The 56,209-nt window shown below is 68.4% G+C and carries 51 protein-coding genes (2 of these 51 cut by a window edge); 36 read left to right on the top strand and 15 right to left on the bottom strand.

Annotated features, from left to right (window positions below; translation table 11 throughout):
• The 17 genes from A37E_RS0108060 to A37E_RS0107980 all read left to right on the top strand — a co-directional run.
• Positions 1-679 carry the 3' portion of an amino acid ABC transporter ATP-binding protein gene (locus tag A37E_RS0108060; protein WP_024276750.1) on the top strand. 47 nt of this gene lie to the left of the window's left edge, so the window shows 679 of its 726 coding nt (coding positions 48-726); its start codon lies beyond the left edge, outside the window; its stop codon occupies positions 677-679.
• Positions 680-915: 236 nt separating this feature from the next.
• Complete coding sequence (locus A37E_RS0108055) at positions 916-1,470, top strand: F0F1 ATP synthase subunit delta (RefSeq protein WP_038192786.1); 555 nt, start codon at positions 916-918, stop codon at positions 1,468-1,470.
• A complete protein-coding gene (gene atpA, locus A37E_RS0108050; protein ID WP_029556133.1) occupies positions 1,470-3,002 on the top strand; it encodes a F0F1 ATP synthase subunit alpha in 1,533 nt (510 codons plus the stop codon). Before A37E_RS0108055 ends, atpA begins: the two co-directional genes overlap by 1 nt.
• A 36-nt stretch (positions 3,003-3,038) precedes the next feature.
• Positions 3,039-3,914 (top strand): F0F1 ATP synthase subunit gamma, encoded by an 876-nt coding sequence (locus A37E_RS0108045; protein ID WP_029556132.1) that lies wholly within the window; start codon positions 3,039-3,041, stop codon positions 3,912-3,914.
• 33 nt (positions 3,915-3,947) lie between these two features.
• A complete protein-coding gene (gene atpD / locus A37E_RS0108040; RefSeq protein ID WP_029556131.1) occupies positions 3,948-5,384 on the top strand; it encodes a F0F1 ATP synthase subunit beta in 1,437 nt (478 codons plus the stop codon).
• A 27-nt stretch (positions 5,385-5,411) separates the two neighbouring features.
• Complete coding sequence (locus A37E_RS0108035; protein WP_024276755.1) at positions 5,412-5,645, top strand: hypothetical protein; 234 nt, start codon at positions 5,412-5,414, stop codon at positions 5,643-5,645.
• Positions 5,646-5,776: 131 nt separating this feature from the next.
• The gene (locus tag A37E_RS0108030) at positions 5,777-6,199 is read left to right on the top strand and encodes a F0F1 ATP synthase subunit epsilon (RefSeq protein ID WP_029556130.1); all 423 of its coding nucleotides are present in this window, start codon (positions 5,777-5,779) and stop codon (positions 6,197-6,199) included.
• Between the two features lie 149 nt (positions 6,200-6,348).
• Positions 6,349-6,954: a nucleoside deaminase gene (locus tag A37E_RS0108025; protein WP_245279290.1), complete on the top strand. Its 606-nt coding sequence runs from the start codon at positions 6,349-6,351 to the stop codon at positions 6,952-6,954.
• Between the two features lie 80 nt (positions 6,955-7,034).
• On the top strand, positions 7,035-7,811 hold the full coding sequence (locus A37E_RS0108020; RefSeq protein WP_029556128.1) for a Crp/Fnr family transcriptional regulator: 777 nt from the start codon (positions 7,035-7,037) through the stop codon (positions 7,809-7,811).
• Positions 7,812-7,980: 169 nt separating this feature from the next.
• The gene (locus tag A37E_RS0108015; protein ID WP_029556127.1) at positions 7,981-9,411 is read left to right on the top strand and encodes an ABC transporter substrate-binding protein; all 1,431 of its coding nucleotides are present in this window, start codon (positions 7,981-7,983) and stop codon (positions 9,409-9,411) included.
• Between the two features lie 146 nt (positions 9,412-9,557).
• Entirely contained in the window at positions 9,558-10,382 is an 825-nt protein-coding gene (locus A37E_RS0108010) for an ABC transporter permease (protein ID WP_051679388.1), read from the top strand.
• 7 nt (positions 10,383-10,389) lie between these two features.
• On the top strand, positions 10,390-11,265 hold the full coding sequence (locus A37E_RS0108005; RefSeq protein WP_029556125.1) for an ABC transporter ATP-binding protein: 876 nt from the start codon (positions 10,390-10,392) through the stop codon (positions 11,263-11,265).
• 314 nt (positions 11,266-11,579) lie between these two features.
• Positions 11,580-11,915 (top strand): ferredoxin FdxA, encoded by a 336-nt coding sequence (fdxA, locus tag A37E_RS0108000; protein WP_024276762.1) that lies wholly within the window; start codon positions 11,580-11,582, stop codon positions 11,913-11,915.
• A 7-nt stretch (positions 11,916-11,922) separates the two neighbouring features.
• Positions 11,923-12,696, top strand: a complete 774-nt coding sequence (locus tag A37E_RS0107995; RefSeq protein WP_029556124.1) for a ferredoxin--NADP reductase — start codon at positions 11,923-11,925, stop codon at positions 12,694-12,696.
• An 85-nt stretch (positions 12,697-12,781) separates the two neighbouring features.
• Positions 12,782-13,339: an SH3 domain-containing protein gene (locus tag A37E_RS0107990; RefSeq protein ID WP_197022944.1), complete on the top strand. Its 558-nt coding sequence runs from the start codon at positions 12,782-12,784 to the stop codon at positions 13,337-13,339.
• An 87-nt stretch (positions 13,340-13,426) separates the two neighbouring features.
• Positions 13,427-14,500: a YeiH family protein gene (locus A37E_RS0107985; RefSeq protein ID WP_029556122.1), complete on the top strand. Its 1,074-nt coding sequence runs from the start codon at positions 13,427-13,429 to the stop codon at positions 14,498-14,500.
• Between the two features lie 81 nt (positions 14,501-14,581).
• Complete coding sequence (locus A37E_RS0107980; protein WP_029556121.1) at positions 14,582-15,526, top strand: LysR substrate-binding domain-containing protein; 945 nt, start codon at positions 14,582-14,584, stop codon at positions 15,524-15,526.
• Here the strand turns inward: A37E_RS0107980 and A37E_RS0107975 are convergent.
• Together A37E_RS0107975 and A37E_RS0107970 are read right to left on the bottom strand one after the other, a co-directional pair.
• A complete protein-coding gene (locus A37E_RS0107975) occupies positions 15,495-17,372 on the bottom strand; it encodes an ABC-F family ATP-binding cassette domain-containing protein (RefSeq protein WP_029556120.1) in 1,878 nt (625 codons plus the stop codon). The genes A37E_RS0107980 and A37E_RS0107975 overlap by 32 nt on opposite strands.
• Before the next feature lie 54 nt (positions 17,373-17,426).
• Positions 17,427-18,728 carry a ubiquinone biosynthesis hydroxylase gene (locus A37E_RS0107970; protein ID WP_081837503.1) on the bottom strand — a complete coding sequence of 434 codons (1,302 nt, stop codon included), beginning with the start codon at positions 18,726-18,728 and terminating at the stop codon, positions 17,427-17,429.
• Between the two features lie 206 nt (positions 18,729-18,934).
• Here A37E_RS0107970 and tesB point away from each other — a divergent pair, with 206 nt between their 5' ends.
• The 9 genes from tesB (at position 18,935) to A37E_RS0107925 (ending at position 30,869) form a co-directional block, all read left to right on the top strand.
• Positions 18,935-19,810 (top strand): acyl-CoA thioesterase II, encoded by an 876-nt coding sequence (gene tesB, locus A37E_RS0107965; RefSeq protein ID WP_029556118.1) that lies wholly within the window; start codon positions 18,935-18,937, stop codon positions 19,808-19,810.
• Positions 19,811-20,139: 329 nt separating this feature from the next.
• Positions 20,140-20,478: a P-II family nitrogen regulator gene (locus A37E_RS0107960; protein ID WP_024276769.1), complete on the top strand. Its 339-nt coding sequence runs from the start codon at positions 20,140-20,142 to the stop codon at positions 20,476-20,478.
• Between the two features lie 29 nt (positions 20,479-20,507).
• Positions 20,508-22,004, top strand: coding sequence for an ammonium transporter (locus A37E_RS0107955; RefSeq protein ID WP_024276770.1), 1,497 nt, complete (start codon positions 20,508-20,510; stop codon positions 22,002-22,004).
• A gap of 329 nt (positions 22,005-22,333) precedes the next feature.
• Positions 22,334-25,363 carry an isoleucine--tRNA ligase gene (gene ileS / locus A37E_RS0107950; protein WP_029556117.1) on the top strand — a complete coding sequence of 1,010 codons (3,030 nt, stop codon included), beginning with the start codon at positions 22,334-22,336 and terminating at the stop codon, positions 25,361-25,363.
• 105 nt (positions 25,364-25,468) lie between these two features.
• The gene (lspA, locus tag A37E_RS0107945) at positions 25,469-25,999 is read left to right on the top strand and encodes a signal peptidase II (RefSeq protein WP_024276772.1); all 531 of its coding nucleotides are present in this window, start codon (positions 25,469-25,471) and stop codon (positions 25,997-25,999) included.
• Between the two features lie 52 nt (positions 26,000-26,051).
• Entirely contained in the window at positions 26,052-26,786 is a 735-nt protein-coding gene (locus tag A37E_RS0107940; RefSeq protein WP_051678871.1) for a hypothetical protein, read from the top strand.
• Positions 26,787-26,913: 127 nt separating this feature from the next.
• Entirely contained in the window at positions 26,914-28,320 is a 1,407-nt protein-coding gene (locus tag A37E_RS0107935; protein WP_029556115.1) for a pitrilysin family protein, read from the top strand.
• Positions 28,321-28,433: 113 nt separating this feature from the next.
• Complete coding sequence (locus A37E_RS0107930) at positions 28,434-29,726, top strand: pitrilysin family protein (protein WP_245279289.1); 1,293 nt, start codon at positions 28,434-28,436, stop codon at positions 29,724-29,726.
• A gap of 282 nt (positions 29,727-30,008) precedes the next feature.
• Complete coding sequence (locus tag A37E_RS0107925) at positions 30,009-30,869, top strand: hypothetical protein (protein WP_156026265.1); 861 nt, start codon at positions 30,009-30,011, stop codon at positions 30,867-30,869.
• Positions 30,870-30,945: 76 nt separating this feature from the next.
• Here the strand turns inward: A37E_RS0107925 and A37E_RS0107920 are convergent, their stop codons facing one another.
• Positions 30,946-32,067, bottom strand: coding sequence for a linear amide C-N hydrolase (locus A37E_RS0107920; protein WP_081837502.1), 1,122 nt, complete (start codon positions 32,065-32,067; stop codon positions 30,946-30,948).
• Between the two features lie 310 nt (positions 32,068-32,377).
• Here A37E_RS0107920 and A37E_RS0107915 point away from each other — a divergent pair, with 310 nt between their 5' ends.
• Positions 32,378-32,770 carry an acyl-CoA thioesterase gene (locus A37E_RS0107915; protein ID WP_024276778.1) on the top strand — a complete coding sequence of 131 codons (393 nt, stop codon included), beginning with the start codon at positions 32,378-32,380 and terminating at the stop codon, positions 32,768-32,770.
• A gap of 61 nt (positions 32,771-32,831) precedes the next feature.
• Here the strand turns inward: A37E_RS0107915 and hrpB are convergent, their stop codons facing one another.
• Positions 32,832-35,333 (bottom strand): ATP-dependent helicase HrpB, encoded by a 2,502-nt coding sequence (hrpB, locus tag A37E_RS0107910; protein WP_029556111.1) that lies wholly within the window; start codon positions 35,331-35,333, stop codon positions 32,832-32,834.
• A gap of 149 nt (positions 35,334-35,482) precedes the next feature.
• Here hrpB and A37E_RS0107905 point away from each other — a divergent pair, with 149 nt between their 5' ends.
• The 3 genes from A37E_RS0107905 to A37E_RS0107895 all read left to right on the top strand — a co-directional run bounded on the left by A37E_RS0107905 (position 35,483) and on the right by A37E_RS0107895 (position 38,606).
• Complete coding sequence (locus A37E_RS0107905) at positions 35,483-36,487, top strand: WD40 repeat domain-containing protein (RefSeq protein WP_029556110.1); 1,005 nt, start codon at positions 35,483-35,485, stop codon at positions 36,485-36,487.
• 149 nt (positions 36,488-36,636) lie between these two features.
• Positions 36,637-37,386: an acetoacetate decarboxylase gene (locus A37E_RS0107900; protein WP_024276781.1), complete on the top strand. Its 750-nt coding sequence runs from the start codon at positions 36,637-36,639 to the stop codon at positions 37,384-37,386.
• 68 nt (positions 37,387-37,454) lie between these two features.
• The gene (locus tag A37E_RS0107895) at positions 37,455-38,606 is read left to right on the top strand and encodes a patatin-like phospholipase family protein (protein WP_029556109.1); all 1,152 of its coding nucleotides are present in this window, start codon (positions 37,455-37,457) and stop codon (positions 38,604-38,606) included.
• A gap of 12 nt (positions 38,607-38,618) precedes the next feature.
• Here the strand turns inward: A37E_RS0107895 and A37E_RS0107890 are convergent, their stop codons facing one another.
• Positions 38,619-39,407, bottom strand: coding sequence for a sulfite exporter TauE/SafE family protein (locus A37E_RS0107890; protein WP_245279288.1), 789 nt, complete (start codon positions 39,405-39,407; stop codon positions 38,619-38,621).
• A 19-nt stretch (positions 39,408-39,426) separates the two neighbouring features.
• Positions 39,427-40,077, bottom strand: coding sequence for a glutathione S-transferase family protein (locus tag A37E_RS0107885; RefSeq protein WP_024276784.1), 651 nt, complete (start codon positions 40,075-40,077; stop codon positions 39,427-39,429).
• Positions 40,078-40,475: 398 nt separating this feature from the next.
• Here A37E_RS0107885 and phaZ point away from each other — a divergent pair, with 398 nt between their 5' ends.
• The 4 genes from phaZ to A37E_RS0107865 all read left to right on the top strand — a co-directional run bounded on the left by phaZ (position 40,476) and on the right by A37E_RS0107865 (position 45,230).
• On the top strand, positions 40,476-41,693 hold the full coding sequence (gene phaZ, locus A37E_RS0107880; RefSeq protein WP_029556107.1) for a polyhydroxyalkanoate depolymerase: 1,218 nt from the start codon (positions 40,476-40,478) through the stop codon (positions 41,691-41,693).
• Between the two features lie 244 nt (positions 41,694-41,937).
• Positions 41,938-43,182 (top strand): MFS transporter, encoded by a 1,245-nt coding sequence (locus A37E_RS0107875; protein ID WP_029556106.1) that lies wholly within the window; start codon positions 41,938-41,940, stop codon positions 43,180-43,182.
• Positions 43,183-43,423: 241 nt separating this feature from the next.
• Complete coding sequence (locus A37E_RS0107870) at positions 43,424-44,854, top strand: homospermidine synthase (RefSeq protein ID WP_029556105.1); 1,431 nt, start codon at positions 43,424-43,426, stop codon at positions 44,852-44,854.
• Between the two features lie 37 nt (positions 44,855-44,891).
• Positions 44,892-45,230 carry an MmcQ/YjbR family DNA-binding protein gene (locus A37E_RS0107865; RefSeq protein ID WP_029556104.1) on the top strand — a complete coding sequence of 113 codons (339 nt, stop codon included), beginning with the start codon at positions 44,892-44,894 and terminating at the stop codon, positions 45,228-45,230.
• 81 nt (positions 45,231-45,311) lie between these two features.
• Here the strand turns inward: A37E_RS0107865 and A37E_RS0107860 are convergent, their stop codons facing one another.
• Together A37E_RS0107860 and A37E_RS0107855 are read right to left on the bottom strand one after the other, a co-directional pair.
• Positions 45,312-45,866: an N-acetyltransferase gene (locus A37E_RS0107860; protein ID WP_029556103.1), complete on the bottom strand. Its 555-nt coding sequence runs from the start codon at positions 45,864-45,866 to the stop codon at positions 45,312-45,314.
• 253 nt (positions 45,867-46,119) lie between these two features.
• Complete coding sequence (locus tag A37E_RS0107855; RefSeq protein WP_029556102.1) at positions 46,120-47,250, bottom strand: type III PLP-dependent enzyme; 1,131 nt, start codon at positions 47,248-47,250, stop codon at positions 46,120-46,122.
• 828 nt (positions 47,251-48,078) lie between these two features.
• Between A37E_RS0107855 and hemA the strand changes: the two genes are divergently transcribed.
• Positions 48,079-49,362: a 5-aminolevulinate synthase gene (gene hemA, locus A37E_RS0107850; RefSeq protein ID WP_029556101.1), complete on the top strand. Its 1,284-nt coding sequence runs from the start codon at positions 48,079-48,081 to the stop codon at positions 49,360-49,362.
• Between the two features lie 58 nt (positions 49,363-49,420).
• Here hemA and A37E_RS0107845 read toward each other — a convergent pair whose 3' ends face one another.
• From A37E_RS0107845 to A37E_RS26840, 7 genes are all read right to left on the bottom strand, one after another.
• A complete protein-coding gene (locus A37E_RS0107845; RefSeq protein WP_029556100.1) occupies positions 49,421-50,245 on the bottom strand; it encodes a phosphodiesterase in 825 nt (274 codons plus the stop codon).
• 3 nt (positions 50,246-50,248) lie between these two features.
• Positions 50,249-51,289, bottom strand: a complete 1,041-nt coding sequence (locus A37E_RS0107840) for an ABC transporter ATP-binding protein (protein WP_029556099.1) — start codon at positions 51,287-51,289, stop codon at positions 50,249-50,251.
• Positions 51,286-52,077, bottom strand: coding sequence for an ABC transporter permease subunit (locus A37E_RS0107835; protein WP_029556098.1), 792 nt, complete (start codon positions 52,075-52,077; stop codon positions 51,286-51,288). Before A37E_RS0107835 ends, A37E_RS0107840 begins: the two co-directional genes overlap by 4 nt.
• An 8-nt stretch (positions 52,078-52,085) precedes the next feature.
• Positions 52,086-52,904 carry an ABC transporter permease gene (locus A37E_RS0107830; protein ID WP_029556097.1) on the bottom strand — a complete coding sequence of 273 codons (819 nt, stop codon included), beginning with the start codon at positions 52,902-52,904 and terminating at the stop codon, positions 52,086-52,088.
• 21 nt (positions 52,905-52,925) lie between these two features.
• Positions 52,926-53,954, bottom strand: coding sequence for an ABC transporter substrate-binding protein (locus A37E_RS0107825; RefSeq protein ID WP_029556096.1), 1,029 nt, complete (start codon positions 53,952-53,954; stop codon positions 52,926-52,928).
• Positions 53,955-53,962: 8 nt separating this feature from the next.
• Positions 53,963-55,024 (bottom strand): substrate-binding domain-containing protein, encoded by a 1,062-nt coding sequence (locus A37E_RS0107820; protein WP_051678869.1) that lies wholly within the window; start codon positions 55,022-55,024, stop codon positions 53,963-53,965.
• 181 nt (positions 55,025-55,205) lie between these two features.
• On the bottom strand, positions 55,206-55,823 hold the full coding sequence (locus A37E_RS26840) for a hypothetical protein (protein ID WP_051678868.1): 618 nt from the start codon (positions 55,821-55,823) through the stop codon (positions 55,206-55,208).
• Between the two features lie 199 nt (positions 55,824-56,022).
• On the opposite strand from A37E_RS26840, the gene A37E_RS0107810 reads away from it, so the two are divergent.
• On the top strand, positions 56,023-56,209 hold the beginning of the coding sequence (locus tag A37E_RS0107810) for a response regulator (protein WP_029556093.1). The gene runs 536 nt beyond the window's last position; the window shows 187 of its 723 coding nt (coding positions 1-187); the start codon lies at positions 56,023-56,025; its stop codon lies beyond the right edge, outside the window.

The following is a 56,209-nucleotide window of genomic DNA, read 5'->3' as shown; positions in this document are numbered from 1 at the left end:
CGAGGTCCTGAAGGGAATCAACCTCGATGTGGCGGCCGGCGAGGTCATCGCCATCATCGGCAAGTCGGGCTCGGGCAAATCGACCCTTCTGCGCTGTATCAACGGGCTTGAGACCATCAACGACGGTTCCATCACCGTCGCCGGCGCCCAGCTGGCGCCGGACGAGGTGCATCTGCGGGCGCTCCGGCTGAAGGTCGGGATGATCTTCCAGGGCTTCAACCTGTTTCCCCACCTCACCGCCGGGCGCAACGTGATGCTCTCGCCCATGGTGGTGAAGAAGGTGTCGCAGAAGGAGGCCGAGGCCGAGGCGCGGGTGCGGTTGGAGCAGGTGGGCCTCGCCCACAAGTTCGACGCCTATCCCGACGAGCTGTCCGGCGGCCAGCAGCAGCGCGTCGCCATCGCCCGCGCCCTGGCCATGAAGCCGCTGGCGCTGCTGTGCGACGAGATCACCTCCGCCCTCGACCCCGAACTCGTCAACGAGGTGCTGGCGGTGGTGAAGAAGCTGGCCGAGGAGGGGATGACCCTCCTCATGGTCACGCACGAGATGCGCTTCGCACGGGAAGTGTGTGACCGGGTGGTGTTCATGCACCAGGGGCGGGTGCATGAGATCGGTCCGCCGGAAGAAGTATTTGCGAATCCTCAAACGGCGGAGCTCAGGCAGTTTCTCGGCCAAAGCTGAGGCCGCTGTGGGTCTTGCGTTACGGTCAAGCCTGTCGCGGTGCGGCAATGCGGCCTATGCGCCATCCTCCCGTCATGTTGCCGCCTTGATCTGCCTGTGTTAGGCACTCCGGGATTTCGAGGGACGGGTTAAGCCCCCTCGCGAGGTCGCACAATTATATTCCCAACAGATCAAGGGCTTGGGGAGAGGTGACGCAAGGTGCGTGACCGGCCCTGGAAGTCCGAGAGAGGTGCGGGGTGGCGGATACGATCGTGTCAGGCATGGCGGGGCGCTATGCGACCGCGCTGTTCGAACTGGCGAGCGAGGCCGGCGCCGTCGATTCCGTTAAGGCGGATCTCGATCGCCTGTCGGCTCTGATTGCTGAAAACGCGGATCTGGCGCGGCTGGTGAAAAGCCCGGTCTTTTCGGCCGAGGAGCAGCTGAAGGCCATCTCCGCGGTTCTTGGTCAGGTGGGCATTTCCGGCCTGGCCGGAAATTTCGTGAAGCTGGTGGCGCAGAACCGCCGCCTGTTCGCGCTGCCCAGGATGATTTCCGACTATGCCGCCCTCGTGGCCGCCCAGCGCGGTGAGACGACGGCGGAAGTGACGGTGGCTGCTCCCCTGAGCGGCACCCACTTCGCCGCGCTCAAGGAAGCGTTGGCGCAGCAGACGGGTAAGGACGTGAACCTCGACGTCACCGTCGATCCGTCCATCCTCGGTGGTCTCATCGTGAAGCTCGGCTCCCGCATGGTCGACGCCTCGCTCAAGACCAAACTCAATTCTATCCGGCATGCGATGAAAGAGGTCCGCTGATGGACATTCGAGCCGCTGAAATCTCCGCCATCCTCAAGGAGCAGATCCAGGGCTTCGGCCAGGAGGCTGAAGTCTCCGAGGTCGGCCAGGTCCTCTCCGTCGGTGACGGCATCGCCCGCGTCTATGGCCTCGACAACGTCCAGGCCGGCGAGATGGTCGAGTTCGAGAACGGCACGCGCGGCATGGCGCTGAACCTCGAAATCGACAACGTCGGTATCGTGATCTTCGGTTCGGACCGCGAGATCAAGGAAGGCCAGACCGTCAAGCGGACCGGCGCCATCGTGGACGCCCCGGTCGGCAAGGGCCTGCTCGGCCGCGTCGTGGATGCCCTCGGCAACCCGATCGACGGCAAGGGCCCGATCATGTTCACCGAGCGTCGCCGCGTCGACGTGAAGGCGCCGGGCATCATTCCGCGCAAGTCGGTGCATGAGCCCATGCAGACCGGCCTCAAGGCCATCGACGCGCTGATCCCGATCGGCCGCGGCCAGCGCGAGCTGATCATCGGCGACCGCCAGACCGGCAAGACCGCCGTGGCGCTCGACGCCATCCTGAACCAGAAGCCCCTGAACGCCGGCGACGCCCCCGAGAGCCAGAAGCTCTACTGCGTCTACGTCGCGGTGGGCCAGAAGCGCTCCACCGTCGCGCAGTTCGTGAAGGTGCTCGAGGAGCAGGGCGCGCTCGAATATTCGGTCGTCGTCGCCGCCACCGCTTCGGACGCCGCGCCGATGCAGTTCCTGGCGCCGTTCACCGGCACCGCCATGGGCGAGTATTTCCGTGACAACGGCATGCACGCGCTCATCATCCATGACGACCTGTCCAAGCAGGCCGTGGCCTACCGCCAGATGTCGCTGCTGCTGCGCCGCCCGCCGGGCCGCGAAGCCTATCCCGGCGACGTGTTCTACCTGCACTCCCGCCTGCTGGAGCGCGCGGCCAAGCTGAACGACGCCCACGGCGCCGGCTCGCTCACCGCCCTCCCGGTCATCGAGACCCAGGCGAACGACGTGTCGGCCTATATCCCGACCAACGTCATCTCCATCACCGACGGCCAGATCTTCCTTGAGTCCGACCTGTTCTACCAGGGCATCCGCCCGGCGGTGAACGTCGGCCTCTCGGTGTCGCGCGTGGGCTCCTCGGCCCAGATCAAGGCGATGAAGCAGGTCGCCGGCAAGATCAAGGGCGAGCTCGCCCAGTATCGTGAGCTCGCGGCCTTCGCCCAGTTCGGCTCGGACCTCGACGCCTCCACCCAGAAGCTGCTCAACCGCGGCGCCCGCCTGACCGAGCTTCTGAAGCAGAGCCAGTTCGCGCCGCTGAAGGTCGAGGAGCAGGTGGCGGTGATCTATGCCGGCACCAACGGCTATCTCGACCCGCTGCCGGTCTCCAAGGTCCGCGAGTTCGAGCAGGGCCTGCTCCTGGCGCTGCGCTCGCAGCATCCGGAGATCCTGGAGGCCATCCGCACGTCCAAGGAACTGTCCAAGGACACGGCCGAGAAGCTGACGAAGGCTATCGATGCCTTTGCCAAGAGCTTTGCCTGAACGGCGCCTGTTCCTCGAACCTGACGGACGGGCACGATGGCGAGCCTGAAAGACCTACGAAACCGCATCGCCTCGGTGAAGGCGACGCAGAAGATCACCAAGGCGATGCAGATGGTCGCCGCGGCGAAGCTGCGTCGCGCCCAGATGGCGGCGGAAGCGGCCCGTCCCTATGCCGAGCGCATGGAGACGGTGCTGGGCAATCTCGCCGCCGGGATCATCGGCGGCGGGCAGGCGCCCGTCCTCATCGCCGGCACCGGCTCCGACCAGAAGCAGCTGCTCCTGGTCGCGACCGGCGAGCGCGGCCTGTGCGGCGCCTTCAACACCTCCATCGTCCGGCTCGCCCGCGAGCGGGCGCAGCAGCTGCTCGGCGAAGGCAAGGACGTCAAGTTCTTCTGCATCGGCCGCAAGGGCTATGACCAGCTGCGCCGGATCTATCCCGACCGCATCATCGAGCTGGTGGACCTGCGCTCGGTGCGGACGCTCAGCTTCAAGGATGCCGACGCCATTGCGTCGAAGATCCTTTCGCTGCTCGACCAGGGTGCGTTCGACGTGTGCACGCTCTTCTACGCCCAGTTCAAGAGCGTGATCTCGCAGGTGCCGACCGCCCAGCAGATCATCCCCGCCACCTTCGAGGCGCGGGACGCGGATGCGGCCGGTCCGGTCTATGAATACGAGCCGGCCGAGGAAGACATCCTCGCCGACCTCCTGCCCCGCAACATCGCGGTGCAGATCTTCCGCGCCCTCCTGGAAAACCAGGCGTCGTTCTACGGCTCGCAGATGAGCGCCATGGACAACGCGACGCGGAATGCGGGCGACATGATCAAGAAGCAGACGCTGATCTACAACCGGACGCGTCAGGCCATGATCACGAAGGAACTCATCGAAATCATCTCCGGCGCCGAAGCGCTCTGACCACGGCCTGGACGAGGACAAAGGACGACGAACATGGCGAACCCCACCGGACGCATTACCCAAGTCATCGGCGCCGTTGTCGACGTGCAGTTCGACGGCCATCTGCCGGAAATCCTGAACGCGCTCGAGACCACCAACCACGGCAACCGCCTGGTGCTCGAGGTGGCCCAGCATCTCGGCGAGAACACCGTCCGCACCATCGCGATGGATGCCACCGAGGGTCTGGTGCGTGGCCAGGGTGTCACCGACACCGGCGCGCCCATCCAGGTGCCCGTGGGTGATGCCACCCTCGGCCGCATCATGAACGTGATCGGCGAGCCGGTGGACGAGCTCGGCCCGGTGGTCGGCGACGGCCTGCGCGCCATCCACCAGCCCGCTCCCTCCTATGCGGACCAGTCCACCGAGGCGGAAATCCTCGTCACCGGCATCAAGGTGGTGGACCTGCTCGCGCCCTACTCCAAGGGCGGCAAGATCGGCCTGTTCGGCGGCGCCGGCGTGGGCAAGACCGTGCTCATCATGGAGCTCATCAACAACATCGCGAAGGCGCACGGCGGCTACTCCGTGTTCGCCGGCGTCGGTGAGCGCACCCGTGAGGGCAACGATCTCTACCACGAGATGATCGAGTCCAAGGTGAACGTGGACCCGCACGAGCATGGTGGCTCGGCCGCCGGCTCCAAGTGCGCCCTCGTGTACGGCCAGATGAACGAGCCTCCGGGCGCCCGCGCCCGCGTCGCGCTCACCGGCCTCACCGTCGCCGAGCACTTCCGCGACCAGGGCCAGGACGTGCTGTTCTTCGTGGACAACATCTTCCGCTTCACCCAGGCCGGCTCGGAAGTGTCGGCTCTGCTCGGCCGCATTCCCTCGGCGGTGGGCTACCAGCCGACGCTGGCCACCGACATGGGTGCCCTGCAGGAGCGCATCACCACCACCACCAAGGGGTCGATCACCTCGGTGCAGGCCATCTACGTGCCCGCCGACGACCTGACCGACCCGGCGCCTGCCGCCTCCTTCGCCCATCTCGACGCGACGACCGTGCTCTCGCGCTCCATCGCCGAGAAGGGCATCTATCCGGCGGTGGACCCGCTGGACTCCACCTCGCGCATCCTCTCCCCGCTGGTGATCGGCGAGGAGCACTACAACGTGGCGCGTCAGGTGCAGCAGACCCTCCAGCGCTACAAGGCGCTGCAGGACATCATCGCGATCCTGGGCATGGACGAGCTCTCCGAAGAGGACAAGCTCACCGTGGCCCGCGCCCGCAAGATCGAGCGCTTCCTCTCCCAGCCCTTCCACGTCGCGGAAGTGTTCACCGGCTCCCCGGGCAAGCTCGTGGACCTGAAGGACACCATCTCCGGCTTCAAGGGCCTCGTCGAAGGCAAGTACGACTACCTGCCCGAGCAGGCCTTCTACATGGTCGGCTCCATGGAAGAAGCCATCGAGAAGGGCAAGAAGCTGGCCGCCGAGGCGGCCTGATCCCATCCACGCGGCGGAGCGATCGCGATGAATATCAAGATCGTCTGCCTCGTTCTCGGGCTGCTGGCCGGTGGCATCACCGGCTGGCTCACCCGGCCCCAGGTGGCGGAACTGCGCCTCCCGGGCATCGACATCCGCGTTCAGGGAGAGGGGCCGCGCGGCGGCCTCACCTCCGAGCAGACCCGCCACATCCTGCTTGCGGCCGTGGTGGGCGCGATCATCGGCTTGGGCGTCGGCTTCGTCGCCGAGCGCCGCCGCTGATCGGACCGAAGATTTCACGGAGCCATCCGGCTCCCACCCATGGCGGAGCCGTTCCGCCGGCCTGATCCTCCCGAGGGTAGCCGGCAGGCTCCCGCGGGACCCCCGGCGGGGACGACCCGGAGATTGAACAGATGGCGACCTTACCTTTTGAGCTGGTCTCCCCCGAGCGCCTCGTCTTTTCCGGCGCCGTGACCGAGGTGATCGTGCCGGGCGCGGAAGGCGAGTTCGGCGTGCTGGCCGGACATGCGCCGTTCATCGGCATGCTCAAGCCCGGCATCCTCACCATCAAGGCCGATGGTGCCGCCCGCCGCTATTTCGTCCGCGGCGGCTTCGCCGAAGTGAACCCGGCCGGCCTCACCATTCTCGCCGAAGAGGCGAAGCCGCTGGAGGAGCTGGATCTTGGCGCTCTCGCCCAGCAGATCCAGGACGCCCGCGAGGACGTGAACGACGCCACCGGCGACGATGCCAAGCAGCGCGCGTCCCGTCACCTCGCCGACCTGCAGCAGGTCTATGAGGCGCTGGAGCGCGACCGGACCGGCGCCACCACGCACTGAGCACCGATACCAGCGCGACATTTCGGGAAGGCCCGGGCCAAAAGCCCGGGCCTTTTCTTTGCCCGGACCTCTGCCTCGCGCGGTCTAGCGCTCGAGCCCGGTTGCCCCCGTCCATGCCGCGTGCTCAGCTTCCCCGAGGGGGCGACACCATGACCGCTGAAGACGCGATGCGGACCGAGGAAGCTGCTGCGCATGCCCCGAGCCGGCGGAGCGTTCTCGCAAGCCTCGCAGTGGCGGCCGGCAGCGTCCTGTCGCTCTTCCCATCCGTGACGCGCGCCGAGGCGGTGGTGGGGCCGCCGCGCCCGGAGGATGAAGGGCTGATGCGCGAGGCCATCGCGCTCGCGGCCCGGTCGGATTTCCCGTTCGGCGCGGTGATCGCGCGGGGCGGGGAGGTTCTCTCCCGGGGACCGAATCTCGGCCGGCAGCTGAACGATCCCACCGCCCATGCCGAGATGGTCGCCATCCGCCGCTTCCTCGCCGCGCGGTCGGCGGACGAACTGAAGGGCGCGACCATCTACGCCTCCGCCGAGCCGTGCCCCATGTGCATGGGGGCGGTTCTCTGGTGCGGGCTCAATCGCGTGGTCTTCGGCGCCTCGCTGGAGCAGGTGGCGGCCAAGTATGGCCGGCAGCCGCAAATCGGAATGCCTGCGCTGGATGTGGCCCGGACCATGGCCGAGGCCGCGCCTTTCCTGAAGGTGGAGATCACCGGCGGCGTGCTCGCGCCGGAGGCACTCGCCCTGTTCGACAAAAAATGAATTAATACGATCGATTTAATGAAAAAAATGCTGGTATGCTTCTTGCCGCTTGGAAGCCGTCCAAACGGGAGATATCCAGCATGCAGACTGCCCCCCTGCACGCCAAACCAGTGCCCCCAGCCTCACCCCTTCTGGCCGGGTCCAACCCGGCGCAGGCGCTGCTCCTCACCGAAAATGCCGCGCTGACCAACGGGCCGCCGCTGCTGTTCCAGCGGCTCACGGCCAAGGAGCGCGAAGAGGTGCTGAGGGAGGGGCAGAAACGCGTCGTCTATCGCGGGAAGATGCTGTTCTCCCAAGGCACGCCGCACGATGGCATCTTCCTCATCGAGAGCGGTCGCATCCGGGTTTTCTACATCGCGCCGTCGGGCCGGGAGATCACGCTCGCCTACTGGAGTGCGGGCAATTTCGTGGGCGGGCCGGAGCTGTTCGGGCAGGGCCAGCACGTCTGGTCCGGGGTCGCGGCCACCAACAGCGTGGTGGTCCACCTGACCGGAAAGACCCTGCGCCGGCTGATCGCCCAGATACCGGGCTTCGCCATCGGCCTCATCGAGGGGCTCACCTTCAAGGGCAAATGCTATTCGGCCCTTGCCCAGATGCTGGGCACCCGCTCCGTCACCGAGCGTCTCGCGCACCTGCTCATCCATCTCGCCGACACCTATGGCGTGAAGGAAGAGGGCGCCATCGCCATCGGCTCCGCCTTCACCCACGCGGACCTTGCGCACATGGTGGGCGCCACCCGCCAGTGGGTGACGATCAGCCTCAAGCGCTTGCAGGAGCAGGGGGTTCTGAAAGCGGAGAAGGCCAAGATCGTGGTCTACGACCTGGACGCGCTGCACGTGATGCGCGGCGACCGGTGAGGCAGGGCGCCGTCCGGAGACCCGGAGATGTGCGGTTTGATGAAAAATCAGGCGGGTCCGCAAAGGAGGCAACTAATCGACACCTCGGCCGCATCTTCCTTTGAACGGATCGAACCTGGCGCCTGAAGATCACCGTCGAGAGCCGTCTTAGCCCCGAGAGGTGGATCTGATGAACCCGTTTCGCCCGAACGTTCTTCGCAGCATTGCCGTCGCCCTCGCAACCTCCTGCGCCGTTGTTCCGGCCGCAGCCGAAACCATCAACATCGGCATCGGGACGCAGGACACCACGACCAACACGGTGACCACCGGCGTCGTCATCAAGGAGCTGAAGCTTCTCGACAAATATCTGCCGAAGGACGGCAAATATGCCGGCGCCACCTACAACATCGAGTGGCAGAACTTCACCTCCGGCCCGCCCGTCACCAACGGCATGATGGCCGACAAGCTCCAGTTCGGGGGCATGGGCGATTATCCGCTGGTGGTGAACGGCTACACCTTCCAGTCCAATCCCCAGTCCAAGTCCCAGCTCATCGCGGTCGGTGCCTACAACATCTACGGCTCCGGCAACGGCGTGGTCGTGAACAAGGAGTCGCCCTATTATGAGCTGAGCGACCTGAAGGGGAAGGTGGTGAGCGTGCCGTTCGGGTCGGCGGCCCACGGCATGATCCTCAAAGCCATGCAGGACAAGAACTGGCCGGCCGATTACTTCCGGCTGGTGAGCCAGTCGCCCGAGGTGGGTTCCACCAACCTCCAGGAAAAGAAGATCGACGCCCACGCCGATTTCGTCCCCTTCGCCGAGCTGCTGCCGTTCCGCGGCTTCGCCCGCAAGATCTTCGACGGCGTGGAGACCAACGCCCCCACCTGGCATGGCGTGGTGGTGCGCACGGACTTTGCCGAGAAGTATCCGGAGGTCGTGGTCGGCTACATCAAGGCGGTGATCGAGGCCAATGACTGGGTGCGCAAGAACCCGAAGGAAGCCGCCGAGAAGATCGCCAAGTGGACCGGCATCGACAAGGAAGTCGTCTACATCTTCCTCGGCCCGGGCGGCATCATGACCATGGACCCCACCATCAAGCCGCAGCTGGTGGAAGACGCCGCGCAGGACGCCGCGGTGCTCCAGAAGCTCGGCCGCATGAAGGAGTTCGACGTCAAGGCCTGGGTGAACGACACCTACGTCCGCCAAGCCTACAAGGAACTCGGGCTTGATTACGAGGCGCAGCTGAAGAGCCTCGCGAACTACGAGATCGCCGGCGACGACAGCTTCTGCAAGGTCAAGATTTCCGAGCCGCGCAAGGCGGGCGAAATCTGGGTGGATGGCGAGGGCATCAAGCCCTATTCCAGCGCCGCCTGCACCCTCGGGGCGCTCGCCGAGCTGAATGCGGCCGGCAAGAAGGTCAGCATGACCTATCTGTTCGACACCGCCCGCGGCATCAAGCTGTTCGCGACCGATGCCTTCTATGCCGTCTCCACCAAGGACGGAAAGACCGAGATCCAGCCCTTCATGCTGAAGGCCGATGCCGAGGCGGCCGCGGCCAAGGCCGGCGGCAAGGTGCTGCCCTTCACTGATGCGCTGAAGGCGGCGTCCGGGGCCCGCGGGTGAGCGCCATGAACAGCATTGCCATGAAGCCCGCGGCGAAGTCCGCGCCCATCGCCGCCCCGTTCCACCTCGCCGGCGACGGCGGGGTGCACCGGCCAGCCGCGCCCGGTCACATCGTGCTGCGGCCGGAGCGGGACGCGGTGGCGGCGATGCCGGTGCCGGACCGGTCCTTCGCCGGGCGCGCGCGGCGCTGGCTGAAGCTCAACGCCCACACCATCCGCGCCATGCTGCTCGGGGCGCTGGCCATCGGTCTGTTCATCCTCGCCTGGCATGTGGTGACGGTGAACCGCATGACCTTCTACGTGCGGTTCCTCAACGTGCCCTCGCCCGAGCAGGTGCTGGAGAGCGCCCGCACGGCGTTCTCCACGGGTGTTTTCCTCAACCACATCTACATTTCCTGCCGGCGCATCTTCATCGGCTTCGCGCTGGCCGCTGTGGTGGCGGTGCCGCTGGGCCTGCTGATGGGGCGCTTTCAGCTGCTGAAGGAATTCGTCTTCCCCGTCTCGGAAGTGCTGCGGCCCATCCCGGCCATCGCCTGGGTGCCCATGTCCATCATGCTGTGGCCGACCAACGAGGAGAGCATCGTCTTCATCACCTTCCTCGGCTCGTTCTTCCCCATCCTCCTCAACACGCTGCACGGCATGGCGAACGTGGACGAGGTGCTGGTGCGCGCCGCCCGCTGCCTTGGTGCCACCGAGCGGGCGACCTTCCGCGAGGTCTATTTCCCCGCCGTGCTGCCGCAGGTCTTCACCGGCCTCACCGTGGGCATGGGCGTCGCCTGGGTGTCGCTGATCGCGGCGGAGATGATCTCCGGCCAGTTCGGCATCGGCTATTTCACCTGGGAGGCCTATTCCCTGGTGCAATATCCGGACATCGCGCTGGGCATGATCACCATCGGCGTGCTTGGCCTCGCCTCCTCGTTTCTCATCCGCATCGCGGGCCGGGCCGTGACGCCCTGGTCGCGCGCCAAGTGAGGCCATCATGGCGATCCCCGCGACAGCGCCGACGAGGACCGGCCTCATCGAGGTCTCCGACTTCAACCTCGCCTACGACACCATCGACGGCGCCGTCATCGCGGTGCGCGATGCGGACCTGGTGGTGAATCCCGGCGAGTTCGTTTCCATCATCGGGCCGTCGGGCTGCGGCAAGTCCACGTTCCTCAATGCGGTGGCGGGCTTCCTCAAGCCCTCCTCCGGCACGGTCACGGTGGATGGCGAGCCGGTAAAGGGCCCGTCCGCCGACCGGGGCATGGTCTTCCAGCAATATTCGCTCTTCCCGTGGAAGACGGTGCGGGAGAACGTGGAGTTCGGCCTGAAGATGCGCGGCATGGGCAAGTCGGAGCGGGCGGTCGCCGCGCGCACGCTGCTCGGCCTCGCCGGCCTCTCCGCCTTCGAGGACCATTACCCCGATCGCCTCTCCGGCGGCATGAAGCAGCGCGTGGGCATCGTCCGCGCGCTCGCCACCGGGCCGAAGGTGCTGCTGCTGGACGAGCCGTTCGGCGCGCTCGATGCGCAGACGCGGGTCATCATGCAGCAGATCCTCACCAACCTCTGGCAGCGGCTGGGCATCTCGGTGCTGTTCGTCACCCACGACATCGACGAGGCGATCTTCCTCTCCGACCGCATCTACGTGATGACCGCCCGCCCCGGCACCATCAAGGCCGAGGTGACGGTGCCCCTGCCGCGTCCGCGCGATGCAGCCCTCCAGCTCTCGCCGGAATTCGTGCAGCTCCGGGCCGATCTGGGCGCGCTCATCCGCGAGGAAAGCCTGAAGGCCATGGGCGGCGAGCTGAACGAGGATGCGCTGAAAGGCCTCGCAGTGAACCTCAACGGCGCAAATCTGGCCGAGGTGGTGTGAGGCGGCGCGCTTCGGTGGGCGGGGTTAGGACTCGCGCGAGGATTTTCGCATTTGTCCCAATCGTCATGGCCGGGCTTGTCCCGGCCATCCACGTGGTCGGGCCGGGAGCATAACTCTCGGAGCCGCTCCGTCGGGTCGACGTGGATGACCGGGACAAGCCCGGGGATGACGGCAGGTAGATATGATGGAGCAGGTTCTCGATCCGATTACCCTTCCACAAAATCCGCAATTAATTGACCCTGCAAGGCCTTAGCGCTCAAAGCATCGTCCCTATCCGGCTAAAATAAAGATCGAACAACAACCGGACCTGCCCCATGGCCTACGTCGTCACCGACAAGTGCATCCGCTGCAAATTCATGGATTGCGTCGCCGTCTGCCCGGTGGATTGCTTCTATGAGGGCGAAAACATGCTCGTCATCAAGCCCGACGAGTGCATCGACTGCGGCGTCTGCGAGCCCGAATGCCCGGCGGCCGCCATCTCCGCCGACAGCGATCCGGCGGCCGCGCCGTGGATCGCGCTCAATGCCGAATATGCGGCCCTGTGGCCGAACATCGCCGAGAAGAAGGAGCCGCCGGCGGATGCCGCGCAGTGGATGAACGTGGACGGCAAGTTCGAGAGCGCCTTTTCCCCGGCACCGGCTGAGGCGTGAGGCGACCATGAGCAACCTGAACACCGAGACCGTGCTCGAGGTCCGCCACTGGACCGACCGCCTCTTCTCCTTCACAGCCACCCGCGACAGCGCCTTCCGCTTCAAGAGCGGCCAGTTCACCATGATCGGCCTCGACGTGAACGAGAAGCCGCTGCTGCGCGCCTATTCGCTCGCCTGCGCGCCGCATGAGGAGCAGCTGGAATTCTTCTCCATCAAGGTACCGGACGGGCCGCTGACCTCGCGGCTGCAGATGCTCCAACCGGGCGATCCCATCCTCGTCGGACGCCGGCCCACGGGCACGCTTCTGCTGGACAATCTCAAGCCGGGCAAGCGCCTGTATCTTCTGGCAACGGGCACCGGCCTTGCGCCCTTCGTCTCCATCGCCAAGGACCCAGAGGCCTATGAGCGGTTCGAGCACATCATCCTGGTCCACGGCTGCCGCGAGGTGGCGGAACTCGCTTATGGCGAGCAGGTGGTGGCGGACCTCAAGGCGCACGATTTCCTTGGCGAATACGCGCAGGCGCAGCTGCTGCATTATCCGACCGTCACCCGCGAGCCGTTCCGCAATCGCGGCCGTGTCACTGACCTCTTGGAAAGCGGCCAGCTGTTCGCCGACCTCGGCCTGCCGGACCTCGATGCCGAGCACGACCGGGTGATGCTGTGCGGCTCGCCGCAGATGATCGCCGACACCAAGGCGCTGCTGGAAACCCGCGACTTCGTGGAGGGTGCGGGCAACCGGCCGGAGACCTATGTGGTGGAAAAGGCCTTCGCCGAGCGCTGAGCGTTGCACATTGCAAAATCGTGCAACGGGCCGGTAACGATCCGAAGCTAGGCTGTCGCGCCAGATCCCGATGATGGAGATGCTGGTGTCGATACGTGTCGAACTTGGATCGCGCCTGCGCGCAGTGGCCGGAGCGGCCGTCATGCTGGCCGGCGTTCTCGCCGCCGGGGCCGCCGCGGCGGCCCAGCCGGCGGTGGCCGTGACGAATGTGAACCTGCGGGCCGGTCCCAGCACCAGCTTCCCGACCGTGGTCACGGTGCCGGCGGGCGCGGCGCTCGCGACCTACGGCTGCCTTGCGGACTATTCCTGGTGCGATGTCGCGCTGGGCAACGTGCGCGGCTGGATGGCGGCGCAGTACATCAAGGTCGTGCCCTCCGCCGGTGCCTCGCCGGTGGTGATGACCGCTGCGGTCGCGGCGGGCCTCGGCATCGCCGCAGTGGCGTTCAACCAGTCCTACTGGAACACCCATTATGTGGGTCGTCCGTGGTATGGCCAGTGGAACCGCTATTACGGCCCCTACGCGCGCGGCCCGGTCGGGCATGTGGGCGCCACCCGCTGCTACAACGGCGCCTGCCGCCATGTGGGCGCGACGCGCGGCCCGGCCGGCAACACGGTGGTGCGGCGGGGCGTGGTGGTCCGATAATCGGATTCATCGATCAATTGTAGAAAAACAACTCGTTTGATCGATCCATGGCCGGGGGCCATCCTCGTCTCAAGAGGACCCCCTGCCATGACCGACAAGCACCTGACCGATCCCGCTCTCATTCCCCCCGCGCACGCGGTGTCCGCGTCCGCCGCTGGCGGCCCGCTCGTGACGGCCTTCGGCGGCATCCTGCCGGGCCTCGCCTATACGGTGGTGATCGCTGCGGCGGCCTATGCCATTCGCCAGGTGCCGGGCATGGGGCTCGTCAGCCCGCTCATCCTCGCCATCGTCATCGGCATGGCGCTGCACAACATCTTCGGCACGGCGGCCATCATCAAGCCGGGCGTGAAGTTCGCGCTCCGGCGCATTCTGCGCTTCGCCATCGTGCTGCTGGGCCTCCAGCTCACCTTCGAGCAGGTGCGCTCGGTGGGCGTGGTGGGCTTCTCCATCGTCGCCTTCACCCTGTTCGCCACCTTCTTCGTCACCCGCTGGATCGGCCGCGCCATGGGCGTGGACCGGCAGCTCTCGGAGCTGATCGCCGCCGGTACCGCCATCTGCGGCGCCTCGGCGGTGATCGCCACCAATACGGTGACGCGCGGCTCGGACGAGGACGTGGCCTATGCGGTGGCCTGCGTCACCATCTTCGGCTCGCTCTCCATGCTGCTGATGCCGGCGCTGATGCCCTTCACCGGCTTCGACCCCCATGCCTTCGGCCTGTGGACCGGCGCCTCCATCCATGAGGTGGCGCAGGTGGTGGCGGCGGCCTTCCAGGGCGGCCAGCAGGCCGGCGAGTTCGGCACCGTGGCGAAGCTCTCGCGGGTGATGCTGCTGGCGCCCCTCGTCATCGGCCTCGGCGCGGCGGCGGTGATGCGGGCGCGCGGCGACAAGTCGGCCGGCCATGCCAGCCCGCCCATGCCGTGGTTCGTGTTCGGCTTCATCGCCATGGTGATGGTCGCATCCAGCGGCTATGTGCCGCCCGAGGTGAAGATGCCGGTGGCCACCACCACCACCTTCCTCCTCGCCGTCGCGCTGGGCGCCATGGGGCTGGAGACGGACATGCGCAAGCTGCGGCTGAAGGGCATCAAGCCCCTCCTGCTCGGTGCCGCCGCCTGGCTCTTCATCTCGGCGCTGAGCTTTATCCTCATCAAGACCTTCATGTGATAGCAAAGGCCCGAGAGCTTGCCTCCCGGGCCTTTTTCCAAGCCCGCGCGGCGTTTGAGCGGGGCGAGGTGATCGGGCGGGATGACGCTGGAGCAACTGAAGGTCTTCGTCGCCGTCGCCCGCGCGCTCCACATGACCCGCGCGGCCGAGACGCTGAACATGACCCAGTCGGCGGTCAGCGCCTCTGTCGCGGCTCTTGAAGCCTCCTGCGGGGTCGCCCTCTTCCACCGCGTCGGACGCCGCATCGAGCTGACCGAGGCCGGCCGCGTCTTCGTCCCCGAGGCGGAGGCCGTGCTCGCCCGCGCCGGGGCGGCCGAGACCATCCTTGCCGATCTGTCCGGCCTCAGGCGCGGCCGGCTCTCCATCCATGCCAGCCAGACCATCGCCAATTACTGGCTCGGCCCGCTGCTCAACCGCTTTCACGAGCTTTATCCCGACATCGCGCTGGAAGTGGTGATCGGCAACACCGCGCAGGTCGCCGCCGCCGTGCGGGCGGGCGAGGCGGATGTGGGTTTCGTGGAAGGCGAGGTGGAGGAAGCGCTGCTGGCGCGGGTCGCGGTGCCCGGCGACCGGCTGGTGCTGGTGGTGGCGGCCCATGATCCGCGCGCCGAGCTCAAGGCGCTGACCCCCGCCGATCTCCTCGACATGCCCTTCGTGCTGCGCGAGCCGGGCTCGGGCACGCGGCAGGTGTTCGAGGATGCCCTGCGCGCCTCCGGCCTCGATCCGTCCCAGCTGAAGGTGGTGCTGGAGCTGCCCTCCAACGAGGCGGTGGTGAGCGCGGTCGCCGCGGGGGCGGGGGCGACGGTGATTTCCGATCTCGTCACCGCCTCGGGCCTCGCCATGGGCACGCTGAAGCAATTGCCTTTGACCCTGCCGGCGCGGCGCTTCTACGCCCTGCGCCACGCCGACCGCTACAATTCGCGGGCGGCGCAGGCCCTGCTGGCGCTGGTGCGCGAGCCGGAGGCGGCGCCCGGGATCGCGCCGGCCGCGCTGGTCAGCCGCCCGCGGCCTCGAGCTCGGCGCTGACCTCCAGCCATTCCTCTTCCGCCTGCGCCAGCTTTTCGGCCGCCTCGGCCCGCTCCTTGGCGAAGCGGGCGGCGTCGAGGGGCTTGGCGGCATGGAGGCCGGCGTCGGAGAGCTTCGCGTCCAGCCCCTCGATCTGCTTCGTCAGCTTTTCCACGGCGCCTTCCAGCTCGCGGATGCGCTTCTTGAGCGGGCCGGTGGCGATGCGGCGCGGGGCAGGGGTGGCTTCCGCCTTGGTCTCGGAGCGGTCCTTGCGCCCCTTGTCGGTCATGCGGTCGCCGTCGGAGCGGGAGAGAACCTCACTCTTGTACTGGTCGAGATCGCCGTCATAGGCCTTCACCGTGCCGCCCGAGACGCGCCACAGCCGTTCCGCGCAGGCCTCCAGCAGATGCCGGTCGTGGGAGACGAGGATGACGGCGCCGGGGAAGTCGTTGATGGCCTCGATGAGCGCCGCGCGCGCCTCGATGTCGAGATGGTTGGTGGGCTCGTCGAGGATGAGCAGATGCGGCCCGTGGAAGGTGGCGAGCCCCAGCAGCAGGCGCGCCTTCTCTCCGCCCGAGAGGGACGACACCTTGGTGTCGGCCGAGCCGCCGGAAAAGCCCATCTCCGCCGCGCGCGCCCGCACCCGCGCCTCGGGCGCGTCGGGCATGAGGCGCCGCACGTGCTGGGCGGGGCTGTCGCCGGGGATCAGTTCGTCGATCTGGTGCTGGGCGAGATAGGCGACCTCCAGCTTGTCGGCCCGCACCACCCGGCCGCTTTCCTCCTTCAGCCGGTCGGCGAGGAGCTTGGCGAAGGTGGACTTGCCGTTGCCGTTGGGGCCGAGGAGGGCGATGCGGTCGTCCTCGTCGATGCGCAGATTGAGGTTCTGGAGGATCGGCCGGCCCGGCACATAGCCCACCGCCACCTTCTCCAGCACCACGATGGGCGGGGAGAGCAGCTTTTCCGGATGGCGGATGGAGATGGCCGCCGCCTCCTCGCTCACCTGCGCGGCCAGGGGCTCCATGCGGGCGAGGGCCTTGAGGCGCGACTGGGCCTGCTTCGCCTTGGTGGCCTTGGCGCGGAAGCGGGCGACGAAGGATTCCATGTGGGCGCGCTGCATCTCCTGCTTCTTGCGCGCCTTCTGGTCCAAAAGCAGCCGCTCGCGCCGCTGCCGGTCGAAGGAGGAGAAGCCGCCCTTGTAGAGGGTCAGCTTCTGGCCGGTGAGATGCAGGATGTGATCGACGCTCTCGTCCAGCAGGTCGCGGTCATGGGAGATCAGGATCACCGTGCGCGGATAATGCGCGAGGTAGTCCTGGAGCCACAGGGTGCCTTCAAGATCGAGATAGTTGGTGGGCTCATCCAGCAGCAGCAGGTCCGGCTCGGTGAAGAGCAAAGCGGCGAGGGCCACGCGCATGCGCCAGCCGCCGGAGAATTCCGAGCAGGGCCGCTGCTGGGCGCTCTCGTCGAAGCCGAGGCCGGCGAGGATGGTGGCCGCCCGCGCCGGCGCCGCATGGGCGCCGATGTCGAGGAGCCGCATCTCGATCTCGCCCATGCGGTTGGGGTCCTGCGTGGTCTCGCGCTCCTGGAGCAGCGCCGCGCGCTCCGTGTCGGCGGCCAGCACGCGCTCGATCAGGCTGTCCGGGCCGGCCGGCGCCTCCTGCGCCACGCGGCCGATGCGGGTGCGGTTGGGCAGGCGGACGGCGCCGGATTCCAGCTCCAGCTCGCCAATGAGCGCCTTGAACAGGGTGGTCTTGCCCGAGCCGTTGCGGCCGACCACGCCCACGCGCGCATTCTCGGGGAGGGCGACGGAGGCGTGGTCGATGAGCAGGCGCCCGGCAAGGCGCAGGGAAATATCGTCGAGAACGATCATGCCGGGCTTTTCGCAGGCGGGGCCGGGCAGGGCAAGATGGGGAAGCGTCCCGCCTCAGAGCGTCTCGCCGCGCAGCAGCTTGGGCACCTCGCCGGTGAGGCCGGCCGCATCCTTGATGAACAGGCCCTTGAGGCGGGGCAGGCGGTCCACCAGCCCGAGGCCCACGTCGCGGATGGCGCGCAGGGCGTCCGAATGGTTGGAGAACAGGCGGTTGAGACCATCCGTCGCGACACCCATGGCCAAGGTGTCGAACCGCCGCCAGCGCTGGTAGCGCTCCAGCGTGGTGGGGGAGGCGAAGTCGAGGCCGACCCGCGCGGCGTCCGTCACCACCTCGGCGAGGGCGGCGACATCGCGCAGGCCCATGTTCAGGCCCTGCCCGGCGATGGGATGGATGACGTGGGCGGCATCGCCCACCAGCGCGAGGCGGTCGCCGATGAAGGCGCGGGCCATGGCGAAGCCGAGGGGATAGGCGCGGGGCTTCGTCACCGGCTTCACCCAGCCGAGGCGATGGCCGAAGCGCTGCTCCAGCTCCTCCTGGAAGATGGCAGAGGGCAGGGCGAGGAGACGTTCCGCATCGGCGGTGCGCTCGGTCCACACCACCGAGCAGCGGTTGCCCGGCAAGGGCAGGATGGCGAACGGGCCGGCGGGCAGGAAATGCTCCTCGGCGCGGCCCTCGTGCGGGCGCTCGTGCTCCACCACGAAGGTGATGCCGCTCTGGCCATAGCCCCACGACACCGTGGAAATGCCAGCCATCTCCCGAATGCGCGAACGCGCGCCGTCGCACGCCACCAGCAGACCGGCGCGCAGCGGCACGCCCGAGGCGGAGGCCAGCTCGACCCCGCCGCCCTCGCTGCGGAAGGACGTCACCGCCTCTTCGCGCAGGTCGATGCCGGCGGAACGGGCGGCTGCCACCAGCGCCTGCTGCAAATCGAGGTTCGGCACCATGAAGGCGAAGGGCTCGCCCGGCTCCACATCGCCGTCGAAGGTGAGGAAGGTGGGCCGCGCCACGTCCTTGGTGCGGCTGTCTGTCACGACCATGGTGCGCATGGGCTCGGCCCTGGCGGCGATCTCGTGCCAGACACCGAGGCTGGTGAGCATGCGCCGGGCGCAGGCGGCGATGGCGGAGCAGCGCCCGTCATCGAGACCGGCGCGGGAAAGGGTCGGGTCGTAAAGGGCGATATCCGCATCCGGGCCGAGGCCTTGGCGCAAGGCGAGGGCGAGGCTCAGGCCCGCGAGGCCGCCGCCGACGATGGCGACATCAGCCCGCTCCGCTTGTGCCCGTTCCGGCGCGCGATCGGCCGCGGCCGGGTTTGCGGACCAGCCGGTCTCCGGAAGCGGTGCGTTCGGGGAGCCCATGACCTTCACTCCTGATGATCGTTCGTCGTTCTACGCTGCCGGGGGGCGATTGGCTCGCCTATAGGGGAGTCGGCTGACGTTTTGGGGTTGACGGTCGAGGCGTGGGCGTGGCGTCCTGCCCTCGACTGAACCGTGCGACCCGCATCCCGTTCCACCTTCTTTGATGCTGCCGCCCGCAGGGTGCGCAGCCATCGGCGAGCCCCTGAATGACCGCCCAGAATCCCGACGTGGAGAAGCTCCTCGGCATCCTTGACCTCGAACCGCTCGAGATCAACCTGTTCCGGGGTCGCAGCGTATCGCCCACCGGGGGACGGGTGTTCGGTGGCCAGGTGATCGCCCAGGCCCTCGTCGCCGCCCGCCGCACGGTGGAGGAGGCGCGCGTCACCCACTCCCTGCACGGCTACTTCCTGCTCGGCGGCGACCCCACCGTCCCGATCATCTACGACGTGGACCGCATCCGCGACGGCCGCTCCTTCACCACCCGCCGGGTGGTGGCGATCCAGCATGGCGAAGCCATCTTCAGCATGTCGGTGTCGTTCCAGAAGCAGGAGGAGGGCTTCACCCATCAGAGCCAGATACCGGACGTGCCCCAGCCCGAGGATCTGCCCGGCGACGACGTGTGGCGCGAGCGCCTGCTGGCGCGCTTCCCCGGCGCCTCCGGCCGCGACTGGATGGCGCACCGGCCGCTGGAGGTGAAGCCCACCAGCATGGACATGGCCTATCTCGGGTCGCCGGGGGCCCGGCCGAGCATCTGGATCCGCGCCCGCGGCCCGCTGCCGGACGATCTGCCCATTCATCAGGCGGTGCTCGCCTATGCATCCGACCTGTCGTTGCTGCAGGCGGCGCTTCTGCCCCACGGCAAGTCCGTGTTCGACAAGGACGTGCAGGTGGCGAGCCTCGACCACGCGCTGTGGTTTCACCGCCCGTTCCGCGCCGACGATTGGCTGCTCTACACCCAGGAGAGCCCCGCCGCCTCGGCCGGGCGGGGATTCTGCCGCGGCGAGCTGTTCACCCGTGAGGGGATTCTGGTCGCTTCTGCGGCACAGGAAGGCCTCATGCGGCCGGTCACGCCGCGCCCGTAGGCAGGCCCCGCATTGCGCGCTGCAATGCGTCATCACGCAAGTGCGAACGAGATGTGTCGCTCTCGTGGGCGTTGAGATTAAAAAATAGGCACAAAAAGCGGCGAGCAGGCGGCGGAGCCCCTGCAAAGCGCGCCGTGGCGGAAAAATATGCACGGGACTCCCGGCATCCGCCGCAGTCCTCCTCTCTTGGCACGGTACTTGATTCCTCTGTCCGCAGGCTTGCCAGCCGCGGCGCGGATCTCCCCGACCCGCTCGGCGAAGCCGCCGCGAAAAACACCGCTCGGGCTTCATCGGGAAGCGCAGCGGCATCAGGGGACAGGGACCGATCCATGAAGATCGTCATGGCCATCATCAAGCCATTCAAGCTGGAGGAGGTGCGCGACGCCCTCACCGGTATCGGTGTGCACGGTCTCACCGTGACCGAGGTCAAGGGCTACGGGCGTCAGAAGGGCCACACCGAGATCTACCGCGGCGCCGAATATGCCGTGAGCTTCCTGCCGAAGCTGAAGATCGAGGTCGCTGTGTCCGCCGACCAGGTCTCCAAGGTGGTGGAGGCGATCACCGCGTCTGCCAAGACCGGCCAGATCGGCGACGGCAAGATCTTCGTCATCCCGATCGAGCACGCCGTGCGCATCCGCACCGGTGAGACCGACGCCGACGCCCTTTGAGCCTCATCTCTTTCACGGAGCATTCATCCATGACGTCCAAGACGTGGTCCCGCGTGGGGGTTCCCGCGCTTCTTCTGGCGCTGGCGGTAGCCGCGCCGGTACTGGCCCAGACGGCGCCGCCTGCGACTGATGCCGCAACCGCCGTTCCCGCCGCAGTCGCCGCCCCCACCGTGAACAAGGGCGACGTCGCCTGGATGCTCACGTCCGCGCTGCTGGTGCTGATGATGTCGGTGCCCGGCCTGTTCCTGTTCTACGGCGGCCTCGTGCGCGCCAAGAACATGCTCTCCGTGCTGATGCAGGTCGCCTACAGCGTGTGCATCGTCGGCCTCATCTGGGTGCTCTACGGCTACTCGCTCGCCTTCACCGGCGGCTCTCCCTTTGTCGGCGGCTTCTCCAAGGCGTTCCTCTCCGGCGTCACCGGCGAATCCCTCGCCGCCACCTTCTCGGTGGGCGTGGCCATTCCGGAGTGGGTGTACATCGCCTTCCAGATGACCTTCGCCATGATCACCCCGGCCCTCATCTTCGGCGCCTTCGCCGAGCGCATGAAGTTCTCCGCCGTGGTGCTGTTCGTGCCGCTGTGGGTCACCTTCGTGTACTTCCCCATCGCCCACATGGTCTGGTACTGGGCCGGCCCGGATGCGATCGACGCCGCTGCCAAGGCCCTCGCCGCCGCCACTGACGGCACCGCCAAGGCTGCCGCGCAGGCCGCGCTCGACGCCGTGAACGCGGACTCGGGCTACATCTTCCAGCTCGGCGCCATCGACTTCGCGGGCGGCACCGTGGTGCACATCAATGCCGGTATCGCCGGCCTCGTGGCCTGCATCATGGTCGGCAAGCGTCTGGGCTTCGGCAAGGAGGCGCTCTCGCCCCACTCGCTGACGCTCACCATGGTCGGCGCCTCCCTGCTGTGGGTCGGCTGGTTCGGCTTCAACGCCGGCTCCAACCTCGAGGCCAATGCCACCACCGCCCTCGCGATGATGAACACCTTCATCGCCACCTGCGCGGCCGGCATGTCCTGGATGTTCGTGGAATGGCTGGTGAAGGGTAAGCCCTCCATGCTCGGCCTCGCCTCGGGCATCGTCGCCGGCCTCGTCGCCGTGACCCCGCCGTCGGGCTTCGCCGGCATCATGGGCTCGCTGGTCCTCGGCCTCGTCGTGTCGCCGATCTGCTTCATCTTCTGCACCGCCGTGAAGAACGCCCTGGGCTATGACGACGCCCTCGACGTGTTCGGCGTGCACGGGATCGGCGGCATCGTCGGCGCCATCGCCACCGGCATCCTGGTGAGCCCCTCGCTGGGCGGCACGGGCATCTACGACTACACCACCGGTGCGGTTGCGGCCTACGACATGACCGCCCAGGTCATTGCCCAGCTCAAGGCTGTCGGCGTGACCGTGGTGTGGTCGGGCGTCGGCACCGCCGTCATCCTGTTCGTGATCTCGGTCATCGTCGGCCTGCGTCCCTCCACGGACGTGGAGCGCGAGGGTCTCGACATCAACGAGCACGGCGAGCGCGCGTACCACTCGTGATCCTGGCGGGGCGGCCTCGTCGCCGCCCCGTGGTTCTTTAAAAGAGGGGAACCAAGAAGAGCCCCGGCACCGTTGGTGCCGGGGTTTTTCTTTGCCCGCCGCAATCGGAGGGCGCTGGCGCTGCGCCGATCTGCGGGCTTTTCCCGGCCCTCCGCGCCTGATAGAAGCCGCACCATGAGCGGATTTTCTCATTATCGCGGGGTCCTGCCTCGCCGCAGCCGCCCCCTCGCGGCGCGAATTATCGGCCCGGCCCCCGCCGGCGCGGCTGAGCGCGCGGGGGCTGCCGGGATTTTTCCGCCCCGACCCTGCCTTCATCCCCCGAGCGTTCCATGACCGAGAAGTCCGAGAGCAAGCCGTCCGCCGAGGCGTCCGCCCCCGATTATTCCAAGACCCTGTTCCTGCCGGAAACCGCCTTCCCCATGCGCGGCGGCCTGCCCCAGAAGGAGCCGGAGCTGCTCGCCCGCTGGGCGCGCATCGATCTCTACGGCCGCCTGCGCGAGGCCGGGCGCGGTCGCGACCGCTTCGTGCTGCATGACGGCCCGCCCTATGCCAACGGCAACATCCACATCGGCCACGCGCTCAACAAGATCCTGAAGGACGTGGTGACGCGCTCCCAGCAGATGCTGGGCTATGACTCGAACTACGTGCCCGGCTGGGACTGCCACGGCCTGCCCATCGAGTGGAAGATCGAGGAAGAGAACTACCGCAAGAAGGGCAAGCAGAAGCCCGACTTCTCCGACGCCGCCGCCATGGTCGCCTTCCGCCAGGAATGCCGCGCCTATGCCGAGCACTGGCTGAACGAGCAGCGCACCGAGTTCAAGCGCCTCGGCGTCGAGGGCGACTGGGATCATCCCTATACCACCATGGCCTTCATGGCCGAGGCGCAGATCGCCCGCGAGATCATGAAGTTCGCCGAGAACGGCCTGCTCTATCGCGGCTCCAAGCCGGTCATGTGGTCCGTGGTGGAGAAGACCGCCCTCGCCGAGGCGGAGGTGGAGTATCAGGATTTCACCTCGGATACGGTGTGGGTGAAGTTCCCGGTGGTGTCGGAAGGCGACCTCAAGGGCGCGACCGTCGTCATCTGGACCACCACCCCCTGGACCATGCCGGGCAACCGGGCCGTCACCTACGCGCCGAAGATCGCCTATGGCGTCTATGAGGTCACGGACGCCCCGGCCGACAACTGGGCCAAGGCCGGCGACCGGCTGATCCTTGCCGACAAGCTGGCCGACGACGTGTTCAAGGCCGCCCGTGTCACCGCCTTTGAGCGGCGCGGCGATGTTCCCGCCGATGTGGTGGGCAGCCTCATCCTCGCCCACCCGCTCGCGGACCTCGGGCTCGGCGGCTACACCTTCAAGGTGCCGCTGCTGGAAGCCGAGCACGTCACCGATGACGCCGGCACGGGCTTCGTCCACACCGCCCCCGGCCATGGCCGCGAGGACTTCGAGGCGTGGGTGAACCATCGCCGCTGGCTGGAGGAGCGCGGCATCAATCCCGCGATCCCCTACACGGTGGACGAGGACAGCTTCTACACGTCCCAGGCGCCCGGCTTCGAGGGCAAGCGCGTCATCACCGAGAAGGGCGAAAAGGGCGATGCCAATACCGCCGTCATCGATGCCCTCATCAAGGCGGGCAATTTGCTCGCGCGCGGCCGGGTGAAGCATCAGTATCCCCACTCCTGGCGCTCCAAGAAGCCGGTGATCTTCCGCAACACGCCGCAATGGTTCATCGCCATGGACCAGGACATCCGCGCCGCGGACGGCAAGGCGGCGCCCCGCCCGGCGACGCTCCCCGGCAACGTTCCTGACACCCTGCGCGCCCGCGCGCTCGCCGGCATCAAGACGGTGGAATGGGTGCCGGCAGCGGGCGAGAACCGCATCACCGGGATGATCGAGAACCGGCCGGACTGGGTGGTCTCGCGCCAGCGCGCCTGGGGCGTGCCCATCGCCGTGTTCGTGAAGGACAAGGGCGACGGCGAAGTCGAAATCCTCAAGGACGCCGCCGTCAACGCCCGCATCGCCGAGGCCTTCGCGGCCGAGGGCGCCGACGCCTGGTTCAAGGAGGGGGCCAGCGCCCGCTTCCTCGCCGAGCGTGCCGCCGAGGGCTGGCAGAAGGTGGATGACGTCCTCGACGTGTGGTTCGATTCCGGCTCCACCCACACCTTCACGCTGGAGGTCCGCCCCGACCTCAAGGCGGAGCGTCCGCCCGCGGGGCGCGACAAGGTGATGTATCTGGAGGGCTCGGACCAGCATCGCGGCTGGTTCCATTCCTCGCTGCTGGAGAGCTGCGGCACCCGCGGCCGCCCGCCCTATGACGTGGTGCTGACCCACGGCTTCGTCCTCGACGAGGACGGCCGAAAGATGTCCAAGTCGCTGGGCAACGTCACCTCGCCGCAGGACGTCATCAAGCAGTCGGGCGCCGACATCCTGCGCCTGTGGGTGTGCGCCTCCGACTATGCGGACGACCTGCGCATCGGCCCGGAAATCCTCAAGACCACGGCCGATACCTACCGCAAGCTGCGCAACACCATCCGCTGGCTGCTCGGCTCGCTGCACCATTACCGGCCGGAGGAGAAGGTGGCGGTGGCCGACATGCCGTCGCTGGAGCGCTTCATCCTCAACCGCCTCGCGGAACTGGACGGGGAGATCCGCGCCGCCTACCGCGCCTTCGACTACAAGAAGGTGCACGCGGCGCTCACCCAGTTCATGAACATCGAGCTGTCGGCCTTCTATTTCGACATCCGCAAGGATGCGCTCTATTGCGATCCCATCTCCTCGGCGACGCGGCGCGCCTGCCTGACCGTGCTGGACGAGGTGTTCAACCGCCTCGTCACCTGGCTCGCGCCCATCCTCGCCTTCACCTGCGAGGAGGCCTACATCGCCCGCACGGGGGATGAGGAGGGCTCGGTGCATCTCCTCGCTTTCCCGGAGACGCCCGCCGCGTGGCGCGACGAGGCGCTGGCGGAGCAGTGGCGCAAGGTGCGCCTCATCCGCCGCGTGGTGCTGGGCGCGCTGGAGGTGGAGCGCGCCGCCAAGCGCATGGGCTCCTCGCTGGAGGCTGCGCCCGAGGTCTATGTGACGGACGACGCGCTGGCCGAGGCGCTCGCCGGCCTCGACCTCGCCGAGATCGCCATCACCTCGGACGCGAAGCTGATCCGCGGCGAGGGGCCGGCCGATGCCTTCCGGCTGGCGGACGTGCCCGGTGTCGCCGTGGTGCCGGCCCGTGCGGAAGGCACCAAGTGCGCCCGCTCGTGGAAGGTCTCGCCCGCGGTGGGCACCGACCCGGAATTCCCCGACGTCACGCCGCGCGATGCCGCCGCGCTGCGGGAGTTCTACGCCGCCCGCGCTGCGGCGGAGTGAACCGAACCCCGCCCGCCCTCGCGTTGCCGGGGCGGGCGGCCTCGTCTATGAACGGCGGATCGCGTCCGGCCATCGGCCAGAGCGGCCGTTCCTGAGAGAGGCCCCTTGCAGCGCCGTCCCATCTTCTTCGGTCTTCTCGTCGCTCTCGCTGTGCTGGTGGCGGATCAGGCCTCCAAGGGCCTCGTGCTCGCCTGGTCGGCGTCCTGGGACGGGCAGATCAAGCCCGTCGCGCCCTTCGTCGACTTCGCCGCGCTGTGGAATTACGGCATCAGCTACGGCCTGTTTCCGCAGGGCGAGACCGGGCGCTGGGTGCTGGTGGCGATCAAGGTGGCGGCGGCCATCCTGTTCGCCGTGTGGCTGGCCCGCGCCCGCAGCCGGTTCGAGGCGTTCGCGCTGGGCCTGCTCATCGGCGGCGCCATCGGTAATGCGGTGGACCGGGTGGTCTATGGCGCGGTGTTCGATTTCGTGTCGCTGCACGCCTTCGGGTACCGCTGGTACGTGTTCAACCTCGCCGATGTGGCGGTTGTTGTCGGCGTGGGCCTGCTTCTTTACGATGCATTTCTCGGCGGCGCCTCAAAATCGCCGCCCTCGGCCGCGCCAATGGCGCCCCGGTCCGAAGCTGAGCGCGAGCCGTGAGCGCGCACGCTTTGAGAACGCATCAGAGGATGGCATCGAGGACGTGAGACCCATGCGAGAGATTTCCCTTTTCCCGCATAGCGCTGATGCCGCGCCGCGCGCGGCCGGCACCGTTCTGTCCCCCGCACTTCGCCTCATCCCGCTGCGCTTCGGGGGCGGCGCGCTGCTCGCCGCCTTTGCCCTGACGCTCGCCGCGCCCGCCCCGGCCGCCGCGCAGAACCTCGACGGCAGCACCAATATCTTCGAAAGCGCCATGCAGATTCTTGGGCTGAAGGAGGAGGACGAGAAGCCGGAAATCGACTACCGCGAGCGCGCCCCCCTCGTGGTGCCGCCGCGCGTGCCCGATGCCCTTCCCCCGCCGCAGAAGAGCGCTGCCGAGGCCAATCCCAACTGGCCCAAGGATTACGACCTCCAGCGCCGCGCCGCCGCGGCGCAGGCGGCGAAGGCGCCGATCGTGCGCGACGATCCGGGCCGGCCGCTGATGCCGTCCGAACTCAACCGCGGCAAGAAGCGGGCGGTGGGCAACAGTTCCTCGCCGACCGAGCCGGTCGGCGCGGGCTCCCAGCGCGACGTGCTGCTGCCCAGCCAGCTCGGCTCCTCCGGCTTCCCCGGGCTCGGCGGCCTGACCGGCAAGCAGGAACAGCTCACCTTCAACGGCGAGCCCACCCGCGAGAACCTGATCCAGCCGCCGACCGGCTACCAGACGCCCGCCCCCAACGCCCCCTATGGCGTGGTGGAGGAGAAGAAGGAACCCTGGAAGCTGCCGACCCTGTTCGATCGCCAGTGACGGCGTCTGCGCTCCGGCGCAAGGGCGGACCGAGGGTGGGCACGGACGGAAACCGCAGTCGCCCGTCCTTTTCTGCGGCGGCGGGCACCCTATCTTTCCTTGACGGACGCGTCTTCGGGCGCGTCGAATGCCGAAAGATCGTCACGTGCAGATGAGCCGTCTCGCCATGGTTGCCATTCTCGCCGCTGGAGCGGCCGCATTTTCTCCCCGCCTTGCTGACGCGGCGGGCCCCGAAGTCACCGAATTCAAGCTCGCCAACGGCCTTCAGGTCATGGTCATCCCCGATCACCGCACCCCGGTGGTCACCCACATGGTGTGGTACAAGGTGGGATCGGCCGACGAGCAGCCGGGCAAGTCCGGCATCGCCCATTTCCTCGAGCACCTGATGTTCAAGGGCACCGATGCGCACCCGCAGGGCCAGTTCTCGGCCGAGGTGGCGCGCCTCGGCGGCCAGGAAAATGCCTTCACCTCGCAGGATTACACCGCCTATTTCCAGCGCGTGGCGAAAGAGCACCTGGAAACCGTGATGGGTTTCGAGGCCGACCGCATGCGCGGCCTCAAGCTCTCGGACGAGGTGGTGCTGCCCGAGCGCGACGTGGTGCTGGAAGAGCGCCGCATGCGCACGGACAACGATCCCGGCGCGCGCCTCTCCGAGGTTTTGCAGGCCACGACCTACGTCAACCATCCCTACCAGCACCCGATCATCGGCTGGGAGCACGAGATCAAGGGCCTCAACCGCGAGGATGCCCTGGCCTTCTACCGCCGCTTCTACGCCCCCAACAACGCCCTGCTCGTGGTGGCTGGCGACGTGGACCCGGCTGAGGTGAAGGCGCTGGCGGAAAAGACCTACGGCAAGGTCGCACAGGCCGACACCCCGCCGCGCAACCGTCCGCAGGAGCCCGAGCCGCGGGCCCACCGGCGGGTGTCGCTGGCCGACCCGCGCGTCGCCCAGCCGAGCCTGCAGCGCTCCTACCTCGTGCCCTCGGCCCGGACCGCTGCGCCGGGAGATGCAGAAGCGCTCGAAGTGCTCTCGCACATCCTCGGCGGTGGCCAGACCAGCCGCATGTACCGCACCCTCGTGGCGGAGAAGGGCCTCGCCGCCGGGGCCGGCTCCTGGTATCAAGGAACCGCCTACGACGCGACCCGCTTCGTCGCTTATGCGTCCCCGCGTCCGGGCGTGAGCCTCGAGACGCTGGAGGCGGCGGTGGATGCGGTGGTTGCCGAGCTGCAGGAGAAGGGCGTCGATGACCTGGAGCTGGCCCGCGCCAAGACCCGGCTCATCGCCGACACCATCTATGCGCAGGACAACCAGGCGACGCTCGCCCGCATCTATGGCGCCTCCTGGGCCACCGGCCTCTCCGCCAAGGACGTGCGCGAGTGGCCGGAGCGGCTCAAGGCCGTCACCGCCGATCAGGTGCGCGACGTGGCCCGCCGCTACCTCGTCACCGACCGGGCCGTGACCGGCTACCTCAAGCAGACCGAGCCGAAAGCTGGCGAGGCGGGCAAGGACGGCAAGAAGGACAATCGCTCGTGACGGCGATCGTCACGGCTTTCGTGTTCCGTTCGCCGGCCCGTTCGGGCCGGCGCGCCTTTTTCACGGGCGCGGGCCTTCGCCCTGCCGCCCGGCTCTTTCTTGCGATGGTTACGATGGCCCTTTCCCTTCTCGCCGCCGATACGGCGCAGTCCCAGTCGAGCCGCATCTCCGAGGTGACGAGCCCCGGCGGCATCAAGGCCTGGCTGGTCCACGACACCACGCTCCCGCTCATTGCCTTCGAGTTCGCCTTCCTCGGCGGCGCGGCTCAGGACGGCCCCGAGCATGCCGGCCTCGCCAACCTTGCGTCCTCCCTGCTGGACGAGGGCGCCGGCGCGATGGATTCCGACGCCTTCCAGCGGGCGCTGGCCGACCATGCGGTGGAGCTGCATTTCGACGCCGGCCGCGACGAGATGCGCGGTTCCCTGCGCACCCTCTCGGAAAACCGCGACAAGGCCTTCGAGCTGCTGCGCCTCGCGGTGAACGAGCCGCGCTTCGACAGCGAGGCGGTGGAGCGCATCCGCGCCTCCCAGCTCGCCATGCTGCGCCGCCGCTCCACCGAGCCCAATGCCATCGCCAATGATCGCTGGTTCGCGCTCGCCTTCCCCGGCCATCCCTATGGCCGGCCGGTGGACGGCACGCTGGACAGCGTGGCCAAGCTGACCCGCGAGGACATCGCCGGCTTCATCGGCAAGACTTTCGCCCGCTCGAACCTGCGCGTCGCCGTGGTGGGCGACATCAGCGCCGAGGAGCTGGGCAAGCGGCTCGACGAGGTGTTCGGCAAGCTTCCGGCCCAGGCGACGTTGACCCCCGTCGCGAATGTGACGCCGCAGAAGATCGGCACCGTGGAGGTCATCCCCCTCGATGTCTCGCAGTCGGTGGTGGTTATGGGCACCGGCGGGCTGGAGCGGCGCGACCCGGATTTCATTCCGGCCTATGTGCTCAACCACATCCTCGGCGGCAGCGCCTTTTCCTCGCGCCTGTTCAAGGAAGTGCGCGAGGCGCGGGGGTTGGCCTATTCGGTCTATTCCTATCAGGTGGCGCTCTCCCACGTCGGCCTCTGGTTCGCCGGCACGGCGACCAAGAACGAGCGGGCGGCGGAATCCATCTCCCTCATCACCCACGAGTTCGGCCAGATCCTGAAGGACGGGCCGACTGCCAAGGAGCTTGAGGAGGCGAAGAGCTATCTGATGGGCAGCTATGCCCTGCGCTTCGATACCTCGTCCAAGGTTGCCGGCCAGCTATTGCAGATCCAGCTCGACGATCTCGGCATCGACTATATCGACCGTCGCAACGCCCTGATCGCTGCCGTCACCCTCGACGATCTCAAGCGTGTCGCCGGCCGGCTGGCCACGGCGAAGGATGCGCTGACGGTGGTGGTGGGCAAGCCCGTGGGCCTCGGAGGCTGATCGGCCTGCGGTAACCTTACTTTCACGGAGCCGGCGCCGGGGACCCGCAGGGGCGGGCGGGGAGTCCTCATGCCGGCTTCCCTTTGCTATAAGCGCGCGATCCAGGGCGCCCATGGAGTTGAAGATATGGCGGGTGCAACACGGACGGTCGCGCAGATCCGGGCCACCGACGGGCCCGCGATGGCAGCTTCACGCGTGTGCGCACCCCTGTCGTCTCCGACGGCGCGCCGCGGTTTCACGTTTTCCCGGCATTCCCTCGCGCGGCTTGTGCTGCCCGGCCTGATGGCGGCGGTCCTTGCCGGTTGCGCCGGTGGTGAAGGCCTCGATGGCTCCTTCGGCGCGCAGGATACGGGCGTCGCCGGCGGCACCGCCATTGCAACGCCGGTGGCGGGCGGCACCTCTGCCGGTGTGGTCAACAGTGCCAACTCCGGCTCGCTCGTCGTCGGCGCCGGTCCGGATCAGCTGTCCTATGACTGCCCCATGCTCACCGTGCGCACCGGCGCCGGCAGCTGGCAGGTCACGACCGGCGGCGGGCTGCGCTATCAGGCCACCATCGGCCGCCTCGCCCGCGAATGCACCATCGCCAACGGCATGATGATGGTGAAGGTGGGCATCGAAGGTCGCGTCCTCATGGGCGAAAAGGGCAGCCCCGGTCAGGTGAAGGTGCCCGTTCGCATTGCCGTGGTGAATGAGGGGCCCTCGCCCAAGACCGTCACCACCAAGTTCTTCGCCATTGCCGTCGACGTGCCGGCCGATCCGGGCCACGCGCCCTTCACCGTGGTGGAGGACCAGATCGCGTTCCCGCTGCTGAAGCCGAACGAGATGGAGCGCTACATCATCTATGTGGGCTTCGACCCGCAGGGTACGCCGGAAGTGCGCGAGCGGCCCAAGCCGTCCGCCGCGCGGCCGAAGCCGAAGCCGGCGCCCGCCGCCGCGCAGCCCGCCCCGGCGCCCGCCGCTGCGAGTGCGCCGCCTCCGGCAAGCTCTTCGTCCTCCAGCTCGTCGTCTTCGGGCTCGAAGGACGTGTTCGGACCGCCCCCCTCCAGCGGCGGCACCAGTGGCGGCAGTTTTGCGCCGCCCCCGTCGAGCGGCGGTTTCGCCCCGCCGCCCTCCACCAACACCTTCGCGCCGCCGCCCAAGTAGGGCGCGTCAACAAGTAAGGGGCGCGTCAACGCGTAGGGGCGCGTGCCGATCCGCGCACGCGCGCTCCGCGAGCGGCTCAGTCCAGCTTGACGGGCAGGAAGGTGAAGGGCTGCGCCGGCACGAACCGCGCGGCGGCGTTTCCGCCATAGACCTTGCCGCCGGTGAGATCGAGCTTCTTCACCGGCGCGCCCACCTTCAGGTCGAGATCGGCGATGGGCACCCAGAAGGTGTTCGGGCTGGTGGCGGAATCGAAGAAATAGACCCTGTCCTTCTGGTCGCTCACCGTCCGCCACAGGGTGGAGGCGATGTTCGGCTCACCCGGCGTCGAGAGACCGAGCGGCACGCTCACCGAGCGCATCACGCTGGCGACGCTCGCCACCGCCTGGTTGGCGTAGGTCTGGTCCGGGACGGCGGACAAAATCTCCGGCGCCGCCTTGGCGGGGATGGCCTTGATAAAGAAGCTAGCGCGGGCGAAGCGATCCGCCGCGCGGTTGGTGCCGGGCAGGAACACCGTGCCGCCGATGTCCTGCCAATAGGCGTTGAGCGCCAGCTGCTGGTCGTAGCTGGGTGAGTTGGTCATCACCTGGTACTGCCGGCCGTGATGCACCACCAGCTTGCCGCCGAGATACTCGAAGATGGCGCTGTCGCCGGAGGGATCGGAGATGGCGAGGTGGAGCTGGGCGCCGGAGCCGTTGGGCAGGTTCGCCGTCACCACCACGAACGGCTCGGCGGAGAGCGCCGTGACCGCCTCGGCGACGGTGGCGAAATTGTCGAGCACGTATTGCGCCCAGACGCTGATGGAGAGGGCCGGCTTGCCGTTGGGCTTCGCATATTCGGATTCGGCGAGGTACAGCAGGTTGGCCACGAGGCCCTTCTCGTTCATGCCGTCGGCCGAGCCCACGTCATAGCCCGAGGCGATGACGCTGCCGTATTTCGACACCCATTTCGGCGTGTTGGCTCCCGCCGCCCCATCGCGCGCCATGCCGGCCGGGAAGGCCCACAGGTTGGTGCGCATGTCTTCCATCCAGTCCATGGACCGGCCGGTGATGACGACGCCATCGGAGCCGAGATAGACCGCGCGGGTGCAGGCCTGCGCCACGGGTGCGAGCGCGGAGGCGAGCGCCCCGGCCAGCACCGTGGCGGCGAGGGCGCGGCGGCGGATGCGGGAGATGCGGCTTTCGGGACGGGTCTGGACCATGGCGGCCTCCGATGCGACCGGCCCAAAATGAAAACCGCCGGTAACGAGGTCAGCCTCGTTCCGGCGGAATCATGTGCCGGCCTTCTGAAAAGGTTCGGCTGAAAGAGATACCGGCTCCGCCCACACAGCAAGGCGGAGCCGGTCATCCATGCCCTGTCTGCCCCGAAAAGACATGGACAAGCGTTAGAAACCACACCCCCGGTCCCGATTCTCTGAGATGGATCAAATTTGGCGGCGCTGCGGCGAAATTTTGCTATCAGCTTCGGCGGAACGTTGCGCAGAGCGCGCCTCAGGCGTGCGGGGAGAAGGGATGCACGACAAGGAGTCGCAGATGCCGGATGGCATTCCGGTCATCCGGACCATCGCCATGCCGGCGGATACCAATCCGAGCGGGGATATCTTCGGCGGCTGGCTGATGTCGCAGATGGACCTTGCCGCCGGCAATGTCGCGGCGCGCCGCTCGCGGGGCCGCGCGGCGACGGTGGCGGTGGAGGCGATGAGCTTCCTGTCGCCCGTTGCGGTGGGCGACGAGGTGAGCCTGTTCGCCAACATCGCGCGGGTGGGACGCACCTCGCTGCGCATCGAGGTCGAGGCGTGGCGCCGGGCGCGCGAGAGCGAGCAGTCCACCAAGGTGACGGAGGCCGTCTTCACCTTCGTCGCCATCGACGGCGAGGGCCGGCCGCGGGCCATCCCGGCGGAGTAGCCCATACGAAGGGCGCACGCAGCCCGCGCGGCGCCTGAGCGAAGGCAGAAAGCTCCGTCCCTCACGTCCCGCGCGGTTTTGCCCGCGTGGTCGGCGGGGCGGCGGCGGGGTCTTCCGGCCAGGGATGCTTGGGGTAGCGGCCGCGCATGTCGGCGCGAACATCCCGCCACGAGCCGCGCCAGAATTGCGGCAGGTCCTTCGTCACCTGGATCGGCCGGTGCGCCGGTGACAGCAAAGCGAGGGTGAGGGGCACCCGCCCGCCGGCGATGGCCGGATGGGCGGTGAGGCCGAACAGCTCCTGCACCCGCACCTCCACCGCCGGCCCGCCCTCCGCGCCATAGTCGATGGCGAGGCGCGAGCCCGTGGGGGCGGTGAAATGGGCGGGCGCCTCCGCCTCCAGCCGGGCCGTCAGCTCATAGGGCAGCAAGGCGTGAAGGGCGTTGCCCACGTCGGCGCCCGAGATGCCGGCCAGCGACGAGCGGCCGGTGAGAAACGGCGCGAGCCATGTCTCCGCCGATGCCGCCAGCGCCGCATCGGACAGGTCCGGCCACGGCTCGCCCTCGGCCGCGCGCAGGAACATGACGCGCTCGCGCCATTGCCGGGAGGCGGCGGAGAAGGGCAGGCGCCCGATGCCCGCATCCGCAATGCCGCGGGCGAGCGCGCGCGCCGTCTCCCCGTCCGCCGGCACCGGTTGGGGCCGTGCCGCGAGCACCAGCGCCCTGAGCCGCCGTACCTCCCGCGCCCGCACCGCCATGGCGGCCGGATCGAAGGCCACTTCGAGGCCGGAGGTGACGTCGTCGGCAAACAAGGCTTCCACTTCCTCCGACGAGAGGGCCGCCGCGAGGGTGATGCGGGCGCCCTCGGCGCGGCCGGAGGCTTCCGCCACCGCAAGGAAGGGCGCGCGGGCAAGCGGGGATGTGCCCTCCAGCACCGCACCCCGGCCATTGGCCATCAGGAAGCGCACCTGGGTCTCCCCGGCCCGCCCCTCGCGGGCCTTGGCCACCCGGTCGGGAAAGGCGAGCGCCAGCAGGGCGGCGGGGGAGGGAGGCGCACCGTCCGCCGGTTCTTCCGCCGCAGCCTCCCGCGCCGCCATCTCCGCCCATCGCCCGGCAAGGCGGCGGGATTCCTCCGCGCGGCGGGAGCGGTCGCGGCGGAAGCCGTCGAGGCGGGCAAGCAGGTCCGCACTGTCCCCGCCAAGCCCACGCTCCACCAACAGCGCGGCGATCTCCGCGCCCAGACGGCCCACGCCCCGCGCCGCGCCGATGGCGACCATGTGGGCGAGGCGCGGCGGCAGAGGCAGGCGCGCCATGAGGCGGCCGAGCGGCGTCACCGCCTCATCACCGTCGAGCGCACCGAGGAGGCGCAGCAGCGCCTTCGCCTCGGTCACGGCCGGCGCCGGGGGCGGATCGAGGAAGGGGAGGGAGGCGGGATCGCGCACCCCCACGCGGGCGAGGTCGAGCACAAGGCCGGTGAGGTCGGCGGCGAGGATTTCCGGCGTGGCGAAGGCCGGCAGGCTCGCCGTCTCACCCTCGCTACACAGGCGATAGCAGACGCCGGGCTCGGTGCGGCCGGCGCGGCCCCGGCGCTGGTCGGCGGCGGCGCGGGAGACGCGGACGGTCTCAAGCCGTGTCAGCCCCACGTCCGGCTCGAACCGGGGCACGCGGGCAAGGCCGCTATCCACCACCACCCGCACACCCTCGATGGTCAGCGAGGTCTCGGCAATGGAGGTCGCCAGCACCACCTTGCGCCGCCCCGCCGGGGCCGGCAGCACGGCGCGGTCCTGCTCTGCGGAATCCAGGGCACCGAACAAAGCGACGATATCCACCTTTGGGTCGCGCACCTCTTCCAGCAGCAGCGCCTCGGTGCGGCGGATCTCGGCGGCGCCGGGCAGGAAGGCGAGGATGGAGCCGTCTTCCCGGTCCAGCGCGCGGCGGATGGCGTCGGCCATCTGGCGGTCGATGGGCGTGCGCGGATCGCGGCCGAGATAGGCCGTCTCCACCGGAAACGCGCGGCCTTCGCTCTCGATGACAGGGGCAGGCGCGCCCACCCCCATCAAAGAGGCGACGCGGGCGCCGTCGAGGGTCGCCGACATGGCGAGGAGCCTGAGGTCGTCCCTGAGCCCGCGCTGGGAATCGAGCGCGAGGGCGAGGCCCAGATCGGCATCGAGGCTGCGCTCGTGGAATTCGTCGAACAGCACGGCCTTGATGCCGGAGAGTTCAGGGTCGTCCAGCACCATGCGGGTGAAGATGCCTTCCGTGACCACCTCGATGCGGGTGCGGCGCGACACCTCGGACGCGAGCCGGGTGCGGAAGCCCACCGTGCCGCCCACGGCCTCGCCGAGGGTCTGCGCCATGCGCCGGGCGGCGGCGCGGACGGCGAGGCGGCGCGGCTCCAGCACGAGGATTTTTCCCCCCGTGGCCCACGGCTCGTCCAGCAGGGCCAAGGGCACGCGCGTGGTCTTGCCGGCGCCGGGCGGAGCCACCAGCACGGCGCAGGGGGTGGACGCGAGCGTCGAGCGGATGTCGCCGAGGACGGCGTCGATGGGGAGCTTGGTGTCGAACATGGCGGCGCCGCCCTTATGCGGCCGCGCCGCGCGAAGGCCAAGAGCATTGAAGGGACAGGGCAGAGAAGGGATAGGGCAGAGGGGGTGTTGCCAGCGGCCCGCATCGGTGCCTTAAGGAACGCCCCGTCCATCACCGGGATCAGAGCACCATGGTTTCCGCCCCGTCCAGCCTTACCAGCAAGGTCCGGCCGCTCGCCTTCGAGGCCGGCGTCGTCGCCCTCGCTTTCCTTGAGTCCAAGGCCGCCTTCGTGGGGACGGATGGCACGGCCTCCCTGATCGGGCTGGAGGAGGGCGCAGCGCCGGTTCTGGTTCCGGTTCACGACGGCGGCGTGCTCAGCGCGGCCTCCGACGGCAAGCGGCTGGTCACCGGCGGCGACGACGGGCGGGTGATGGAGACGCTGGCGGACGGCACCACCCGCGAGCTGGCGCAGCAGAAGGGCCGCTGGATCGACCGGGTGGCGCTGGGGCCGGACGGGGCCGTCGCCTATTCGGCCGGCAAGGTCGCCCATGTGTTGCAGCAGAAGGGGGAGCCGAAGTCGCTGGAGGTGCCCTCCACCGTGGGCGGCCTCGCCTTCGCGCCCAAGGGCCTGCGCCTCGCGGTGGCCCATTACGGCGGCGTGTCGCTGTGGTTCCCCAATGCGGCGGGCGCCAAGCCGGAGGTCTATGGCTGGAAGGGCTCGCACCTCGGGGTGACGTTCTCGCCGGACGGCCGCTTCCTCGTCAGCACCATGCAGGAGCCGGCGTTGCACGGCTGGCGCGTGGTGGACGGCGCGCACATGCGCATGTCCGGCTATCCCTCGCGGGTGAAGTCCTTCGCCTTCACGAGTGACGGCAAGTGGCTTGCCACGTCAGGCTCGGGCGAGGCCATCCTGTGGCCGTTCCAGGCCAAGGACGGCCCCATGGGCAAGGAGCCGGCCATGCTCGCGCCCTCGCCCACCTCGCGGGTGACTGTCGTGGCACCCCACCCCAAGGACCCGGTCGTCGCCATCGGCTACGAGGACGGCATGGTGATGATGGTGCGCATCTCGGACGGCGCCGAGATCCTGCTGCGCGCGCCCGACACCGACCCGGTGACCGCCATCGCCTGGCACGGCTCCGGCGGGGCCGTTGCGTTCGGGACGGAAAAGGGTCAGGGCGGCCTGCTGGCCTTCTGAGCCGCGGCGCGGTAACCGCGTGGCGCACCAAGTCCTTAGCCGCACAGGAAACTCGTGCCGCGGGCGGCTTTTCACGGGCGCCCGTCCGCTCTACCTTGGCGGCGTCCATTCGCAGGTGCGAAACGGGACACGCGCACGAGAGACTGCCGATGAAGATCGCTGACGTTCGCCGCACCGCCTACTCGATGCCGCTCACCAACCCCTCGTTCCCGCCGGGGCCCTACCGCTTCATCGACCGCGAATACATGATCATCACCTACCGGACCGATCCGGAGGCGCTCGCGAAGGTGGTGCCCGAGCCGCTCGAGATCACCGAGCCGGTGGTGAAGTACGAATTCATCCGCATGCCCGATTCCACCGGCTTCGGTGACTACACCGAGACCGGACAGGTCATCCCGGTCCGCTTCAACGGGCAGGAAGGCGGCTACGTCCACTCCATGTATCTGGACGACGAATCCCCCATTGCCGGCGGGCGCGAGCTGTGGGGCTTTCCGAAGAAGTACGCCCAGCCGAAGCTCAAGGTGGAGACCGACACGCTGGTCGGCACGCTCCATTACGGCAGCGTGCTCTGCGCTTCCGCGACCATGGGCTACAAGTGGGTGGCCGGTGACAAGGAGAAGATCCTCGCCTCCCTGCTCACCCCGAGCTTCCTGCTCAAGATCATCCCGGACGTGGATGCCACGCCGCGCATCTGCGAGCTGGTGAGCTACTATCTGGAGGACATCACGCTGAAGGAATGCTGGGTCGGGCCCGGCGCCCTCGGCCTGTTCCCCCACGCCTTGTGCAATGTCGCGGCCCTGCCGGTGCTGGAGGTGCTCTCCGCCGTGCACATCAAGGCTGATCTCACCCTCGGCATGGGCAAGGTGGTCTACGACTACATGAAGGAAAACGGCGCCTGACGTCCGGCTTCCGGCGGCGTCCTGCGCGCCGCCGGTCGAGGGAAACAACTTCAAAGAAGGTGAGGGCGATGACCGACGCTGCCAACCAGCGCTCCAGCGAGCTGTGCGATATCATCGACGAGTACAAGCGCGTGGCGCTGGTGTTCCAGGGCGGCGGGGCGCTCGGCGCCTATCAGGCCGGTGTCTACGAGGCGCTGTCGGAGGTCGGGTGCGATCCGAACTGGATCTCCGGCGTGTCCATCGGCGCCATCAACTCGGCCATCATCGCCGGCAACGCGCCGCAGGACCGGGTGACGAAGCTCAGGGACTTCTGGGAGACCATCACCTCCCAGCGCATCCTGCCGATCAACCTGGAAGGCGACATCTTCCGCCAGTGGCGCAACCAGCTCAGCGCCACCCGCACCATCCTGCAGGGACAGCGCGGCTTCTTCACCCCGCGCTTCCCCAATCCCTGGCTGCTGCCCTCGGGCGCCGCCGGCGCCACCTCCTTCTACGACACCGCTCCCCTGCGCGAGACCCTGCTGCGGCTCGTGGACTTCGACCGCATCAATTCCCGCGAGAAGCGCTTCTCGGTGGGCGCGGTGAACGTGCGCACCGGCAATTTCATCTATTTCGACAATCAGGAGCACAAGATCGCGCCGGAGCACATCATGGCCTCGGGCGCGCTGCCGCCCGGCTTCCCGGCGGTGAAGATCGACGGCGAGTTCTACTGGGACGGCGGCGTCGTCTCCAACACCCCGCTCCAGTTCCTGCTCGACCAGCCGGACCACCCCAGCGCGCTGGTGTTCCAGGTGGATCTGTTCAGCGCCCGCGGACAACTGCCGCGGGACATGTTCGACGTGTCGGAGCGCCAGAAGGACATCAGCTATTCCAGCCGCACCCGCTACACCACCGATGTGTTCCGGCGGGTTCAGGATTTGCGCTCGAAGCTCTACGACGCGCTCCAGCGCATTCCCGAGCAGCTGCGTACGGAAGAGGACATCGCCCTCATCGACGATTATGCCAGCTCCGGCCCGGTCAACATCTGCCACCTGATCTATCAGGAAAAGACCTACGAGCGGGAATCCAAGGACTACGAGTTCTCGCAGACCTCCATGCGCGAGCACTGGCAGACCGGCTACGAGGACACGGTGAAGACGCTTCGGCAGAAGGAATGGATGCGGAAGCCGGACGATTCCATCGGCATCGTCGTGCATGACATCCACCGCCTCTCCGAGTGAGCGGCGGCCGGCTCAGAGGAGGCCGCGCACCAGCATGTAGGTGCCGAGCAGGCCGAGGCCGGAGAAGAAGATGCGCCGGAACATCTGCGGCGAGGCCGCCCGGCGCACCATGGCGCCGAGCTGCATGCCGATGAAGGCCGGCAGCAACGCCGCCGCGGAGGCGAGCGCTGCGGCGGGATCGGCCAGCGCCCCGCCGCCGTCGCCCGGATGGAACAGCACCACGGCCAGCGCCGTGGTCGAGACGATGAAGGTGAGCCCGAGGGCCTGCACCAGATCATCCCGCGCCAGCCCCAGAGACTGGAGATAGGGCGCCGAGGGCATGACCGAGACGCCGGTGGTGCCGGTGACGAGGCCGGTGAGGAAGCCCATCACCGGGGACAGCCACGGCTCGTGCCGCTGTGGCACCTTCAACTGCACCGAGGACAGGCCCAGCGCGCCATAGGCCAGCAGTGTTGCACCGAGCACCGGCTGCGCGGCGGGCGAGGCGAGGCCGCCCAGGAGCAGGCCGCCGACGAGCGTGCCGGCCGCCACCATCACCATCATCCAGAAGAAGCGCCGGGCGATGCCGAGCACGTTTGGCCCGGTGAAGTATTGCCAGAAATTGGTGACGGTGGAGGGGAGGATCAGCAGCGCGGCCGCCTCGGGCGGGGCAAGGAACACGCTGAGCAGGCCGATGCCGACCGTCGGCAACCCCATGCCGATGACGCCCTTCACCATGCCCGCCAGAACGAGCACGGCGAAGCCGACGGCGATCAGGCCCAGGTTCACGGAGGAGACGGCGGCGGCCGCCGTTTCGATCACGGGACTGGACCCGGCCGCATCAGAATTCGGCGTCCAGCTCTTCCAGCTCTTCCGGCTCGGAGATCGCGCCGTCGATCCACTCGCGAACCAGCGGCAGCGCCATGATGCGGGCGCGGTAGGCCTCGCATTCGGGGTCGAGCTTCACGTCGTAGGTGGTGAAGCGCGAGCAGACGGGCGCATACATGGCGTCGGCCAGCGTCGGCGTCGCGCCCATCAGGAACGGACCGCCGTGGGCGGTGAGGCAGCCGCGCCAGATGGCGGCGATGCGCTCGATGTCCGCCTGCGCACCGGCCCAGACCTTGAAGCCGGGATAGTGCGCCTTGATGTTCATCGGCAGCGCCGAGCGCATGTTGGCGAAGCCCGAATGCATCTCGCCGGAGATGGAGAGGCAGTGGGCGCGCACCGCGCGGTCGGCGGGCAGCAGCCCGGCCTCGGGGAAGACCTCATTGAGGAAGGAGGCGATGGCCAGCGTGTCCCACACCGTCACGTCCTCGTGCACCAGGCGCGGGACGAGGAAGGAGGGCGACAGCAGCAGCAGCTCCGCCTTGGCGTCGGGATCGTCGGTCGGCACCCGCTCCTCATCGAAGGAGAGGCCGGCCATCCTGCACAGCAGCCAGCCGCGCATGGACCAGGAGGAGTAATTCTTGCTGGAGATGGTGAGCGTCGCCATGCCTGTCCCGTGCCTCGGATTTGCGATCCCTGACCTGACCGTTCCCCTCGACCCTTCCGCCTTTGTTTGCTCTTGGCGCATGCTTGTTCTTGGCGCAGCCGGCGGCTTCGACTTTGGTCGGGCATCCGGCGCGGTCGCTCGGCCTTCGGCCCTGCTGCTAAGGATGCGTGTTGCAATGCACCACGCATAGCTCCAATATCAACTTAACAGGTACATCCGTTCAGGCTTGCTGCAAAGCGGAAAGCTGGGCCTGCGACAACTACTTAATGCTTCCGCCGGCCGTCGGGGGCCGGGCGTGGGGGACGCGGAGCAGAAGGACCTTTCGGCATCATGCTGCAGACTTCTTCCAGGTTCACTCCTCTGGCACCGCGGTGCCGGACGGTCCGGCGCACGCTGTCATGATGTACTCCGCCTATCAGGCCCAGGCCGACCTCATGAGCCCGATGAGGTTCTTCGCCAGCCTCGCGCGGCAGACCCTCAACGGCCCTCTCATCAATGGATACGGCCATCTCGGCTTCCGCCAGCTCGCGGCCGCCTACGAGCTCATCGAGCGTGCCGGCCTCTCCCATGGCCGGCCGTCTTTCGGCATCAAAACGGTTGAAGTCGGCAATCGCGAAGTTCAGGTGACGGAGGAAAACACCGCCGTCCTGCCCTTCGGCACCCTGCTGCGCTTCAAGAAGGACGTGGACATCGCCCAGCCGCGCGTCCTCGTGGTCGCGCCCCTGTCGGGTCATTTCGCGACGCTGCTCGTCAACACCGTGAAGACGATGCTGCCGGACCATGACGTCTACATCACGGACTGGCACAATGCCCGCGAGGTGCCGCTCTCGGCCGGCCCCTTCGGCTTCGACGATTATGTCGAGCACGTCATCCGCTTCCTGGAGGTCCTGGGGCCGGGCGCCCATCTCGTGGCGGTGTGCCAGCCGTGCGTGCAGGCGCTCGTCGCCGCGGCGGTGATGGGGCAGGAGAAGAACCCGGCGGTGCCGGCCTCCATGACGCTCATGGCCGGCCCCATCGACTGCCGCATCAACCCCACCAAGGTAAACGAGCTGGCGACCTCCAAGCCCATCTCGTGGTTCGAGAAGAATTTGATCTCGACCGTGCCGAAGGGCTTCGCCGGCTCGGGGCGGCGGGTCTATCCCGGCTTCCTCCAGCTCACCGCCTTCGTGAGCATGAATTACTCGCGCCATGTCAAGGCGCATCTCGACCTCTACAATGCCCTTTCGGAGGGCGACGAAGAGAAGGCCGAGTCCACCAAGGCCTTCTATGACGAATATTTCGCCGTGCTGGACCTTGCCGCCGAATTCTACCTGGAGACCGTGCGCTACGTGTTCCAGGAATACCGCCTGCCCAAGGGCGAACTGACCTATCGCGGCCGGCCCATCGATTTCCGCGCCATCCGCAAGACGGCGCTGCTCACGGTGGAGGGCGAGCGGGACGACATCTGTTCCATCGGCCAGACCATGGCGGCGCAGGACATCTGCTCGGCGCTGCGACCGCACAAGAAGCGCCACCACATGCAGGCGGGCGTCGGGCACTACGGCGTGTTCTCGGGACGCAAATGGGCCAGTCAGGTCTATCCCATCGTCCAGAACCACATCCTGGCGAGCGATTGACCGGCGGGCGGCTGAACCCAAGCATCTGAACCGCAAGCATTTGAATGGCAAGCATCTGAATGGTTCGTGAGCGGACGTTGGGGCATGGGTTGCCAACCCCTGCCTGCAACGGTACGCGGGCAGGGTCCAAGGATCGTCCGGCCTACGGACGTGCCACCGCGCGGATCTGCCCCGTGATTTGCCCGTCACCTCGCCCGTCAACCTGCCTGCCGACATCTCCCCCGTTCCGCCCCCAGATGCAGCCGTGACCGCGGCCGCATCTTCAGCCGGGATACGGCTGCGGGATCATCCTGCCTTCATCCTGTTCTGGATCAGCCGGGTCTGCTCGGCCCTCGCCTTCCAGATGCTGGGGGTGGTGGTGGGCTGGCTGGTCTACAGCCTCACCGGCAGCGCCGCCGCCCTCGGCCTCGTCGGCCTCGCGCAATTCCTGCCGATCCTGTGCCTGACCCTGCTGGTGGGCCATGTGGCCGATACCTTCGACCGGCGGCGCATCGTGCTGGCCTGCCAGACGCTGTCGGCGCTCACGGTGGGCGCCCTCGCCCTCGCGGAGGGCTCCGGCCATGCCGGCCTCCTGCCGATCTATGCCGCCGTCGTCACCATCGGGGCGAGCCGCGCCTTCGAGGCACCCACCATGGCGGCGCTGTTGCCCCGCCTCGTGCCCGGGGAGGTGCTGCCGCGGGCGCTGGCGGTGGCCTCCTCCGCCATGCAGATGGCGACCATTGCCGGCCCGGCGGTGGGCGGCTTCGCCTACATCTTCGGACCCGCCGTGCCGCTGACGCTGGCGGCGGTCTGCTACGGGGTGGCGGCGGTTGCCATGGCCTTCATCCGCCATGTCCACGCGCCGGGGCCGCGCAGCGCCATGACCCTCGAGACCCTGCTCTCCGGCCTTTCCTTCATCCGCCGCAGCCCGGTGGTGCTGGGCTCCATCTCCCTCGACCTGTTCGCGGTGCTGCTCGGCGGCGTCACCGCGCTGCTGCCCATCTATGCCGCCGAGATCCTGCATGTGGGAGCGCAGGGCCTCGGCGCCCTGCGCGCCGCGCCGGCGGTGGGGGCGGTGCTCATGTCCATCGTGCTGGTGCGCCGGCCGCCGACGCGCCAGGTGGGACACGTCATGTTCGCCGCCGTGGCCGTGTTTGGGCTGGCGACGGTGGTGTTCTCGCTCTCCTCCAGCTTCCTTTTGTCGCTGGGCGCGTTGTTCGTGCTGGGCGCCGCGGACAATGTGAGCGTGGTCATCCGCTCCTCGCTCGTGCAGCTCTCCACGCCGGACGAGATGCGCGGGCGGGTCAGCGCGGTGAATTCCCTGTTCGTCGGCACCTCCAACCAGCTCGGCGAATTCGAGTCCGGCATGGTTGCCGCGCTCATCGGCGCGGTGGGCGCGGGGGTGGTGGGGGGCGTTGGAACGCTCATGGTCGTGGCGCTCTGGACGCGGCTTTTTCCCGCGCTCTTCCACGTCGATGCCATGCCGGTGAAAGTCGAGACCCGGCGCTGAGCCAAGCCCTGCCGCTGCTTGGTTTGCCGGCTTTGCTCAAGCTCTTCGGTTGACGCCGGGCTGCGCTTTTCCCATGGTGCGCCCGCCCGCGCTTGCGCGCGGCGTCTACACCCACGCCGCGCCCTTGCGCGGCATCGTTTCCACGCCGCGCCGATCCCACGGGTTCCCCCGTTTTCGCGCGTCCTGTGACTTTCGCGGCGCCGTAACGAGCCGGCGCCGCCACCCCGAGGAGTGTTTCACCATGAGCGACTGGCCGGTCCACGCAAAGATCGACGGCCCCATCGTGATGATCGGATTTGGCTCCATCGGCAGGGGCACCCTGCCGCTCATCGAGCGCCATTTCGATTTCGACCGCGAGCGCATGGTGGTGATCGATCCGGTGGCGGACCACCGCAAGCTGCTTGATTCCCGGGGCATCCGCTTCGTCCAGTCGGAAGTCACCGCCGAGAACTACCGCGACCTGCTGACCCCGCTGCTGACCAACGGCGCCGGCCAGGGCTTCTGCGTGAACCTCTCGGTGGACGTGTCCTCCATCGCCGTGATGGAGCTGTGCCGCGAACTTGGCGTCCTCTATGTGGACACCGTCATCGAGCCCTGGAAGGGCTTCTATTTCGACGAGGCCATGCCCACCGCCGCGCGCACCAATTATGCGCTGCGCGAGAGCCTGCTAGCCGCCCGCCGTCGCAATCCGGGCGGCACCACCGCCGTGTCCACCTGCGGCGCCAATCCGGGCATGGTGTCCTGGTTCGTGAAGCAGGCGCTCCTCAACGTCGCCGCCGATACCGGCCTCGACCGGCCCGAGCCGAAGACCCGCGAGGAGTGGGCGCAGTTCGCGCGCAGCCTCGGCATCAAGGGCATCCATATCGCCGAGCGCGACACCCAGCGCGCCCGTGAGCCCAAGGTGATGGGCCAGTTCTGGAACACCTGGTCGGTGGAGGGCTTCGTCTCCGAGGGCCTGCAGCCCGCCGAGCTGGGCTGGGGCACCCACGAGAAGACCCTGCCGCCGGACGGCCGCACCCATGAGGCGGGCTGCGGCGCGGCCATCTACCTGATGTCCCCCGGCGCCGCCACCCGCGTGCGCTCGTGGACGCCGACGCCCCAGGCCCAGTACGGCTTCCTCGTCACCCACAACGAGGCCATCTCCATCGCCGACTACCTCACGGTGCGCGACGGCGATCAGGTGGTCTATCGGCCGACCTGCCACTACGCCTATCACCCCTGCAACGACGCGGTGCTGTCGCTGCACGAGATGTTCGGCAATGGCGGGCATTTCCAGGACAGCTGGAAGATCCTCGACGAGCACGAGATCGTCGACGGCATCGACGAACTGGGTGTCCTGCTCTACGGCCATGCGAAGAACGCCTACTGGTTCGGCTCCCAGCTCTCCATCGAGGAGACGCGGGAACTCGCCCCCTACCAGAACGCCACCGGCATGCAGGTGACCTCCGCCGTGCTCGCCGGCATGGTGTGGGCGCTGGAGAACCCCGAGGCGGGCATCGTCGAAGCCGACGAGATGGACTTCCGCCGCTGCCTCGAAGTGCAGACGCCCTATCTCGGCCCGATGATCGGCACCTATACGGACTGGACGCCCCTCACCGGACGCCAGAAGCTGTTCCCCGAGGATCTCGACCTCGAGGATCCCTGGCAGTTCAAGAACATCATCGTGCGGTGAGGCCTGCGGAGGCCTCCCGCTGAAAGGGAGGCCTTCCATGGCTGTCGATGCCGCCCGTGTCCGGGAGATGGCCCTCGCTCTGCCCGAGGCGAGCGAGGCGCCGCACGTCGATCGCAAGGCGTTCCGCACGCCGCGCAAGATCTTCGCGACGCTGGGGCCGAGCGGGCTCGACCTCAATCTGATGTTCGATCCCGACCTGCGCGATTTCTACTGCGAGCAGGTGCCCGAGGCCTTCGCGCCGGTTCCGGGCGGATGGGGACGGATGGGCGCCACCCGCTGCGACCTCACCGTGGTGGACGAGGCGACGCTCGCCTCCGCGCTCCAGGCGGCGCACCGCCTTGCTGCTCCAAAACCGAAGCGGCCTCGGAAGGCCTGACGTGATTCGCAGACCCCGAAACAAAAATCCCCGGCTCGACGGATCGAGCCGGGGATTTCCATGTGTCGTCGCGCGATCGGATCAGGCGGACTTCAGCAGTGCCGGCGCCAGAAGCTCTTCCAGCGAGGGCAGGGCGATGCGGGCGCCGGTGGGGCTGATGAGGCCGCGGGCGCCGTCCAGCGCGCCGGCCGTCAGCTCCAGCGCCAGCAGGCGGTTGCGGTCGTAGGCGCCGGGCATCCACAGCTCGCCGGTCTTCTCCGCGGAGAAGCCGAAGCGCTCGTAATAGGCCGCATCGCCCACCAGAAGGATGGCGCCGTGGCCCTTGGCCCGCGCCGCCGCGATGGAGGCGCGCATCATGGCGCCGCCGAGCCCGTGGGCGCGGAACCAGGGATGGACCGCGAGCGGGCCGAGCAGCAGCGCCGGACGGGCGGGGCCCGCCGTCACGTTCCACAGCCGCACGGTGCCGGCCAGACGGCCGTCCGGGCCGTGGGCGGAGAAGGCGAGGCCTTCCGCCGGCAGGCGGCCCTCGCGCAGACGCTCGGAGGACTTGGCCTTGCGCCCCTCGCCCATGCACAGGTCGAGCAGGGCCTCGCGGGGGGCCACATCTTCCACGGATTCAAGCACGATCTCGGTCATCGGCAGCTCCTTGCGCCAACGTGAGAGGTGAAGAAGCCCGTCCCGGCTGCAGCGCAGCCAGGCGAAATGCCTTCAGGGACGGGTGCGGAAGACGAGGGGACACGTCCCCTCCTCATGCCCCGGACGGCGTCATGCCAGTGCCGGGGGACCTTCTGCGGCCGGGTCGCGGAATACGCTCGGGCGCCGCGCGGGCAGTTTTACGCGGCTTCGCTCAAGCGCCGCGCGGGCTTTGATCTTCGGGCGGGAACCGCCCTCAGATCACGTAGGACTTCAGCGGCGGGAAGCCGTTGAACGCCACCGCCGAGTAGGTGGTGGTGTAGGCGCCGCACGCCTCGATGATGATCTTGTCGCCGATCGAGAGCGAAAGCGGCAGCTCGACCGGGGTCTTCTCATACATCACGTCCGCGGAATCGCAGGTCGGGCCGGCGAGAACGCAGGGGGCGGTGTCGTCGCCGTCGCGCGGGGTGCGCAGCGGGTAGCGGATCGCCTCGTCCATCGTCTCGGCGAGGCCGCCGAACTTGCCGATGTCGAGATAGACCCAACGCATGGCGTCCTGCTCGGACTTCTTCGAGATGAGGACGACCTCGGTCTCGATCAGGCCGGCATTGCCCACCATGCCGCGGCCCGGCTCCATGATGGTCTCCGGGATCGCGTTGCCGAAGTGGCGGCGCAGGGAGGCGAAGATCGCCTCGCCATAGGAGATGGCGCCCGGCACGTCCTGCAAATAGCGGGTGGGGAAGCCGCCGCCCAGGTTGACCATGGACAGCGAGATGCCCCGCTCGGCGCAGGCGCGGAAGATCGCGGCGGCGGAAGCGAGCGCGCCGTCCCAGGCGTGCACGTTCTTCTGCTGCGAGCCCACGTGGAAGGACACGCCATAGGCGGCGAGGCCGAGGCGATGGGCGTGCTCAAGCACGTCCGCGGCCATTTCCGGCTCGCAGCCGAACTTGCGGGACAGGGGCCACTCGGCGCCGGCACCGTCGCAGAGGATGCGGCAGAACACCTTGGCGCCGGGGGCGACGCGGGCGATCTTCTCGACTTCCTCGTAGGAATCGACGGCGAACAGGCGAACGCCCACCTTGAACGCGCGCTCGATGTCGCGCTCTTTCTTGATGGTGTTGCCGAAGGAGATGCGGTCGGCGCCCGCGCCGGTGGCGAGCACCATGTCGATCTCGCCGGTGGAGGCGCAGTCGAACGAGGAGCCCAGCTCCTCCAGCGCCTTCAGGATGGCGGCATCGGGGTTGGCCTTCACGGCATAGAACACGCGGGTGTCCGGCAGCGCGCGGGCGAACGAGAGATAGTTGGTGCGGACCACGTCGAGGTCCACCACCACGCAGGGGCCATCCTCTCGCCGGGTACGCAGGAATTCGCGGATGCGATCGGTCATGGATACCTCCCCGTGACCTGAAGCCAGTGAAGCGCAGGGAACTGCGCGACGACAGGACGGACGCTCCTTCTGGGAGAGCCCGGGGCACGCGCTCGCATTCGCCCGGCGATGTGGACACGCCGACCGTCTGCGGGCCGTACCCGCTTCGCCGGGGCTTTACCCGGCCGCATCATCGGACCGAACGGCAGCAGAACCGCCCGCTTGGCCGCAAGGCAAAGCAGGAGCGAGGACAACTGCGCACGATTGGAGAGGGAAGTCCCGCTCCGCACGGCCGGCAAGATGTAGTGCCTCTTTAGTAACGCCGACCTTTGGAGGGCCGACCGAGACCAAAAAAGCCCTTACGTCGTTGCTTCAAGTCACGTCCCCCGCATTGAGGAGCGGGGTGGGCCGGTTCCCTCCGGCTTGTCGATCGTCCTGGCAGCTTTCCGGCCTCTTGTCCGGAGATCCTACCGACCGACACGCGACCACAGGCACGTGCGAATTTGGGCAACGCGGATTTAGGGGATTCGGCCCGCCCATGCAAGGGGCAATTTGATGAAGATCAGTGCAGCGGCGCAGGGCAGGTCTGAGCCACTCGCAATGCTCTCCGGGCGGGCGGCCCTCGCCGCTCATTTCCAGGTGCGAACCTCGGGCGAAAGCTTGCCGTCACTCTCTTCCGCGCCGCCTGCTGCGCTGCGGCATTTGTGCAGCTCTGGCCGTGGGTTGCGCCGGATCGCCGCGCGTCGCCCTCGGCTCTTGATTGGCATCAATACAAGGAGCAAGGTTGCAGCATAATCTTAGAACAATGAGGATCCACCCGCGATCCCGTCTGCCGCCGCAGGGTTCGGAATGATCTACGATACCTTCTTTGCCGACGCCATTGACGCCCTGCGCAAGGAGCGCCGCTATCGCACCTTCGCCGAGATCGAGCGCGACGCCTCGCACTTCCCGCGGGCGGTGTGGCACTCGCCGGGCGGTCCGCGCGACATCGTGGTGTGGTGCTCCAACGACTATCTCGGCATGGGCAGCCATCCCGATGTGGTCGCCGCCATGTGCGACGCGGCCAAGGCGCGCGGCGCCGGCGCCGGCGGCACCCGCAACATCTCGGGCAACAGCCATGAGATCGTGATGCTGGAGCGCGAGCTGGCCGACCTGCACGGCAAGGAATCCGGCCTCGTCTTCACCTCGGGCTACATTTCCAACGCCACCGGCATCTCCACCATCGTCAAGCTGATCCCCGACTGCGTGGTGATCTCGGACGAGCTGAACCACAATTCCATGATCGAGGGCGTCCGCCACGGCGGCCGGCAGAAGGCCATCTTCCGCCACAACGACCTCGACCATCTCGAAGAGCTGCTGAAGGCCGCGGGCGACCGGCCCAAGCTGGTGGTGTTCGAGAGCGTCTATTCCATGGACGGCGACATCGCCCCCATCGGCGCCATCTGCGACCTCGCCGAGCGCTACGGCGCCATGACCTATCTGGACGAGGTGCACGCGGTCGGCATGTATGGCGAGCGCGGCGGCGGCGTTGCCGAGCGTGACGGCGTCATGCACCGGGTGGACGTGATCGAGGGCACGCTGGGCAAGGCCTTCGGCGTGGTCGGCGGCTACATCACCGGCAAGCGCCTCGTCATCGATGCCGTGCGCTCCTATGCGCCGGGCTTCATCTTCACCACCGCGCTGCCGCCGGCGATCGCCGCAGCGGCCACTGCCTCGGTGCGCCACCTCAAGAATTCGCAGGCCGAGCGCACCGGTCAGCGCACCCAGGTGGCCAAGGTCAAGGCGGCCCTCGCCGCCGCCGGCCTGCCGCAGATGGAGACGCCGACCCACATCGTCCCGGTGATGGTGGGCGACGCCAAGGCCTGCAAGATGGCGAGCGACCTGCTCCTCGCCGAGTACGGCATCTACATCCAGCCCATCAACTACCCCACCGTGCCGCGCGGTGCGGAGCGCCTGCGCATCACCCCCACCCCGTTCCACGACGATGCGCTCATCGCCCATCTGGCGACCGCCTTGTCGGACGTGTGGGAGCGGCTGGAGCTGCCTTACGCGGACCGGGTGGCGCAGCACACCGCCTCGCGCAGCACTGCGGCCGGCCCGGCGCCGATCCCGCTGCCGGTGGCCGGCGGCTGACCCTTTCTCTCCCCGATTGAAAAGCCCCGGCTCTGCCGGGGCTTTTTGTTTTGGAGCCTCAGGCGGGCGTGCCGATGGCCTTGCCGTCCGGCCCGAAGAAGGGATGCGGGCCGGAAAAGCTGCCGATGAAGCTGCGGTGGGTCACGAGCCGTCCCTCCGCGAACAGGTGCAGCGAAAGGCTGGGCGGCTCCATGTGGAAGGTGGGCGGCGCGTCCGGGTCCAGCGCCAGGCTGACCGAATGGGCCGGGGCCGGGGCGATGGTGGCGGCGATGCCGGCGAAGGTGGTCGTCACCGCCCGATGCACATGGCCGCAGGTGAAGCCCACGACCTGCGGATGCCGCCGCAGCACAGCCTCCAGCGCCGCGGCATCGAACAGGTTCTGAACGTCCATGTGGCGGATGCCGGTCAGGAACGGCGGATGGTGGGCGCAGACCAGCGCCGGCCGGTCCGGCGCGGCGGCGAGCGCGGCATCGAGGAAGGCGAGGCCCTCTTCGCCCAGCGTGCCATGGGGGCGGCCGTAGACGGTGGAATCGAGCATCACCAGCCGCAGCGGGAAATCCTCCACCACATAGTTCACCCGCCCGCCCGCGCAGCGCGCGGCGATCTCCGGGAAAGCCTTGAGCAGCCCGCCGGAGCTGTCGTGATTGCCGGGCACGGGAAACAGCGGCAGGCCGAGGGGCGCGACGATGGCGCGGAAGCGGGCAAATTCCTCCGGGTCGTCGAAATCGGTCAGGTCGCCGGTGACGATCACCGCGTCGGGGTGCGGGTCGAGGGCCAGGATGTGGGCCACCGCCGCTTCCAGATAGGTCGCGGTGTCCACCACCCCATAGGCGAGCGTGCCGGGGCGGCGGATGTGGGTGTCGGTGAGCTGGGCGATCAGCATGGGTCAGGCCAGAGTGTAGCGGTTGGCATCGAGGGCAAGGCCGATGGCCGCGCCGGCAGCGAGGTCGAGGTCGGCGGGCGCCTCGGCGATGATACGGGCTCCGTCGCCGGCATTCAGCGTCACCCGCTGGCGCGGACCCTGGAACTCCACCTGCGCCACCTGGAACACCAGTGTCGCCTCGGCCGGGCTCACGAGGCGCACCGCCTCGGGGCGGAACAGCAGGTGCGCCTTGGCCCGGTCCGGGGCGGCGACGGGCAGGATGCCGGCGGCGGTCTCGAATCGGCCGTTGCGCACGATGCCCTCCAGCCGGTTGGTGATGCCGACGAAGCCGGCGACATAATCGTCCGCCGGCTGGAAGTACACCTCCCGCGGCGTGCCCACCTGGGCGATGGCGCCGTTCTTCATCACCACGATGCGGTCGCCCAGCGCCAGCGCTTCCGCCTGGTCGTGGGTGACGTAGACGGCGGTGATGGCGAGGCGGCGCAGCAGCGCGTCGATCTCGCTGCGCAGATGCTCGCGCAGGGCGGCGTCGAGAGCGGTCAGGGGCTCGTCCAGCAGCAGCACGCGCGGCCGCACGGCGAGCGCGCGGGCCAGGGCGACGCGCTGGCGCTGGCCGCCGGAGAGCTGGTCGATGCGCCGCTCGGCCAGGGCCTCGATGCGCATCATGGTGAGCACCGAGGCCGCCTGCGCCCGCCGCGCCGCCGTCGCCACACCGCGCACGCGCAGGCCATAGGCCACGTTGTCGATGACGCTCATGTTCGGGAACAAGGCGTAGGACTGGAACACCATGCCCACGTTGCGCTTCTCGATGGGCAGGGCGGTCACATCCGCCCCGTCGAAGGCGATGCGCCCGCCGGCGTCGGGCGTCTCCAGCCCGGCGATGAGGCGCAGCAGGGTGGTCTTGCCGCAGCCGGAGGGGCCGAGCAGCACCAGAGTCTCGCCGGCCTTCACCTCCAGGTCCACCGGCGAGAGCGCCCGCGTGCCGTCCGGATAGGTCTTGCCGCAGCCGGCGATGGAGATGGCGGCGCCGGTGGGGGCGGTCATCGCGCGCCTCCCGTGGTGCGGCCGAATAGCTGGAGGGCGAGGAGCAGGGGCACGATCATGACGAAGAAGACCAAAGTGTAGGCGCTCGCGATTTCGAGGCGCATGGAGGCGTAGCTGTCGGCGAGGCCCACCGGCAGCGTCTTGGTCAGCGGGGTGTGCAGCATCCAGGTCAGGTTGAACTCGCCGATGGAGAGCGTCACCACCATCAGCGCCCCGGCGAGGATGCCGCCCTTCGCATTGGGCAGCACCACATGGAAGAAGCGCTGCAGCGGCGAGGCGCCCAGCGAGGCCGCGCCTTCCTCCAGCGAGCGGATGTCCACGGCGGCAAGCACCGCCATCACCGCGCGCAGCATGAAGGGCAGGGTGTAGAGCACGTGGCCGGTGAGGATGAAGGCCGGGCTCATGCGGAACTCGCGGATGGCGCCATAGGCGAGGATGAGCGCCAGCGCCAAGGCAAGGCCGGGCACCGCCACCGGCAGCGTCACCACCTCTTCCACGATGCGGGCAAGGCGCGACGGCCGTCGCACCAGCGCCCAGGCGGCGGGCACGGCGAGGACGAGCGTCGCCGCCAGCGTGCCGAGCGCGATGCCGATGGAAAGCCAGATGGTGTCGGAATAGAGCGCCAGTACCTGCTTTACCCAATCCAGGGTGAGGCCGGAGGAGACGCCCCGGAAATAATTGGCGGTGAAGCCGGCGAGGATGGAGGCGCCGGCCGGCACCATGAGGAAGGCGGCCGCCAGCAGGGTCACGAACAGCTGGAAGGCGAAGGTGAGGCGGTGGGTTTTCATGGCGCGCCTCAGCCGGCCGCCGCCACGCCGCCACCGGCGAGGTTGCGCGAGAGGGCGAGCACCGCCCAGGTGATGAGGCCGAGGGCGATGGAGAGCGCTGCCGCCGTGGCGAAGTTCGCGTTCAGGGTGAACTCCGTATAGATGGTCATCGCCAGCACATCGATGCGCGTCGCCAGCGTGAAGGCGGTGCCGAACGCCCCCATGGCGGTGGCGAAGGCGATGGCGCCGGAGGCCATCAGCGCCGGGGCGATGCCGGGCAGGGTCACGTCGCGCAGCACCTCGAACCGGCCGGCGCCCAGCGAGCGGGCCGCCTCCTCCAATGCCGGATCGAGCTTCTCCACGGCCGCCATGAGCGTCACCAGCACGCGCGGCAGCGAGAAATAGACGTAGCCCGCGAACAGGCCAGCCATGGAATAGGCGAACACCCATCGCCCCATGCCGAGACCCATTGAGAGGCTGGAGAGCAGCCCCTGCCGGCCGGCCAGCAGGATGACCATGAAGCCCACCACCACGCCGGGAAAGGCCAGCGGCAGGGTGAGGCACGAGACCAGCAGCGGGCGGCCCCAGAAGCGGTTGCGGGCGAGGAACAGGGCGACGACGGTGCCGATGGCGAGGGTCGCCGCCGTCACCGCCGCCGAGAGGGCGAGGGTCGCGACCAGGGTCGCGAGGTGCCTCGGGTTGGTGAGGATGGCGACATATTCCGCCATCCCGTTGGGGCCGGACCCCGCGACGCCGACGAGCCGCACCATGGGCAGCAGGAAGAAGGCCGCCACGAACAGGAACAACGGCAGCAGGAACAGGCGGGCGAGGCGATCGGCGCTGTGCATGGCTTCAGGCGAACGCCCGCCTCACTTCACGTTGTTGAGGTAGGCGTCGGAGAAGGCCTTCTGCGCGGTCTCCATGCGGGCATAGTCCACCGGCTTGGCGCGGGCATAGTCCGAGGCCGGCAGGAAGCGGCTGGCGATCTCTGGCGGCAGCGTGATGTTGCGGGCGGGGCGCAGGTAGGCCTTGGCCCACATGGCTTGTCCCTTGTCGGAGAGCACGTAGTCGAGGACCTTCTTGGCGGCCTCGGGGTGCGGCGCGCCCTTCACCATGGTCATCACATAGGGGACGACGACGGAGCCCTCGCAGGGGATGACGAAGGCGAAATTGCCCTTCTCGTTGTACTTCGCGCGGTAGGCGTTGAAATCGTAGTCGAACAGGATCGGGATCTCGCCGGAGACCACGCGGGCGTAGGACGTCTGCTTGGGCACGATGGGCTGGTTGGCCTGGAGCTTCTTGAAGTATTCGATGCCCGGCTTGAAGTCGTCGAACGAGCCGCCCATGGCGCCGTTCACCGCCACCGCGCCCACATAGCCCACGAAGGCGGAGGTGGGGTCGAGATAGCCGACGAGGCCCTTGTATTCGGGCTTCAGCAGGTCCGCCCAGCAGGCCGGCACCGGGGCGCCGCCCAGCGCATCCTTGTTCACGAACAGGCCGAGCGTGCCGGAATGGATGGTGAACCAGTTGCCGTCCTTGTCCTTCAGGCCTTCGGGAATGTCGGCGAAGCCTTTGGGCTCATAGGGCTGGGTGACGCCGGCATCCTTCGCCTTGATGCCGAAGGTGACGCCGAGATAGGCCACGTCCGCAACCGGGCTCGCCTTCTCGGCGAGGATCTGGGCGAGGGACTGGCCGGAATTCTTGTTGTCCTGCGGCACGTCGATGCCGGTGTCGGCCTTGATGGCCTTCAGCATGGCGCCCCAGTCGGCCCATTCGGGCGGACAATTGTAGCAGATGGCATCCGCCGCCGCGGCCGGGCGAGCGGGGGCGATGGCTGCCACGGCGACGAGCGCGAAGGCGGAAAGCGTCGCGGCGGAAAGAGTCTTGAGGGAACGCATGGCGGACCTCACGGGGTGGGGAGGGACGGTGGGGTGGGTTCCTGTCGGCGGGTTCGCTTCGGCGCGGCGGCAAGGGTGCCGCCGGACCGCAGGCTGAAGGGCAGCCGCTCCACGCGGGGGGCGGCGCCGGTCTCGATCATCTCGAACAGCAGCTCCACGGCCCGCTCGCCCATCAGGCGGGTGGGGGTGTCCACGGTGGCGAGGCTCGGGCTCATGGCCCGGCCGAGGGCGATGCCGTCGAAGCCGGCCACCGATACGTCGTCCGGCACGCGGATACCGAGGTCGCGCAGCGCGCCGATGACGGAGAGGGCGAGCAGATCGTTGGAGCACAGCGCCGCGGTGGGGGCGCTGGCCCCGCCGAACAGCCCGGCGAGCGCTGCGGCATGGCTCGGCGCGTCGCCCAGATAGTCGAGTTCCAGCGGCGCGGCGGCATCGAGCCCGGCCTTTTCCATGGCCGCCCGATAGCCCTCATAGCGCCGGAGCGAACGGTCGGAGGTGGCGAAGCGGCCGGCGAGATAGGCGATGTTGCGGTGCCCGGCCGCGATCATCGCTTCGGTGAGGGCGCAGGTGGCCGCTGCATTGTCCACGCAGACGGCGGCGCGGGCATCGGTGTCCGGCTCGTTGTGGACGAGCACGAAGGGGATGCTCTCCGCCTCCAGCAGGTCGAGGGTGGCGTTGTTCTCGGCGCAGGCGACGGTGAGCACGAGGCCGGCCACGTTCTGCGCCACCAGCGTTTCCACCAGCTCCGCCTCGGCGGCGGGGTCGTAATCGGTGGCGGTGAGGAGGAGGGTGTGGCGGCGCTCGCGGGCGGCCGCCTGCATCCCCGCCACGGAGGCGGCGAACACCGGATTGGTGAGGCTCGGGATCAGGACGCCGAGGGTGCGGGTCTTGAGCGTCTTCAGCGCCCGGCCGATCTCGCTGGGGCGGAAGCCCAGCTCGTCGATGGCCGCACGGACCCGGGCCTCAACTTCGGCGCTGGTCGGCGCCGAGCGGTTGATGACGCGGCTGACCGTCGCGATGGAGCAGCCTGCGCGCTCGGCGACGGTCCTGATGGTGACGATGCGCGGCACGTCCGACCCCGGTGGGCTCCAATGGAGCGTGAAACCGTTTTCAGATCAATAGGTGCAACGCGCGACAGGCGTGTGACGGGTCCGGCCGGGGCCTGAAATGCGGACAGCGGGCGTGCCGAGGCACGCCCGCTGCGGGGAAGGGAAGATCAAGGGCGGCGAGATTCCCTTCCTTCTCGTGACCTCACGGACGCGCAGGGGGCGGCGGGAGGTGATCGGGGTGGCCACCGAGCGGCGCGCCGGGGGGCGGCGGAGGCGGCGGCAGAAGTGCGAATTCGAGGCGGCCCAGCTTCTCGATCTGGTCGGGCGAGAGGCGCGTCTTCAGGGCGTCCACGGCCTTGAGGAGCCGGGTTCCGGCCTTGCCGGCCTCCTCGCTGCGCGCGCCGAATGCGGTGACGAGGGAGAGCGGCGCGGCACCGGGCTGAGGCGGCGGCGGCGGGGGTGGCAAGGCCTCCTGCAGCGCATCGGTGAAGTCGCGCCAGGCGTCGAGCTGGTTGGTGCGGATGCCGAGGGCGGCTTCGGCGGCTGCGAGGTTGCGGGCGAGGCCCAAAGGACCGGGGGGAGGACCGCCAGCGGGGCCATGGGGCGCGCCGGGAGGACCGGGCGGACCGAAGGGCATGGGCGGAGTGTCCGGCCCGGCAGCGAACTGGTCCTGCGGGGGCATGTGGTCGTCCACCTTGGCGTATCCCGGGGAGGACACGATGAAACCCGCGACGGCCAGAATGCCGAGGGTCGCCCCGGCGAGGATGAGGGCCCGGAAACTCTGGCGCGGCGTCTTCGGCATCGGCGTGTTGCACGTCATGGCGTGCCTCCTGTCCATCAGGTTGACGCGAGGATGGAGGCGGCTCGTAGCCAAATGAGGTCGGGGAGGTATCGTTAGATGTCCTGCCGGGCGGAATTTGTAACGCAATGTTGCCAGCCGCCCCGTGGCAATGCTGGGAAGTACGGATGCGTGCGGCGGCCGGGGAGGCGGGATAGCATCGGTCCGAACGGAGGAACCGGTGCAACAGGACGGTCCACACATTCTCGTCGTCGACGACGATCTCGAAATCCGCAAGCTGCTCAGCCGCTATCTCGCCGCGCAGGGGTTCCGCGTGACCGCGGCCGGCGACGGGCGGGAGATGGAAGAGAAGCTCACCACCCAGCGCATCGATTTCGTGGTGCTGGATTTGATGCTGCCCGACGCCT

The sequence above is a fragment of the Xanthobacter sp. 91 genome (genome assembly GCF_000702385.1).
Lineage (GTDB): Bacteria > Pseudomonadota > Alphaproteobacteria > Rhizobiales > Xanthobacteraceae > Xanthobacter > Xanthobacter aminoxidans.
The sequence above is the reverse complement of the archived record's forward strand: the minus strand, read 5'-3'. Positions and strand labels throughout refer to the sequence as shown.

Bases quoted from the DNA above. Each gene is read 5' to 3' on its own strand.
- A37E_RS0108015 (WP_029556127.1), top strand. From the start codon at position 7,981: ATGAACCCGTTTCGCCCGAACGTTCTTCGCAGCATTGCCGTCGCCCTC.
- A37E_RS0108030 (WP_029556130.1), top strand. From the start codon at position 5,777: ATGGCGACCTTACCTTTTGAGCTGGTCTCCCCCGAGCGCCTCGTCTTT.
- A37E_RS0108045 (WP_029556132.1), top strand. From the start codon at position 3,039: ATGGCGAGCCTGAAAGACCTACGAAACCGCATCGCCTCGGTGAAGGCG.
- ileS (WP_029556117.1), top strand. From the start codon at position 22,334: ATGACCGAGAAGTCCGAGAGCAAGCCGTCCGCCGAGGCGTCCGCCCCC.
- A37E_RS0107985 (WP_029556122.1), top strand. From the start codon at position 13,427: ATGACCGACAAGCACCTGACCGATCCCGCTCTCATTCCCCCCGCGCAC.
- A37E_RS0107870 (WP_029556105.1), top strand. From the start codon at position 43,424: ATGAGCGACTGGCCGGTCCACGCAAAGATCGACGGCCCCATCGTGATG.
- A37E_RS0108005 (WP_029556125.1), top strand. From the start codon at position 10,390: ATGGCGATCCCCGCGACAGCGCCGACGAGGACCGGCCTCATCGAGGTC.
- A37E_RS0107920 (WP_081837502.1), bottom strand. From the start codon at position 32,067: ATGGTCCAGACCCGTCCCGAAAGCCGCATCTCCCGCATCCGCCGCCGC.
- A37E_RS0107975 (WP_029556120.1), bottom strand. From the start codon at position 17,372: ATGATCGTTCTCGACGATATTTCCCTGCGCCTTGCCGGGCGCCTGCTC.
- A37E_RS0107845 (WP_029556100.1), bottom strand. From the start codon at position 50,245: ATGCTGATCGCCCAGCTCACCGACACCCACATCCGCCGCCCCGGCACG.
- A37E_RS0107980 (WP_029556121.1), top strand. From the start codon at position 14,582: ATGACGCTGGAGCAACTGAAGGTCTTCGTCGCCGTCGCCCGCGCGCTC.
- A37E_RS0107935 (WP_029556115.1), top strand. From the start codon at position 26,914: ATGCCGAAAGATCGTCACGTGCAGATGAGCCGTCTCGCCATGGTTGCC.
- atpA (WP_029556133.1), top strand. From the start codon at position 1,470: ATGGACATTCGAGCCGCTGAAATCTCCGCCATCCTCAAGGAGCAGATC.
- hemA (WP_029556101.1), top strand. From the start codon at position 48,079: ATGATCTACGATACCTTCTTTGCCGACGCCATTGACGCCCTGCGCAAG.
- A37E_RS0108025 (WP_245279290.1), top strand. From the start codon at position 6,349: ATGACCGCTGAAGACGCGATGCGGACCGAGGAAGCTGCTGCGCATGCC.
- A37E_RS26840 (WP_051678868.1), bottom strand. From the start codon at position 55,823: ATGACGTGCAACACGCCGATGCCGAAGACGCCGCGCCAGAGTTTCCGG.
- A37E_RS0107865 (WP_029556104.1), top strand. From the start codon at position 44,892: ATGGCTGTCGATGCCGCCCGTGTCCGGGAGATGGCCCTCGCTCTGCCC.
- A37E_RS0107955 (WP_024276770.1), top strand. From the start codon at position 20,508: ATGACGTCCAAGACGTGGTCCCGCGTGGGGGTTCCCGCGCTTCTTCTG.
- A37E_RS0107915 (WP_024276778.1), top strand. From the start codon at position 32,378: ATGCACGACAAGGAGTCGCAGATGCCGGATGGCATTCCGGTCATCCGG.
- A37E_RS0107825 (WP_029556096.1), bottom strand. From the start codon at position 53,954: ATGCGTTCCCTCAAGACTCTTTCCGCCGCGACGCTTTCCGCCTTCGCG.
- A37E_RS0107855 (WP_029556102.1), bottom strand. From the start codon at position 47,250: ATGACCGATCGCATCCGCGAATTCCTGCGTACCCGGCGAGAGGATGGC.
- A37E_RS0107835 (WP_029556098.1), bottom strand. From the start codon at position 52,077: ATGAAAACCCACCGCCTCACCTTCGCCTTCCAGCTGTTCGTGACCCTG.
- A37E_RS0107885 (WP_024276784.1), bottom strand. From the start codon at position 40,077: ATGGCGACGCTCACCATCTCCAGCAAGAATTACTCCTCCTGGTCCATG.
- A37E_RS0107900 (WP_024276781.1), top strand. From the start codon at position 36,637: ATGAAGATCGCTGACGTTCGCCGCACCGCCTACTCGATGCCGCTCACC.
- tesB (WP_029556118.1), top strand. From the start codon at position 18,935: ATGACCGCCCAGAATCCCGACGTGGAGAAGCTCCTCGGCATCCTTGAC.
- A37E_RS0107940 (WP_051678871.1), top strand. From the start codon at position 26,052: ATGCGAGAGATTTCCCTTTTCCCGCATAGCGCTGATGCCGCGCCGCGC.
- A37E_RS0107840 (WP_029556099.1), bottom strand. From the start codon at position 51,289: ATGACCGCCCCCACCGGCGCCGCCATCTCCATCGCCGGCTGCGGCAAG.
- A37E_RS0107895 (WP_029556109.1), top strand. From the start codon at position 37,455: ATGACCGACGCTGCCAACCAGCGCTCCAGCGAGCTGTGCGATATCATC.
- A37E_RS0107905 (WP_029556110.1), top strand. From the start codon at position 35,483: ATGGTTTCCGCCCCGTCCAGCCTTACCAGCAAGGTCCGGCCGCTCGCC.
- atpD (WP_029556131.1), top strand. From the start codon at position 3,948: ATGGCGAACCCCACCGGACGCATTACCCAAGTCATCGGCGCCGTTGTC.
- phaZ (WP_029556107.1), top strand. From the start codon at position 40,476: ATGATGTACTCCGCCTATCAGGCCCAGGCCGACCTCATGAGCCCGATG.
- hrpB (WP_029556111.1), bottom strand. From the start codon at position 35,333: ATGTTCGACACCAAGCTCCCCATCGACGCCGTCCTCGGCGACATCCGC.
- A37E_RS0108010 (WP_051679388.1), top strand. From the start codon at position 9,558: ATGCCGGTGCCGGACCGGTCCTTCGCCGGGCGCGCGCGGCGCTGGCTG.
- A37E_RS0108020 (WP_029556128.1), top strand. From the start codon at position 7,035: ATGCAGACTGCCCCCCTGCACGCCAAACCAGTGCCCCCAGCCTCACCC.
- A37E_RS0107860 (WP_029556103.1), bottom strand. From the start codon at position 45,866: ATGACCGAGATCGTGCTTGAATCCGTGGAAGATGTGGCCCCCCGCGAG.
- A37E_RS0108035 (WP_024276755.1), top strand. From the start codon at position 5,412: ATGAATATCAAGATCGTCTGCCTCGTTCTCGGGCTGCTGGCCGGTGGC.
- A37E_RS0107925 (WP_156026265.1), top strand. From the start codon at position 30,009: ATGGCGGCGGTCCTTGCCGGTTGCGCCGGTGGTGAAGGCCTCGATGGC.
- A37E_RS0107830 (WP_029556097.1), bottom strand. From the start codon at position 52,904: ATGCACAGCGCCGATCGCCTCGCCCGCCTGTTCCTGCTGCCGTTGTTC.
- A37E_RS0107970 (WP_081837503.1), bottom strand. From the start codon at position 18,728: ATGGGCTCCCCGAACGCACCGCTTCCGGAGACCGGCTGGTCCGCAAAC.
- A37E_RS0107960 (WP_024276769.1), top strand. From the start codon at position 20,140: ATGAAGATCGTCATGGCCATCATCAAGCCATTCAAGCTGGAGGAGGTG.
- A37E_RS0107995 (WP_029556124.1), top strand. From the start codon at position 11,923: ATGAGCAACCTGAACACCGAGACCGTGCTCGAGGTCCGCCACTGGACC.
- A37E_RS0107930 (WP_245279289.1), top strand. From the start codon at position 28,434: ATGGCCCTTTCCCTTCTCGCCGCCGATACGGCGCAGTCCCAGTCGAGC.
- fdxA (WP_024276762.1), top strand. From the start codon at position 11,580: ATGGCCTACGTCGTCACCGACAAGTGCATCCGCTGCAAATTCATGGAT.